This is a genomic window from Flavobacterium sp. CG_9.10, from assembly GCF_015752245.1.
Classification (GTDB): Bacteria; Bacteroidota; Bacteroidia; order Flavobacteriales; family Flavobacteriaceae; genus Flavobacterium.
Genome location: NZ_JADOVD010000002.1, coordinates 173,015 through 230,685 on the forward strand (window position 1 = coordinate 173,015; position 57,671 = coordinate 230,685).

General features: G+C 34.0%; 47 protein-coding genes and 1 tRNA gene (2 of these 48 running past the window's edge). 14 read left to right on the forward strand and 34 right to left on the reverse strand.

What is annotated here, in order from left to right:
* Positions 1-1,238, forward strand: the 3' portion of a protein-coding gene (rho, locus tag IWX84_RS02390; protein ID WP_196849162.1) for a transcription termination factor Rho. The gene continues 574 nt to the left of window position 1, outside the view; only the last 1,238 of its 1,812 coding nucleotides appear in the window; its start codon lies beyond the left edge, outside the window; the stop codon is at positions 1,236-1,238.
* Positions 1,239-1,363: 125 nt separating this feature from the next.
* Here the strand turns inward: rho and IWX84_RS02395 are convergent, their stop codons facing one another.
* From IWX84_RS02395 to IWX84_RS02405, 3 genes are all read right to left on the reverse strand, one after another.
* Positions 1,364-2,629 (reverse strand): RsmB/NOP family class I SAM-dependent RNA methyltransferase, encoded by a 1,266-nt coding sequence (locus IWX84_RS02395; RefSeq protein ID WP_196849163.1) that lies wholly within the window; start codon positions 2,627-2,629, stop codon positions 1,364-1,366.
* A 139-nt stretch (positions 2,630-2,768) separates the two neighbouring features.
* Positions 2,769-4,730, reverse strand: a complete 1,962-nt coding sequence (locus IWX84_RS02400) for a KUP/HAK/KT family potassium transporter (RefSeq protein WP_196849164.1) — start codon at positions 4,728-4,730, stop codon at positions 2,769-2,771.
* A 124-nt stretch (positions 4,731-4,854) separates the two neighbouring features.
* Positions 4,855-6,318, reverse strand: coding sequence for a hypothetical protein (locus IWX84_RS02405; RefSeq protein ID WP_196849165.1), 1,464 nt, complete (start codon positions 6,316-6,318; stop codon positions 4,855-4,857).
* 114 nt (positions 6,319-6,432) lie between these two features.
* Here IWX84_RS02405 and IWX84_RS02410 point away from each other — a divergent pair, with 114 nt between their 5' ends.
* Entirely contained in the window at positions 6,433-7,497 is a 1,065-nt protein-coding gene (locus IWX84_RS02410; protein ID WP_196849166.1) for a sialidase family protein, read from the forward strand.
* Between the two features lie 64 nt (positions 7,498-7,561).
* Here the strand turns inward: IWX84_RS02410 and IWX84_RS02415 are convergent, their stop codons facing one another.
* From IWX84_RS02415 to IWX84_RS02430, 4 genes are all read right to left on the reverse strand, one after another.
* Positions 7,562-8,023 (reverse strand): sensor of ECF-type sigma factor, encoded by a 462-nt coding sequence (locus IWX84_RS02415; protein WP_196849167.1) that lies wholly within the window; start codon positions 8,021-8,023, stop codon positions 7,562-7,564.
* A gap of 30 nt (positions 8,024-8,053) precedes the next feature.
* The gene (locus IWX84_RS02420; RefSeq protein ID WP_196849168.1) at positions 8,054-8,467 is read right to left on the reverse strand and encodes a hypothetical protein; all 414 of its coding nucleotides are present in this window, start codon (positions 8,465-8,467) and stop codon (positions 8,054-8,056) included.
* A gap of 33 nt (positions 8,468-8,500) precedes the next feature.
* Positions 8,501-9,043 carry an RNA polymerase sigma factor gene (locus tag IWX84_RS02425; protein WP_196849169.1) on the reverse strand — a complete coding sequence of 181 codons (543 nt, stop codon included), beginning with the start codon at positions 9,041-9,043 and terminating at the stop codon, positions 8,501-8,503.
* A 61-nt stretch (positions 9,044-9,104) separates the two neighbouring features.
* Complete coding sequence (locus IWX84_RS02430) at positions 9,105-10,388, reverse strand: SRPBCC family protein (RefSeq protein ID WP_196849170.1); 1,284 nt, start codon at positions 10,386-10,388, stop codon at positions 9,105-9,107.
* Positions 10,389-10,700: 312 nt separating this feature from the next.
* Here IWX84_RS02430 and IWX84_RS02435 point away from each other — a divergent pair, with 312 nt between their 5' ends.
* Positions 10,701-12,737 (forward strand): dipeptidyl-peptidase 3 family protein, encoded by a 2,037-nt coding sequence (locus IWX84_RS02435; RefSeq protein WP_196849171.1) that lies wholly within the window; start codon positions 10,701-10,703, stop codon positions 12,735-12,737.
* 71 nt (positions 12,738-12,808) lie between these two features.
* Here the strand turns inward: IWX84_RS02435 and IWX84_RS15340 are convergent, their stop codons facing one another.
* Positions 12,809-12,997 (reverse strand): hypothetical protein, encoded by a 189-nt coding sequence (locus IWX84_RS15340; RefSeq protein WP_231385387.1) that lies wholly within the window; start codon positions 12,995-12,997, stop codon positions 12,809-12,811.
* Between the two features lie 81 nt (positions 12,998-13,078).
* Between IWX84_RS15340 and IWX84_RS02440 the strand changes: the two genes are divergently transcribed.
* A complete protein-coding gene (locus IWX84_RS02440) occupies positions 13,079-13,465 on the forward strand; it encodes a nucleoside triphosphate pyrophosphohydrolase family protein (protein WP_196849172.1) in 387 nt (128 codons plus the stop codon).
* Positions 13,466-13,583: 118 nt separating this feature from the next.
* Here IWX84_RS02440 and IWX84_RS02445 read toward each other — a convergent pair whose 3' ends face one another.
* Complete coding sequence (locus tag IWX84_RS02445; protein WP_196849173.1) at positions 13,584-14,651, reverse strand: branched-chain amino acid aminotransferase; 1,068 nt, start codon at positions 14,649-14,651, stop codon at positions 13,584-13,586.
* A gap of 305 nt (positions 14,652-14,956) precedes the next feature.
* Between IWX84_RS02445 and mnmD the strand changes: the two genes are divergently transcribed.
* Positions 14,957-15,619, forward strand: a complete 663-nt coding sequence (gene mnmD / locus IWX84_RS02450) for a tRNA (5-methylaminomethyl-2-thiouridine)(34)-methyltransferase MnmD (RefSeq protein WP_196849174.1) — start codon at positions 14,957-14,959, stop codon at positions 15,617-15,619.
* 144 nt (positions 15,620-15,763) lie between these two features.
* Entirely contained in the window at positions 15,764-15,961 is a 198-nt protein-coding gene (locus IWX84_RS02455) for a hypothetical protein (protein WP_196849175.1), read from the forward strand.
* Positions 15,962-15,994: 33 nt separating this feature from the next.
* Here IWX84_RS02455 and IWX84_RS02460 read toward each other — a convergent pair whose 3' ends face one another.
* On the reverse strand, positions 15,995-16,936 hold the full coding sequence (locus IWX84_RS02460) for a LysR substrate-binding domain-containing protein (RefSeq protein ID WP_196849176.1): 942 nt from the start codon (positions 16,934-16,936) through the stop codon (positions 15,995-15,997).
* A gap of 328 nt (positions 16,937-17,264) precedes the next feature.
* Between IWX84_RS02460 and can the strand changes: the two genes are divergently transcribed.
* On the forward strand, positions 17,265-17,900 hold the full coding sequence (can, locus tag IWX84_RS02465) for a carbonate dehydratase (protein ID WP_196849177.1): 636 nt from the start codon (positions 17,265-17,267) through the stop codon (positions 17,898-17,900).
* A 29-nt stretch (positions 17,901-17,929) separates the two neighbouring features.
* Here can and IWX84_RS02470 read toward each other — a convergent pair whose 3' ends face one another.
* Complete coding sequence (locus tag IWX84_RS02470) at positions 17,930-19,132, reverse strand: LETM1-related biofilm-associated protein (protein WP_196849178.1); 1,203 nt, start codon at positions 19,130-19,132, stop codon at positions 17,930-17,932.
* Positions 19,133-19,243: 111 nt separating this feature from the next.
* A complete protein-coding gene (locus IWX84_RS02475) occupies positions 19,244-19,771 on the reverse strand; it encodes a superoxide dismutase family protein (protein WP_196849179.1) in 528 nt (175 codons plus the stop codon).
* Between the two features lie 517 nt (positions 19,772-20,288).
* Between IWX84_RS02475 and IWX84_RS02480 the strand changes: the two genes are divergently transcribed.
* Positions 20,289-21,203: a YihY/virulence factor BrkB family protein gene (locus IWX84_RS02480; RefSeq protein ID WP_196849180.1), complete on the forward strand. Its 915-nt coding sequence runs from the start codon at positions 20,289-20,291 to the stop codon at positions 21,201-21,203.
* Between the two features lie 75 nt (positions 21,204-21,278).
* Here the strand turns inward: IWX84_RS02480 and IWX84_RS02485 are convergent, their stop codons facing one another.
* From IWX84_RS02485 to IWX84_RS02535, 11 genes are all read right to left on the reverse strand, one after another.
* On the reverse strand, positions 21,279-21,569 hold the full coding sequence (locus IWX84_RS02485; protein WP_196849181.1) for a hypothetical protein: 291 nt from the start codon (positions 21,567-21,569) through the stop codon (positions 21,279-21,281).
* Between the two features lie 51 nt (positions 21,570-21,620).
* Positions 21,621-22,178 carry a mechanosensitive ion channel domain-containing protein gene (locus IWX84_RS15345; protein ID WP_196849267.1) on the reverse strand — a complete coding sequence of 186 codons (558 nt, stop codon included), beginning with the start codon at positions 22,176-22,178 and terminating at the stop codon, positions 21,621-21,623.
* Positions 22,179-22,991, reverse strand: coding sequence for a mechanosensitive ion channel family protein (locus IWX84_RS02495; protein ID WP_196849182.1), 813 nt, complete (start codon positions 22,989-22,991; stop codon positions 22,179-22,181).
* 61 nt (positions 22,992-23,052) lie between these two features.
* Entirely contained in the window at positions 23,053-24,795 is a 1,743-nt protein-coding gene (locus tag IWX84_RS02500) for an APC family permease (RefSeq protein WP_196849183.1), read from the reverse strand.
* A gap of 546 nt (positions 24,796-25,341) precedes the next feature.
* On the reverse strand, positions 25,342-27,147 hold the full coding sequence (locus tag IWX84_RS02505) for an acyl-CoA dehydrogenase family protein (RefSeq protein ID WP_196849184.1): 1,806 nt from the start codon (positions 27,145-27,147) through the stop codon (positions 25,342-25,344).
* Positions 27,148-27,292: 145 nt separating this feature from the next.
* Positions 27,293-28,474: an acetyl-CoA C-acyltransferase gene (locus IWX84_RS02510; protein WP_196849185.1), complete on the reverse strand. Its 1,182-nt coding sequence runs from the start codon at positions 28,472-28,474 to the stop codon at positions 27,293-27,295.
* 48 nt (positions 28,475-28,522) lie between these two features.
* Positions 28,523-28,885 carry a four helix bundle protein gene (locus IWX84_RS02515; RefSeq protein ID WP_196849186.1) on the reverse strand — a complete coding sequence of 121 codons (363 nt, stop codon included), beginning with the start codon at positions 28,883-28,885 and terminating at the stop codon, positions 28,523-28,525.
* A gap of 52 nt (positions 28,886-28,937) precedes the next feature.
* Complete coding sequence (locus tag IWX84_RS02520; RefSeq protein ID WP_196849187.1) at positions 28,938-31,328, reverse strand: 3-hydroxyacyl-CoA dehydrogenase/enoyl-CoA hydratase family protein; 2,391 nt, start codon at positions 31,326-31,328, stop codon at positions 28,938-28,940.
* A 46-nt stretch (positions 31,329-31,374) separates the two neighbouring features.
* On the reverse strand, positions 31,375-31,890 hold the full coding sequence (locus IWX84_RS02525; protein WP_231385388.1) for a MarR family winged helix-turn-helix transcriptional regulator: 516 nt from the start codon (positions 31,888-31,890) through the stop codon (positions 31,375-31,377).
* A 237-nt stretch (positions 31,891-32,127) separates the two neighbouring features.
* Entirely contained in the window at positions 32,128-33,180 is a 1,053-nt protein-coding gene (locus IWX84_RS02530; protein ID WP_196849188.1) for a proline iminopeptidase-family hydrolase, read from the reverse strand.
* A 58-nt stretch (positions 33,181-33,238) separates the two neighbouring features.
* A complete protein-coding gene (locus IWX84_RS02535) occupies positions 33,239-35,014 on the reverse strand; it encodes an AMP-dependent synthetase/ligase (RefSeq protein WP_196849189.1) in 1,776 nt (591 codons plus the stop codon).
* Between the two features lie 501 nt (positions 35,015-35,515).
* Here IWX84_RS02535 and IWX84_RS02540 point away from each other — a divergent pair.
* Positions 35,516-36,457 (forward strand): nuclear transport factor 2 family protein, encoded by a 942-nt coding sequence (locus IWX84_RS02540; RefSeq protein ID WP_196849190.1) that lies wholly within the window; start codon positions 35,516-35,518, stop codon positions 36,455-36,457.
* An 82-nt stretch (positions 36,458-36,539) separates the two neighbouring features.
* Here IWX84_RS02540 and IWX84_RS02545 read toward each other — a convergent pair whose 3' ends face one another.
* The 3 genes from IWX84_RS02545 to IWX84_RS02555 form a co-directional block, all read right to left on the reverse strand.
* Complete coding sequence (locus IWX84_RS02545; RefSeq protein ID WP_196849191.1) at positions 36,540-36,983, reverse strand: hypothetical protein; 444 nt, start codon at positions 36,981-36,983, stop codon at positions 36,540-36,542.
* A 217-nt stretch (positions 36,984-37,200) separates the two neighbouring features.
* Positions 37,201-37,680 carry a GNAT family N-acetyltransferase gene (locus tag IWX84_RS02550; protein WP_196849192.1) on the reverse strand — a complete coding sequence of 160 codons (480 nt, stop codon included), beginning with the start codon at positions 37,678-37,680 and terminating at the stop codon, positions 37,201-37,203.
* Between the two features lie 368 nt (positions 37,681-38,048).
* Complete coding sequence (locus IWX84_RS02555; protein WP_196849193.1) at positions 38,049-39,239, reverse strand: NAD(P)/FAD-dependent oxidoreductase; 1,191 nt, start codon at positions 39,237-39,239, stop codon at positions 38,049-38,051.
* A 261-nt stretch (positions 39,240-39,500) separates the two neighbouring features.
* On the opposite strand from IWX84_RS02555, the gene IWX84_RS02560 reads away from it, so the two are divergent.
* Positions 39,501-40,451 (forward strand): NAD(P)H-dependent flavin oxidoreductase, encoded by a 951-nt coding sequence (locus IWX84_RS02560; protein WP_196849194.1) that lies wholly within the window; start codon positions 39,501-39,503, stop codon positions 40,449-40,451.
* A 241-nt stretch (positions 40,452-40,692) separates the two neighbouring features.
* On the opposite strand, the gene purL is transcribed toward IWX84_RS02560, so the two are convergent.
* The 4 genes from purL to IWX84_RS02580 all read right to left on the reverse strand — a co-directional run bounded on the left by purL (position 40,693) and on the right by IWX84_RS02580 (position 51,162).
* Positions 40,693-44,358, reverse strand: a complete 3,666-nt coding sequence (gene purL / locus IWX84_RS02565) for a phosphoribosylformylglycinamidine synthase (RefSeq protein WP_196849195.1) — start codon at positions 44,356-44,358, stop codon at positions 40,693-40,695.
* Between the two features lie 112 nt (positions 44,359-44,470).
* Positions 44,471-47,302 (reverse strand): endonuclease, encoded by a 2,832-nt coding sequence (locus IWX84_RS02570; RefSeq protein WP_196849196.1) that lies wholly within the window; start codon positions 47,300-47,302, stop codon positions 44,471-44,473.
* 333 nt (positions 47,303-47,635) lie between these two features.
* Entirely contained in the window at positions 47,636-49,474 is a 1,839-nt protein-coding gene (locus IWX84_RS02575) for an endonuclease (protein ID WP_196849197.1), read from the reverse strand.
* 161 nt (positions 49,475-49,635) lie between these two features.
* The gene (locus IWX84_RS02580) at positions 49,636-51,162 is read right to left on the reverse strand and encodes a hypothetical protein (protein ID WP_196849198.1); all 1,527 of its coding nucleotides are present in this window, start codon (positions 51,160-51,162) and stop codon (positions 49,636-49,638) included.
* A 137-nt stretch (positions 51,163-51,299) separates the two neighbouring features.
* Between IWX84_RS02580 and IWX84_RS02585 the strand changes: the two genes are divergently transcribed.
* From IWX84_RS02585 to IWX84_RS02600, 4 genes are all read left to right on the forward strand, one after another.
* A complete protein-coding gene (locus IWX84_RS02585) occupies positions 51,300-51,728 on the forward strand; it encodes a PaaI family thioesterase (protein WP_196849199.1) in 429 nt (142 codons plus the stop codon).
* Between the two features lie 42 nt (positions 51,729-51,770).
* Positions 51,771-52,850: a chorismate-binding protein gene (locus IWX84_RS02590; RefSeq protein WP_196849200.1), complete on the forward strand. Its 1,080-nt coding sequence runs from the start codon at positions 51,771-51,773 to the stop codon at positions 52,848-52,850.
* Positions 52,851-52,958: 108 nt separating this feature from the next.
* Positions 52,959-53,675, forward strand: coding sequence for a bacillithiol biosynthesis deacetylase BshB1 (bshB1, locus tag IWX84_RS02595; RefSeq protein ID WP_196849201.1), 717 nt, complete (start codon positions 52,959-52,961; stop codon positions 53,673-53,675).
* A 75-nt stretch (positions 53,676-53,750) separates the two neighbouring features.
* Positions 53,751-53,826, forward strand: a tRNA-His gene (locus tag IWX84_RS02600).
* A gap of 92 nt (positions 53,827-53,918) precedes the next feature.
* On the opposite strand, the gene IWX84_RS02605 is transcribed toward IWX84_RS02600, so the two are convergent.
* The 4 genes from IWX84_RS02605 to IWX84_RS02620 all read right to left on the reverse strand — a co-directional run.
* Positions 53,919-54,749, reverse strand: coding sequence for a ferritin-like domain-containing protein (locus tag IWX84_RS02605; RefSeq protein ID WP_196849202.1), 831 nt, complete (start codon positions 54,747-54,749; stop codon positions 53,919-53,921).
* 22 nt (positions 54,750-54,771) lie between these two features.
* Positions 54,772-55,518 (reverse strand): ferritin-like domain-containing protein, encoded by a 747-nt coding sequence (locus tag IWX84_RS02610; RefSeq protein WP_196849203.1) that lies wholly within the window; start codon positions 55,516-55,518, stop codon positions 54,772-54,774.
* A gap of 751 nt (positions 55,519-56,269) precedes the next feature.
* Positions 56,270-57,100, reverse strand: coding sequence for a ferritin-like domain-containing protein (locus IWX84_RS02615; protein WP_196849204.1), 831 nt, complete (start codon positions 57,098-57,100; stop codon positions 56,270-56,272).
* Between the two features lie 17 nt (positions 57,101-57,117).
* On the reverse strand, positions 57,118-57,671 hold the 3' portion of the coding sequence (locus IWX84_RS02620; protein WP_196849205.1) for a ferritin-like domain-containing protein. Its footprint extends 226 nt past the window's final position; 554 of the gene's 780 nt are visible here — the last part of the coding sequence; its start codon lies beyond the right edge, outside the window; its stop codon occupies positions 57,118-57,120.

Sequence of the window (57,671 nt, forward strand, 5' to 3'; positions counted from 1 at the left end):
ATCCAAATCAATTACATAAGCAAAATCAAGCCGTAAATCCAAACCAAAACGGAAACCAAAACGGAAATCAAAACCCAAACTTTAAAAGTAAGAAAAGTAATTTTGCAGCTTCTGATTTTGAATTTGATGGAATTATTGAAAGTGAAGGCGTTCTGGAAATGATGCCTGATGGTTATGGCTTCTTGCGTTCTTCCGATTATAATTATTTGGCGTCGCCGGATGATATTTATTTATCAACCTCACAAATTAGATTGTTCGGACTTAAAACCGGAGATACCGTAAAAGGAGTGGTTCGTCCCCCAAAAGAAGGAGAGAAATTTTTCCCTTTGGTTCGCGTTTTGAAAATAAATGGTCATGATCCACAGGTAGTTCGCGATAGAGTTTCATTCGAACATTTAACTCCTGTTTTTCCATCGGAAAAATTCAAATTGGCCGAGAAGGAAAGCACGATATCAACCCGAATTATTGATTTGTTTTCTCCAATAGGAAAAGGACAACGTGGTATGATTGTGGCTCAGCCTAAAACAGGTAAAACCATGTTGCTTAAAGATATTGCAAATGCAATTGCAGCTAACCATCCTGAAGTCTATTTAATAGTTTTGTTGATAGACGAGCGTCCGGAAGAGGTTACTGATATGCAACGCAGTGTACGTGGGGAAGTAATTGCTTCCACTTTTGACAGAGAACCTCAGGAGCATGTGAAAATTGCGAATATTGTTCTCGAAAAAGCAAAACGTCTGGTAGAATGTGGTCATGATGTAGTGATTCTTTTGGATTCTATTACTCGTTTAGCAAGAGCGTACAATACAGTACAGCCTGCGTCAGGAAAAGTATTAAGTGGAGGTGTAGATGCTAATGCATTACAAAAACCAAAACGTTTCTTTGGTGCTGCTCGTAATGTTGAGAATGGAGGTTCGTTAAGTATTATTGCAACCGCTTTAACCGAAACAGGATCCAAAATGGATGAAGTGATTTTTGAAGAATTTAAAGGTACTGGAAATATGGAACTGCAATTGGATAGAAAAATTGCAAACAAACGTATCTTCCCAGCTATCGATTTGACTTCTTCTAGCACAAGACGTGATGATTTATTATTAGATCAAAAAACATTACAACGCATGTGGATTATGAGAAAATATCTTTCAGATATGAATCCGGTGGAAGCAATGGATTTTATTAACGATCGTTTCAAGAAAACAAAAAATAATGAAGAGTTTTTAATTTCTATGAATGATTAATAAATTAGTTTAAAGTTTTTTAGTTTAAGGTTAGAATAAGGTTGAACTAAAAAAAATAATCCCATAAAAAAAGTCCTCGATTTTCGAGGACTTTTTTGTGAATGATATTTACCAGCTTTTAAACCTTAAGATTTTTCAGTTTTCTCTAATTTTTCAGTTCTTTCAGGTTTTTCTATAGCTTCTTTACGTTCTAACAAAGCCATATAGAATCCGTCAAAACCAGATTCTGAAGCCAGAATTTTTTGGTCTTTTACAAAGTTGAACTGTTTACCAATATCGGTAGTCAAAAATCGAGCAATTTGCTCTTGATTTTCAGATGGTAATATAGAACAAGTAGCATATACTAATTTACCTCCCGGTTTTACAATTTTAGAATAACTTTCTAAAACTTCCGATTGTACTTTACGAATATTGTCAATGAATTCAGGTTTTAATTTCCATTTAGCATCTGGATTTCTTTTAAGTACTCCCAGACCGCTACAAGGCGCATCAATCAATACGCGATCTGCTTTTTCGTGTAATTTTTTGATAATTTTCGTGGAGTCAATAATACGATATTCAATATTGAAAGCACCGTCTCTTTTTGCACGGATTTTTAATTGCTTTAATTTACTTTCATATAAATCCATTGCAATTAGCTGTCCTTTATTTTCCATCAAAGAAGCGATGTGCAACGTTTTTCCTCCTGCACCTGCACAAGTATCCACCACGCGCATTCCTGGTTTTACATCAAGGAAAGCAGCTACTAATTGGGAATTGGCATCTTGAACTTCGAAGAAACCTTGTTTGAAAGCATCAGTCAAGAAAACATTAGCTCTTTCTTTTAAAACTAAAGCATCAGGTTGATTTTTTAATGTATCTGTTTCGATGTTTAAATCCATCAAAATAGCACGTAATGCTTCTCTAGTTGTCTTAAGGGTGTTTACTCTTAGGATAACTTTTGCTGGTTGGTTTTGAGCTGTGATTTCCGTAGCCCAAACTTTTTCACCTAATTCTTTAACTCCTAATTCATCCATCCAATCCGGAATAGATTCTTTCAAAGCTCTAACTTTCGATAACTCGTCAAAACGGCCTTTTATTTTTCTCTCAGGAGTTCCTTCCAGCTGACGCCAATCAGGAATAGGGTAGCCTCTTAAAACCGCCCATACCGAAAACATTCTCCAAAGATTGTCTCTGTCAAAAGGTTCTTTTACTTCGGCTATTTCTGCATATAATCTTTTCCAACGAACGACTTCGTAGATGGTTTCTGCAACAAATTTTCTATCGGAGCTTCCCCAACGTTTGTCTTTTTTTAAGGATCTGGCTACCACTTTATCAGCATATTCGCCTTCGTTAAAAATGGCATTTAAAGCGTCAATGGTAGTATAAACTAAATTTCTGTGTAATCTCATTTTAAATAATTGAGGTGCAAAGGTACTATTAATTGATTGAATGTTATATTTTTAATAATGATTGTTGGTTTTATATTTTTGATCCAAAAAAAAACACTGCTTTCAGACAGTGTTTTATTCATATAATTTGGAATTTTTTTTATTTAACTCGGATCAATTCAATTTTTTCCGGGGCATGAAGCACCATTGGAAATTTTTCGATTTTAACGGAACTGCTGTCAAGACCAAAAGCGCTTTCTTCAGATAAACTTAGTTTTTTAATCAAGAAATAAGAGTTCATTATTATTTTTTCATGCCAACGTAAGTCACTATCATTAGACAAGAATTTTTCAGATAGAACAAATTTAAAATCACCAATAATATTATTTTTGTTTAATGATTCGTATCTGCTTGTAATATCGACTTCGCCTTTTTTTACCATGTCTCTTATTACCTCTCTAAACATCAGGTTAATCTTAGTAGGTTCCCTAAAGCCTAGATTGAAGTCAACACGATAGAGATCGTCTTTAAGAATTTCGGTTACTTTATATTCTTTTTTATAAGGCTCACTCAATATGTTTACATGAACAAACCAATACATATCAGCTCTTTTGGGTCTTTTTTGTAGAATAGAATACATTACTTTTTCTTCTATCTCATCAGTGCGATTGGCATTTGTCATATAAACTAAATGCGTTGCGTATTTTGGAATAGATAAATCGGCGCTTAATTCCATTAAGACTTTCTTATAATCATCGATCTTAACAATTTTGGTGTACGTTTTATTGATTTTCTTAGCGGAATACCAAATAGTCATTATCGATATTAATACTAATGCTATACAAACCGTTACATAACCACCTTCTGCAAATTTTGTGATGTTTGCACCAAGGAAACTAAATTCGATAATAATATAAATAGAGATTAATGGGATAATGAAGTATAATTTCACTCTTTTCATTATCAAATAATAATTAAGTAAAATTGTAGTCATGATCATACATAAGATGATTGCTAATCCATAAGCATGCTCCATATTACTAGATTCCTCAAAGTGCAATACGATTCCAACACAACCAAAGAATAATAGCCAGTTTATAGACGGAATGTAAAGTTGTCCTTTTAATTCAGTAGGATATTTGATTTTTACTTTTGGCCAAAAATTTAATCTCATGGCTTCATTTATCAATGTAAATGAACCGCTTATAAGTGCTTGAGAGGCTATTACTGCAGCCAAAGTAGCAATTACAATTCCTATTGGTTGAAACCAATCAGCCATTATGAGGTAAAATGGATTACCATTTTTTCCGCCTAAACTTTCCAATGTTTGTCCTTCGTGATGAATTAAATAAGCCGCTTGTCCAAAATAGTTCAGCACTAAAGCGGTTTTTACAAAAATCCAGCTAATTCTAATGTTTTTTCGTCCACAGTGCCCCATATCCGAATATAACGCTTCGGCTCCAGTGGTACAGAGAAATACAAATCCAAGTACAAAAAAACCATCTGGGTGAATCGATAAAAGATGGTATGCATAATATGGATTTATTGCTTTAAAAACTTCTGGATGTTTAGTAATTTGGATTAAACCTAGAATAGCAAGCATTCCAAACCAAATCAACATCATTGGTGCAAAAAATTTACCAACTAATTTTGTTCCAAATTGCTGAATTGTAAATAGTACAAATAAAATACCTATTACGATTGGAATCGTATTTATTTGGGGATAAAAGGTTCTAATCCCTTCGACAGCGGATGATACGGAAATGGGAGGCGTAATAATTCCATCGGCAAGTAAGGCACTTCCTCCAATAATTGCGGGGACAATAAGCCATTTTATTTTTGTTTTTTTGACTAAGGCGTATAACGCAAAAATCCCGCCTTCACCATGATTATCAGCACTTAAGGTGATAATTACATATTTAATGGTAGTTTGTAAAGTAAGTGTCCAAAAAACAGCTGATATTCCTCCTAAAACTACATCTGCATTTATAATATGATCGCCTAGTATGGCTTTCATTACATATAAAGGCGATGTGCCTATGTCTCCGTAAATTATTCCTAATGAAATTAATAACCCACCTAATGTTAATTTACTGTGCAGGTCTTTGTGCGATGCGCTCATGTATATTTATTAAAAAACTCGTCAAATTTACTGTTTTAAAAGATATTAGAACAGTTTATTTGAAAAAAGACATAAAAAAAACACGGTCGTTAAAACCGTGTTTTTAAAATTGACATTAAATTTTTTAAGATCTTCTATTATTGTTTCGTGAAGAAGAATTATCTCTTTGAGGTTCTGATCTTTGGGGAGCTTCTCCTCTTGATGAATTATTTCTGTTTTCAGAATTGCCTCTTTGTTGTTCTGCTCTTTGTGGAGCATTTTCTCTGGGGCTATTTCTGTTTTGAGAAAAATCTCTTGGTTGTTCTGCTCTTTGTGGAGCATTTTCTCTGGGGCTATTTCTGTTTTGAGAAAAATCTCTTGGTTGTTCTGCTCTTTGCGGAGCACTCTCTCTCGAATTATTTCTGTTTTGAGAAAAATCTCTAGGTTGCTCTGTTCTTTGTGGAGCGGCTCCAGCGGTAGGATTATTTCTGTTTTGAGAAAAGTCTCTTTGTCGTTCTCCTCTTTGTGGAGAAGCTCCAACAGCTGGATTATTTCTGTTTTGAGAAAAGTCTCTTTGTCGTTCTCCTCTTTGTGGAGAAGCTTCAACAGCTGGATTTGTTCTGTTTTGAGAATAATCTCTTTGTTTTCCTCCTCTTTGTTGAGTTGCTTCAGCGGCAGGATTATTTCTATTTTGGGAATAATCTCTTTGTCGTTCTCCTCTTTGTGGATTAGCTTCTCTAGAAGGATTTGTTCGGTTTTGTGAATAATCTCTTTCTCGTTCTCCTCTTTGTGACGAAGCTTCTCTAGAAGGATTTGTTCTGTTTCGAGAATTTACAGTTTCATTTCTTGACCCCAAATTTCGATCACCTCTTCTTTGATCAAGTTCGTAGCGATTTGTTACTTGAGCATTTCTTCTAGAAAAGGCGTAATCAGGATGCTGTCTTTCGTAACCATTCGAACGTCTTGAACTGTATAAACTAATGGCTAGATTACTTCTTCTAGAACTCACATAATTGTAGTTGTTATTTATATTTAAGCAAAGATTAATGTTGCTTCTGTATCTGTAAACTGGATATGGATTCCATGCGTAATAGTAGCTAGGATAGTAATTCCAGTTCCAAGTAGAATAATAGGGACGATAGTTAAAAGACCAGAAAGATGTATAAAAAAATGGTGTGGTATAGTACACCGGTTCATATATATAATTTTCTCCATACAAGAATTCATTACCTATGACTTGTACATGAACATTATTATAGCTGTCTTTTTCAACATCAATGGTAGCAACATCCTGATACAAATCTTGATCAATAACGGATTGTATAATAATAACGTGGGTTCGATTTTCTACGGATTCGATAACTCGTAAATAATCAACTTCATCATCATTATTCAAATCTAAATTTGATATTTGAAGTTTGGGATCATTCAATCGTCTTTCAAAATCTTGAAGATTCCGAGAATCTCCAAAAATTGATGCAATAGCTCTTAAATCTAAGTTGTCGCTTATTTCAGAACTCATTGCGTTTACTGAAGTCCTGCCTTGCGCTTGTATTTGTGTTGCGAAAACAGAAGTCAACAGACTCAATAGTAATAGTTTTGTTTTCATGATTTATGTAATTAAATTTATTATAAATCCATATTCAATTACTGTGCCAATAAATATAGTGCTACATTAGTTGAACATTTTTATTGTAAATTAGCGTTAAATAATTATAACAAAATGAGAAATTTCTTTTTAATTTTATTGGTTAATACTATTTTAATATCATGCAAAACAAATAGTTATGTGTCTAAAGAAATAGGAAAAACGAATTTTAAATCCGTGCGAATTGATACGCTTTTTCAAGATAAAGTTAGTATTCGAGCCATTGTTATTGATGCAAATAAAGTTTGGTATGCAGCTGATAATTCTAAATTTGGGTTTTTTGATTTAGAAAAAAATAAAAGAATTGAAAGTAACATTAGCACTGATAAATTGAAATATGAATTTAGAAGTATTGCCCAAACGTCTTCTGCTATTTTTATACTTAGTGTTTCTAATCCCGGTTTACTTTATAAAATCGCAAAAGACGATTCCAAGGTAAAGTTAGTTTATCAGGAAAACCATAAAAAAGTATTTTATGACTGTTTACAATTTTGGAACGACAAGGAAGGAATTGCAATTGGGGATCCCACAGAAGATTGTCTTTCTATGATCGTTACCCGTGATGGAGGAAATTCGTGGACTAAAATACCTTCGGGTAAATTACCAAAAGTTAGTGATGGTGAAGCAGCATTTGCGGCAAGCAATACCAATATTGTTCTTAAAGGAAATAAAACTTGGATTGTTTCTGGTGGAAAAAAAGCTAGAGTTTTTTATTCTCCGGATAAAGGGAATAGTTGGGAGGTTTTTGAAACACCAATAATTCAAGGTAAAACGATGACCGGAATTTTCACAGCTGATTTTTATGATTCTAAAATTGGATTTATCGCTGGAGGTAATTATGAAGTTCTCAATCAAACTTTTGGAAATAAGGCTTTCACAAAAAATGGAGGGAAAACATGGTATTTGAAAGCAGAAAATGAAGGTTTTGGTTATGCTTCTTGTGTGCAATATGTTCCCAATAGCGATGGGAAAGCATTAGTTACCGTTGGAGCATCAGGTTTGTATTATTCAGCGGATAGGGGTAATTCTTGGAAGCAATTATCTACTGATTCCAGCCTTTTTACAATTCGTTTTATAGATAATCATACGGCTATTGCTGCAGGGAAAAATAAAATGATTCGCATTAATTTCAAGAATTAAAAAAAGCCATAAATAAAAGATTATCATTTATTTAGGGTGCTTTATGAAATAAATAAAAATGAAACTAATCTCTCTTATGACCTTTATCTCTATATTGTTGCAGTAGCTTTCTGTTGAAATCCTCTTCTGATTTACGAAGTTTGATGATTTTTGAAGAAGGTATAATTCCTTTTAGAGTTGCGATGAAATTTTTTCGCAACATAAATAATTCCTCTTCAGTGGTTTCCATTTGATTCAACAAAGTTGATGCCTCTTTTTCGGTCATTTTATCTAAAGTTTCATCATTCATTCTTCTCATGAATGATTTCATTTTTTGATGTCTCAATTCAAATTGTTTGTCATCAAAACTATTGTAGACTGGCCAAAATCTCTCCGCTTCATTCGAAGTTAATTTTAATTCAGTAGTCAAAAACGCAACTTTCAAAGTTTTAATCTGTTCTCTCTTTTCTCTCATTCTTTCGCCTTGAGCGTAAAAGTTAAAGGAAATCAATAAGAGCAATATGGGTAATAATTTTTTAAATTTCATTGTTTTGTTTTTCGAGTTGAATTTTAATTTTTATTCAGTTATGAGGTGTTCAATATCAGAATTTGTAGCTAAAATATCTTCAATGGCTTGATCTTCTGGTGATGAAACAGGCTGCATCTTACTAATATCTTCCGTTTTTAATTCGCTAATTAAATCATATTGATTTAGATTAGTTTGATAGGATAGATAATTTTCTAAAGCAGCTTCGTCTAGTTCTTTTGAGTTTGCTGAAATACTAATATAAATAGGGATCATCAAAGAAAGTATTAAAACTGCTGCAATCATCATAATTAGGGTTTTTCTTTTTTGAAAAATCGAAATCACTTTTGGTTCATTATCGGGTAATTGTTGTAAAACTTTAGCCGAAAAATTATCAAAATAATGGTCTGGAGTTTTAAATCCTTGCTCAATTCTAGGTTCATTTTCTAATTTAAATGCTTTCATAATACTCATTAGACTTGATTAAATTTAAAAGGTTTAATTTGCCGTTACAAAGGCTTCGATTTTTTTTACTGCATGATGATAGGAGGCTTTTAGAGCACCTACAGAAGTTCCTAAAATTTCTGATATTTCCTCATACTTTAACTCTTGAAAATATTTCATTTTAAAAACTAATTGTTGTTTCTCAGGCAAAATCGCAATGGCTTTTTGCAATTTTATTTGAATTTCGTTGCCGTCAAAAAACACATCAGCTTGTAAGTTATCAATAGTTTTGTTTTGTAATTCTTCTGACGAAATTCCGTTAATTTTTGATTTTTGATTTAAAAAAGTTAACGCTTCATTAGTAGCGACGCGATAAATCCATGAAAAAAGTTTACTTTCTCCCTTGAAATTTTTTAAATATTGAAACACTTTTACGAAAGTATTTTGCAAAACATCATCAGCATCATCATGATTCAAAACAATATTCCGAATATGATTATATAAGGGTCTTTGATAATCCAGCAAGAGTTGTTTGAACGCTTCGTTTTGCGTTTTAGGGTTCAATAATCTTTTAATAAATTCCTGTTCTTCTTGCAAGGTCTTTTTGTGTATTTAGAATAGAATTTATCAAAAAGGTTTAATCGTTTCGAAAAATAAATTAAAATTCAGCAGGAATTTCTCCTTCTTTAACAGGCGTAACAGGTTTTTTTACCTTTGGAACTACTACTTCTTTTTTAGGTTTTGGAACAAGTAATTGCGTTTTTGCTTTTGGAACAATTGCATCTGTTTTAGCTTTTGGAATCGCTACTTCGTTAGTAGTTTTTGGAACAATTACTTCGGTATTGGTTTGTGGAACAGTAGTTGCCGCTGAAGTTGTTGAAACGGCTGGTTTCTTTGCAGCAGCATTTATTTTAAATGGAACTGCTTTTGGTTGCATTAGATAATAAATTTCTGTTACCCATTTAGAAGGGTTTTTTATTTCAGTTTTACCAATAGTGAAAATTTCAATATGAGATAGGGTTGGGTCAGTAGCAAGTTGTTTTGCATTAAGATAGGTGTGGGTTTTATCTAACGCTTTTGTGATATGAGAATAATCTCCTGTCAAAGTGGTTTTCACGGCTTCAAATGTTTCTAGTTTTCCGGTTAATAGGTCACTTCCTTCACTAGTGTAAATTTGGCTTTTGATAGGTACACAAATAGATATTTTTGCAAGTCCATTCACAAGATTATAGGTATGATAAATTATAAAAGGTTTCCCTGCCTGTTCAAGATTATTTTTTTCACAGAAAGTAATAATTTTTGGAGTAACAATTCTGAAATTTTTAATAACGTTTGAAATTTTACTGGTAAAAGTTTGATGTAAATAAAAGGTCTCCGGTTTTTTTACCAATCCATTTACTTTTATCGAGTAAGTATTTATTTCATAGTCAAGGGTTTTGTCTAAATTGACAAGGCTATTTTCATACATTTTACCAATAACTTTATCAACGCCGCCATTAAAAGCCGTGTAAATTTTGAAAAGAAAACTCATTTTACCGGTAGTTTTCCAAGTCACTTTTGTCCCGCCCAGCGTATCCTTGAAACTCCATAAAACATCTGATGGAGTGCCATTGTAATTCATTTTTTGAGCTATACTATCACTTTCTTTTACAAAAATTGTTTTCATGTCCCCATTTCCATCTTTTCCTTCCCAAGAATAAGAGCCACCTTTACCAATTGTATTTTTGGAATAATTTATTTTCATTTCAGGATCTTCGGTAATCCAGGAACCAAAATCTGCCCAATTTTTATAGTCGTTCACATAATTAAAAACAGCTGTTTTAGGTGAATTAATAACTTTACTTCTTTCAACTGTAAATTCCCCTTTTTGTGTTGCAATAAAGATGGATAGGGCTACTAAACTAAGTAAAAGTAAAAGAAATAAATATTTTAAAATCTTCATGATATATTGGATGTTGTATGCTGTAAAGTTATAAATTTTATTAATAAAGTAAAGTAACTATAAAATAATAAAATAAATCTTGTTTAAAATTGACTAGTAATTAGTTTTTGCAATTCTTTAAAATCGGCAATATTTTTTTCGAAATTCGATTATACATTAGGCAATTTGTGTACGAAAAGTATTTAAATGATGGGGTAATTATTAATTTAGGTTTTAGTTTAACAGAATGTAATTCTTGTTTTTTATGTTTTATTTAAAGAATATGTATATTTGTTAAATAATAATTTATTAAAACTTTAAATATCATTAATAATGAAATTACTTAAAATTGGCGGCATTTATGCAACTCTTGCAGTTTCTGTTGTTTGTAATGCTCAAATAGTAAAAACTACAGAAGTAAAAACCACAGATAAAGCTCCTTTTGATTACGTTGTAGAACAATTTGCCGACATCAAAGTATTGCGCTATCAAATTCCTGGTTGGGAAAATTTGACACTGAAGGAACAGAAGTTAGTTTATTATTTAACGCAAGCAGGAACTTCTGGTCGTGATATAATGTGGGATCAACATTATAAATACAACCTTAAAATTAGAAAAGCATTAGAGAATATTTATCAAAATTACAAAGGAAATAAAACTTCAGGAGATTGGAAGAATTTCGAAATTTACCTCAAGAGAGTTTGGTTTTCAAATGGAATTCATCATCATTATTCGAGCGAAAAAATTAAACCAGGATTTTCTCCAGAGTATCTAAGTAATTTGATGAAAGGGACTAAAACGACTTTATCACCTTCTGTTACAGCAATTATTTTTAATGATGTGGATACAAAAAGAGTTAATCTTGATGAATCAAAAGGTTTATTGCAAGGTTCTGCAATTAACTTTTATGATAAAGGAATTTCTATAAAAGAAGCAGAAGATTTTTATGCCAAAAAAACAAGTCCAGATCCTAAAAAGCCATATTCTTATGGTTTAAATTCTAAGTTAGTTCGAAATGCAAAAGGACAGTTAGAAGAGAAAGTATGGAAAAGTAAGGGAATGTATGGAGCGGCTATCGACAAAATTATTTATTGGTTAGAAAAAGCTAAAGGTGTTGCTGAAAATAAAAAACAAGGGGATGCACTAGGATTACTTATTAGCTATTATAAAACAGGAAGTTTAAAAACTTGGGATGACTATAATATTGCGTGGCTAGATGCAACTGAAGGTAACATTGACTATATCAATGGTTTTATTGAGGTATACAATGATCCATTAGGATACAGAGGTTCTTATGAAGGAGTTGTACAAATAAAGGATTTTGATATGTCTGCAAAAATGGAAGTTGTTTCTAAAAATGCGCAATGGTTTGAAGACAATTCCCCTTTAATGCCAGAACATAAAAAGAAAAATGTCGTAGGAGTTTCTTATAAAACAGTTATTGTTGCAGGTGAATCTGGCGATTCGTCTCCGGCTACACCTATTGGAGTGAATCTTCCTAATGCAGATTGGATTCGTGCGGAACATGGTTCTAAATCAGTTTCTTTAGGAAATATTATTGATGCTTATGCTAAAGCTGCCGGAAAAGGGAAATTGCAAGAATTTGCAAATGATGAAGAAGAAATTACTTTGGCTAAAAAATATGGTGAACTAGGAGATAAGATGCATACAGCTTTACATGAAGTAGTTGGTCATGCCTCAGGGCAAATAAATCCTGGTGTAGGAACTCCAAAAGAATCTTTAAAAAGTTATGCTTCCACTCTTGAGGAAGGTAGAGCGGATTTAGTTGGGCTATACTATTTATACAACCCGAAATTACAGGAATTAGGTTTAGTAGACGATTGGAAAAAAATGGGAATGGAGTCTTACGATAGTTATATCAGAAATGGTTTGATGACTCAATTGGTTCGTTTGGAATTGGGTGCTAATATTGAAGAAGCGCACATGAGAAACCGTCAATGGGTAAGTTCATGGGTTTTTGAAAAAGGAAAAAAAAACAATGTTATCGAAAAGATAACTCGTAATGGAAAAACCTACTTCAATATTACTGATTATGAAAAATTACATGATTTATTCGGACAGTTATTAAGAGAAGTACAACGAATTAAATCTGAAGGTGATTTTAATGCAGGAAAAGCATTAGTTGAAAATTACGGTGTAAAAGTAGATCAGATATTACATGCTGAAGTTTTAGAACGCAACAAACAATTTGCTTCGGCAGCGTACAGCGGTTTTGTAAATCCAGTGTTAGTTCCAAAGTTAGATGCAAAAGGAAATATTATTTCAATAGAAGTAAAACAACCAAAAACATTTGCGGAACAAATGTTGAAATATTCTAAAAACTTTGGTTTTTTGACGCTAGAAAATTAAGGATTAAAAAACAATTTCAATAAAAAATGCCCGCTGTAAAGCGGGCATTTTTTATTTCGAAAAGGAAAAAACTAATGCTTAAAAAATATTTTGATCATAAATAAGAGCCCGATAAAAATTAAGAAACCAATTAATATCTTGTAATTTCCTCCATAAAAAATTTTGTGTATTTTTATATCCTTTCGATAAGCAAAAAACATTGCGATAACAAAAGCAACAAAAAAACAGCCAGCAAATATCAATTGTCCTTGAGTAAACATAGTTTAAATTATTTAAAGCAAAAATAGTTAATTGTTTAGAAATAGTTGCTAATTTGGCTTTTCATTTAAAAAATAAAAAAGATGCAAAAACAAATAGATTCGGTTATGGAATTTCATACTGCATTTAAAATTGGACATAAAGAAATTCCAACGGCTGATTTGGGAGAGAGCAAACATACACTTCGTTATAACTTGATGAAAGAGGAAAATGAAGAATATCTTGAAGCGGTTCAAAATAATGATTTGATTGAAATTGCGGATGCTCTTGGTGATATGATGTATATTCTTTGTGGAACTATTATAGAACATGGTTTGCAACATAAAATTGAAGAAGTTTTCGAAGAAATTCAACGCAGTAATATGAGCAAGTTAGACTCTAATGGCAAACCTATCTATCGCGAAGACGGGAAAGTGATGAAAGGTCCTAATTATTTTAAACCAAATTTTTCAAAGATATTTGGCGAATAGATACCAACTGTAAAATAGTAGTTTGCAGATGAGAAAAAAAAATAAAAAAAGCGATTTTAAATTTGAAAATCGCTTTTTTTACTGTAAATCTGATCTCGATAATTATCGGGATTCAAATTTATACTTTAACTGTCCAGCCAAAAGTGTCTTCAGCTAATTTATTTTGAATATTTGTCAATTTATCTTTTAGTTGAATTGCCATGGAATTGTCAAGTTTTGGTAATTCATGATAAACGTCCTGGTAAGAGAATCCACAGATTGGGCTTACAACAGCAGCTGTACCAGCGCCGAAAATTTCTTTTAAAGTACCGTTATTAGAGGCTTCAACTAATTCAGATACCAAAACAGAACGAATTTCTACATTTATACCTTCACTTTTTGCTAAATCAATAAGAGTCTTTCTGGTTACACCATCAAGAATTCTTTCGCTAACAGGAGCGGTTAGTAAAGTGTCATTGATTCTGATAAAAACATTCATTGTACCTGCTTCTTCCAGTTTAGTGTGTGTAGCATCATCAGTCCAAATCACTTGTTGGAAGCCTTCTTTATTAGCTAAACTTGTTGGGTAAAATTGCGCCGCGTAATTCCCGGCAGCTTTAGCAGCGCCAATTCCGCCATTTGCAGCTCTACTGTAATGTTCTGCAATAAGTACTTTTACATCACCTGAATAGTAAGATGTTACGGGAGATAATATAATCATGAATTTATAATCGTTCGATGGATTTGCGATTACTCCAGTGCCCGTTGCAATCATAAAAGGTCGGATATACAAGGCATTTCCTTTTCCTTTTTTTACCCAACCTTCATCTATTTTCAGCAATTCATTCAAACCATCCATGAAAATATTTTCAGGAACTTCAGGCATAGCCATTCTTACCGCAGATTTATTGAAACGGTTATAATTTTCATCAGGTCTAAAAAGCCAAATATCATCATTAACATCCTTATATGCTTTCATACCTTCAAAAATAGCTTGTCCGTAATGGAAAACTCTTGTTGATGGATCTAATAAAAAGGGTGCGTAAGGCTTAATAACGGGTTTTTGCCATCCTCCATTTATAAAATCACATTCGAATAAATGATCAGTGAAAACAGAGCCAAAGCTTAAGTTTTGAAAGTCTACTTCATTAATTTTTGAAGCTGCTGCTTTTATTGTTTCAATTTTGTTAGTTTGAGTTGTACTCATAATAATGTATTGTTTTTTTATATTTTTTGAAATCGATCAACTGGAATATTTTAAATCTTTGGTTTTCACAAAGACATCTTTAATATTTGCAAAATTAAATAAAAATCATCGAAATCCTTGTGATAAAACTATTAATTATAGGATTTAATTGTGATTTATTTATATTTAAAAAAGTCGAAATAATTGAAGGCTATTTATATGAAATACATAAAAAATTTAAATTTTTTTAGACGATACGTTTTAGTTTTGACTAAATTTGACCTGCTTTTAACATCCAAAAGTACTAACAAACTTAAATTATAATTTTGAAAAGAGAAATTATCCGAACTCTAGATGGTTCTACAACGATTCAGATTGAGGAATGGGACGAATGTTATCATTCTAAACACGGAGCAATTCAAGAAGCAAAACATGTTTTTATAAAAAATGGACTGTCTTTATTTGATTCTAATCCTGTTTCTATTTTAGAAATTGGTTTTGGAACTGGACTAAATGCTTTTATCACGTTTTTAGAAGCAAAAAAACTAAATCAAACGATTGATTATGTTGGAGTAGAGGCGTATCCAGTGTCTCCTGACGAAATTCTCTCTATGAACTATGTCGAAGAGTTGAATGCAATAAGCGAAAGCGCCATTTTCAAGAAAATGCATGACAGTAATTGGGAGGAAAAAATCAGTTTAAGTACGGATTTTTCATTGACTAAAAGGAAACAGTTTTTTGAAGCAATTGATGATATTGAAAAATACGATTTAATTTATTTTGATGCGTTTGGTTATCGCGTGCAACCAGAATTATGGAGCACTGAAATTTTCGAAAAGATGTACAATGCACTTAAACCGAACAGTGTTCTAGTTACTTACGCCGCTAGAGGTGTAGTGAAAAGGAGCATGATAGAGGTTGGTTTTACGGTTGAGAAGCTCGCAGGCCCTCCGGGTAAGAGAGAAATGTTTCGAGCACGAAAAAAATAAATACTTAGATTTGCTATTTATTTAACTATTGTTTCACAATAAATAAAAAATAAAAAAGAACGTTAATTTGTTATCTTCTGTATATTTAAAATGTATTTTTACATGAATTTAAAATCATGATCTAACCTAAAATCTTAAATTAATATGTCAAAAATCATGTTTGATTACACAAAATCAATATTAGAAAGAGTAAGTTTTGATCCCATACTTTTCTGTAAAGAATTAGAAAAAGCCATTAAAACATTGTTGCCGTTCGAAATGGAACAATTACGAGAATGGTTGCTAAATTTCACAATCGAAAAACCAGAATTAAAACAGTGCTTGCTGATTATAAATAAATAAATAAAAAAAGGAACCATAAATTGGTTCCTTTTTTTATTTTTTTTGAAGTGGACTTACAATTTGAACATTCTGAAAAACAATTGCTCCTTTTACAACTCCTGCAATTGTATTTCTAAGGGCATCAATAATCTGGATTTTCAATTCGCTTTTTGGAAAAATCAAACTGACTTCACGAGCTGGTTTTGGTTCTTTAAAATGGCGCAGTTTTAATTTATCGGATTCTTTTAAGTCTAATGTGTGTAAATAGGGTAGTAATGTTGTTCCTAAACCTTCATCTGCCAGTTTTATCAGAGTTTCAAAACTACCGCTTTCAATTTGAAAATGGTTGAATTCATTTCGGCCCTGACTTTTACATAAATTCAATATGCCGTCGCGAAAGCAATGTCCGTCTTGCAATAATAGAATATCATCTAAGTTTAAATCGGAGACTTCAATTTCTTCTTTTTGAAAATTATGGTGACTTTCCGGGATATAAGCGACAAAGGGTTCAAAGTATAAAACGATTTCCTTGATTTTTTCTTCCATCAATGGTGTGGCCGCAATCGCAGCGTCAAGGTGACCGTTATTGAGTTTTGTAATAATCTCTTCGGTATTTAACTCTTCTATGATGAGCTTTACTTTTGGATATTTTTTTATAAAATTATTCAAAAACATAGGCAATAAAGTAGGCATGATCGTTGGGATAATTCCTAATCTAAATTCACCACCTATAAACCCTTTTTGTTGCTCAACAATATCTTGAATTCTGTCAGCTTCGTTGACAATATTTTTGGCTTGATTCACGATTTTTTGTCCGATATCCGTTAGTTGTATTGGTTTTTTGGATCGGTCAAAGATTTGAATACTTAATTCTTCTTCTATTTTTTGAATTTGCATGCTCAAAGTAGGCTGAGTTACAAAACATTTTTCAGCAGCAAGAGTGAAATTTTTATGTTCGGCTACAGCCAAAACATATTTTAATTGAGTAATTGTCATTTTTATAGTAATTTCTGATGCAAATATAAAAACAATCAATTTAACTTATAGTAAAAAGAGGTGGTTTTTATTATCTAAATTTTTTGAAAATGGAAATACAAATTACAAATAAGTAAGTAGACATTCAAGTTAAAAAATCAAATTCAATGCTGAGCGATTTTTTTTACCGAACAAAAAACAATATGAATGATGGAAGAGTGGCTTGTCGAAGAGTTGTTAAATAGCTTTTAAAAAGTTCAAAATCAGTTAAAATCTAATATGTAATTTTCCAAGGTAAAAATGAATAAATTTAGTTTTACATTTGGTGTAATAAAAAATGTAATTCCTTATGAGCGATTTTTATAAAAAGATAATAGAAAATAATAAAAAATGGGTGGAAACTTCTTTGGCTAGTGACCCAAATTATTTTCAGGATTTAGCCAAAGGGCAAACACCACCGTTATTATGGATAGGTTGCTCTGATAGTCGAGTTCCGGCAAATGAAATTGTTGGTGCAAAACCCGGTGATGTTTTTGTGCACAGAAATATTGCCAATATGGTCGTACATTCTGATATGAATATGTTAAGCGTCTTGGATTACGCAGTGAATGTTTTGAAGGTAAAACATGTACTTGTTTGCGGTCATTATGGGTGTGGAGGTATAAAAGCGGCCATGGGAAATGAATCGATCGGAATTATAGACAACTGGATTCGGCACATCAAAGATGTGTATCGTTTGCATAATACTTATTTGGATTCTATTGTTGATGAAGCGGAACGTTTTAACGCTTTTGTAGAAATCAACGTAAAAGAACAAGTATTTGATTTGGCAAAAACCTCGATAGTACAATCGGCTTGGAAAAACGGACAAGAGCTAACCCTACATGGCTGGGCATACGGACTAAACTCCGGATTTATTACTGATTTGGACGTTAATATAAGTTCGGATAAAGATTTAGATGATGTTTATAAATTGAAATTTTAGATAAAAAAGCCACTTTCGAGTGGCTTTTTTTATTCAATTTCTTCAAGATTTTCATTAAAAGCCGATGGTAAAAGTGTGGGGATAAATTTTATTAAAATTGGCAATAATAAACTTCCGCCGGGAAGTAAAAAGATAGTTAAAGAAGGTATAGTTTTGCAAATGTCTAATATCTGCTTCTTGACTTTTTTCTTTTCTTTCTCATTTAAATCCCTTCGAGTAGAATAGGCAAGCAAGAGCATCAGTTCTTTACTTTGGACTATTTCCTTAACTAATCTCTTTTTATTTCTACGAATCAACGTAATGACACTTTGAGTCGTGTGGTCGTAAAAATGTTTTACGGGATTTGAATAATTAAAATAAGGAATTTCTTTTTTATGTTTTGTAATAAAATTATTTGTGCTACCAATACTGTTATCAACAAAATTCTCTGAAATGGAAAGAATGTTTGCTAAAGAATGTAAAAAGTAGGCTTCATTATTTTCAATTTTTCCATCGCTCCATAAAGCCATTCCGGCAATATCTACAAGATAATATTTCTCAAGATCATTAGTAAAATAATCCAATTGAATGGTTTCTAAATTTTGAACTGAATTTTTAGAAAATTTACTGTATCGTATCGAAGCTTCAAAAAGTTTAATCAACAAATCATCATATTGCGTTTTATTGGATTTCATTTTTAGAGCTAAGGTTACAATATTAACCACGGTTTCCTCTATTTTTTTAAGGTATTTTTCTGGTATTGCTCCGTGTATTAAATATTGTCGAAAAGCAAGAACATCAATAAACAATAAGGCATTTGTGACTAAATGAGAAAAATTCTTACTGATGATTGTGTCATTGGTTTGCACTCGCTCATCAATTATTTTTTCTAAAGTTAACTGAGGTGAATTTTTAGGGAGTATTTTTTTAAAGATATTAAATCCTTGCGGATTCATTTGATTGTAAAACGCAACGGCTTGTTTGATGAAATTTTCAGCGCTGATTTCTTTTTCGGTTAAACAAAAAATGGCATAGAGCGTATTTAATAATGCTACTTTAGAAATTTCTTCCTTAAACCAGCCTTTGGTTTCTATAGGACGTACTGTTTCAAAAGAAATAATATGTCCATAAATAAATCCTGTCTCTCGGACCTGCTGATAAAATGTATCAATAGTCTGAGAAACATTCTCATCTGAAAATTTTTGTTCTATAAAAAATTTATCTATCCAACCGGGTGCCGAAGGGTTAATCATTGATATTATTTGAAATTACAAAGCTATGTTTTTTTACGGTTTTGTCATTATATTAAAATAAAAATACCGTCTCATATTGCTATGAAACGGTATTTTTATTTTTTTTAAAAACTATTTAATTATCGCTGAGCATGCTACTCTACCTCCAGCATTTCCTGTAGGTTGTGTAACAAAATCGTCGGCTCCTTGATGTACAATCAGTCCTTTTCCAAGAATGTTTTTAGTTGCATCTTCACAACCTATGCACCATTCATCTGTAGTTACGGTAATTGTTCCGTTTCCTTTTTCATCGGCTGTAAAGTTTCCGATATCGCCCTTGTGATATTCACCAATTCCCCATTTTCCATGTTTTTTGAATGTTGGGTTCCAATGTCCTCCAGCGGAACTTCCATCTGCTGCCGAACAATCGGATTTCTCATGAATGTGAATTGCGTGCACTCCTGGTTGAAGTCCAGCTAGATTAGCAACAAAAGTTACTTTACCGTTATTTTCTACAAATGAAGCTGTACCGGAAACAGTACTGTTACTTTTTGGTTCAAAAGTAATATCTAATTTTTTAGAATCTTTTGAACTGCTACTTGTTTTGCATCCAATGATAACGGCTAAAATTAGAGCAATTGATAGGATTATTTTTTTCATATTGAGTGTGAATTATAATAAATTTATTACGTAAAGTTACTCTAATTTTTATTGAATTCCGTAAATGAAAAATAAAATTTCAATTTAAGATTATTAATTTTAAATTTTTCAAAAGCGATAAAAAAGGGAAAAATTATTTACGATTTCTTTCCCTTTTTTTTTTTTTTTTTTTTTGAACTGGTATAATACTGTTTAACATTTTAATTTGTGGCAATAAAAAGAACTAAATAGTAGTGTATAAAATATTTTTACAATTTATCAGAACTGCTTTTTTAAAATGAGTTTGTTTGTTTGTTTGTTTATTTGTTCGTTTGTTGACATTTTATTTTAGTACTGATTTATTCCAAATAGTTAGCGTGAATTTTGCAAAATATACTTTATATTGCTATCTAATAACTTTGTAATTTTGATAATTATAATAGTTTTCCGAGAATACAATTAACTGCCCAATATTTACGGAGAATTAAAATCTTGATAGGGTTTTTTTCTTTCGAAAAAATTTAAAATTATTATAAAAATGAGACGACGAGAAGCAGCCAAGTCAGGTTGGGAATTATTAAAAAGAACATATCGAGAATTCGATGATGATAATGGGATCAAGTTAAGTGCTTCATTATCATACTATACTATATTTTCATTGCCTCCATTGTTAATTATTATTTTATCTATTTTCAGTTTTTTCTTTGGACCTGAAGCAGTTACTGGAAAATTCTATGTTCAAATTAATGGGATGGTGGGCTACCAAGCAGCACTTCAAATTCAGGAAACTATTAAGAATATCGAATTGTCTAACAGCAATACATTTGCAGCAATATTTGGGGGCACTTTGCTGGTAATAGGTGCTTCGGGAGTATTTGCTGAAATACAGAGTTCTATTAACTTTATTTGGGGATTGAAAGCGAAACCTAATAAAGGAATAATGAAATTCATTAAAAATAGATTAATGTCCTTTTCAATGATTGCATCTGTTGGTTTTCTATTGTTAGTCAGTTTAATGGTCAATACAGTTATGGATGTCATTAATAACCGTTTATTGCGATTTTTTCCAGATTCGACCGTTTATTTATTTTATGTTCTTAATATCATCGTTTTATTTGCTACCACGACAATTTTGTTCGCAATTATATTTAAAACACTTCCCGATGGATATATTGCTTGGAAAGATGCTTTAGTAGGTTCTAGTTTTACCTCTTTTTTCTTTATGTTTGGTAAGTTTGCCATAGGATTTTATTTAGGAAGTTCTACTGTAGCTACGGTTTACGGCGCAGCGGGTTCCGTAATTATCATTTTAATTTGGGTTTATTATTCTGCTATAATTTTGTATTTCGGCGCCGAATTCACCAAAGTTTATGCCAATGTACACGGTGATAAAATTGTTCCGAATGCTTATGCTGTTGGAATTAAAGTAGAAGTAATAGAAATTAAAAAATAAATTTTTAGCTGTCTTCATTGTATTTAGTTAATGATAAATTTTGAAACTACTATTTTTTATAAGAATAGAACTATATTATTTTTTAATAACAATATTCAAATCTGGTTCCTGAACTAAGTGGAACGTGTTTGAAGCAAATTTTATTTCACCATTTGTGGAGTCAATTTCTTTTAAAATTTTAGAAAACAACATGGTTTTTGTAGCTCGTCGTTTTTTATAGCCTACTACATATCTTAAAGTAAATTCGACCCAGTTATCATTGGCAATTAACGATACCATTGGTTCTGTTTGTGCATCTTCCAGTCGATATTTAATCTGAAGAGATTTCCATTTTTGTTCTGATTTTTCAGTCAAATCTCCAGCCACCTCTTTGCCTATTTTAAGAAAAATTTCCGAGGCTTTTTCATAATTGCTACCCTATTGAATTGGTAATTTAATTTCATCCCACAAAAAGGGGAAATCACCAGAATAATTAAATACCGGTTCTTTAAAAACAAAACTATTGGCGATAAGCACAATTCTGCCATTGTATAAATCCCCGTCAACCCATTGTCCAATTGCCATTATTGTTGTTCTTAATACTCCAATATCCATTACATCACCCTTAATTACTCCCAATTGAACGCGATCTCCTGTATTGTAAAAATTACCAAATAGAATTGCTAACCAACCGGCAAATGATGCAATCACCTCCTGAAGAGCAAATGCAATACCAGCGCCCGCAACTCCCAAAGCTACCGTAAGATTCCCAAGTTTTTCATTGAAAACTATTGTGATAAGAAGAATAGTTAAAAAATATCCGATGAAATTACTGAACTTTTTAGTTCGATACCGATTGTCAGGATTCTTTATTTTTGAAAAAAAATTTCGTTGAAATACTTTGATTATTGACCAGATAATCGCTATCCCAATTAAAATTGCCGCAATCTTACCTACCGTAGGATTAAAAAGATATCGTTGAATTTGCTCTTCTATTTACTCTTTATTTATTTGAACAACTCTTTGAGGGAAAGGGATTGTAATATCATTCGAATTAAACAATTCAAATATTCTAATTCTTATTTCACTTTTAATGTTTTCCACCCTGAAAACTTCTTCCGACCAAAAAATTACGGAAAAATTTAATGAGGAATCTCCAAAGTCAGTAAAACGTACGAATGGGCTAGGGGTTGTAAGGACACCATTTTGTTTATCAGCAGCTTCTTTCAAAATATTCATGACTAGTTTCACATCAGAAGAATAGTCCACGCCAACTGTAATTTCGAAGCGAGAGGAAATCTTACTATGTGTCCAATTTATCAATTGGTTTCTCGTTAAGTCAGAATTAGGCAGAATAATATATTTGTCGTCTCTAGTTAAAACAGTGGTAGTTCTGATATCAATTTCTTGTACTTGACAAACTATTCCGTTTACTTCAATGATATCATTAACTTTTACAGAAGAATCAATTAGTATAATAATTCCCGAAATGAAGTCGCTAAATAGATTTTGTAAACCTAAACCAAGGCCTACAAGCAGCGCTGCTGAGCCGGCAATTAAAACGGATAGATTAAAACCAAATATTTGTAAGCTAATAATAAAAGAAAAAATGATTACAAAATACTTAATTAAACTGTAAATAGAATATTTTTTGGCAACGTCAATATGGACTGCTTTGTAAATTGTTTTTTTAATTACATACAGCAAAACGAAAATAATTACAATAAATAGAGCGAATTTAAAGATTGTAGATAATTTGAAATTAAAATCTCCAAATTGGAGGAGGGTGTAGTTCAATATTTCTTTCATTAATTTTAAATTTTTTATTTCCAAAAAAAAATATTTTTCAGCATCTTGTTCCTTTTTCTGATTACATAATTAGACGTACTCCGCCTAATTCTGAAATCCTATAAGAAAAACGATCTCCTGGAGAGCCTATAAACATGAAGTTTTTAGGAATGCCCCACTTTTTTGATAATTCATCTATGATTTCAGGACCAAAAGTACCTTTAATCTCAATGAATTCAATGTCGATATCAGGATATGCACGGTCAAGTACTTCTATATCCTTTATAAGCAATTCATTTGATTCACCCTCTTTTTTGATATTTACAATTTTTAATTTCTTCGTTGTTTCGTTGAATTCAACATATTGCATTACTTTATTTAGAATGGCAACATCATCTCCCTTTGTAAAGAATACGAATTCCTGTGAATTTATTTTTAAATGTAATTTTACTAAGTAACGATTGCTAAATATAACTAATTTCCTAAATGGTTTAGAGAAATATTCCAATGAGTCAATTAATAATTGGATTAAAATTGTTCGATTCAACATAATGCTAATAAACAATAGCGCAGGTAATAGATATTTTATAAATGTATAGAATGAATTAATATTCATGTATAAATTACCTATGAAAGCAACTGCTATAAACGAGACGGCTATGACTACAGAAATCCCACCTGCCCTTTCAGGACGTGGTAATTTTTTACGTTTAAATTTCAATAATAAATTTCCGATTCCAAATAATCCCATTACTGCCAAGAAAGAAAAAGTATAAACACCTGCCAATGATACGAGATCGCCTTTGGTAACAAACAATACTGAAACGCACATTACCAGAAAGCTAATGATTATTCTATAATTTGAACCACGTTTGTTTTGTTTCAAAAAGTAGTTAGGTAAAATCCGGTCCAAAGTCATTCGATTAAGCAAACCTGAAACTCCAACAAATGAAGTCAAAACAGCGCCGCATAGAACTAAAACTGCATCAATAGAGATTAGATAAGCTAACCAATAACCTCCGGTAGTTTGACCCAAATAAGCAAGTAGGGATTCACGGTGATCCCCAACTTCTGCAAGTGGAATAATACATATAAGTAGCAATGCTAGTACCGGATTAAAAAAACTTACAATAGCCCACATGTTTCGTAAAGTTTTTGGAAAAACGCCATGTTCTTGTTCCTCTACAAAATTAGCTGAACTTTCAAATCCTGAAATTCCGAGCATTGCAGCTGAAAACCCTAAAAATAAAGCGGTTATTATGCTTCCAGAAGAAATTGGAACTGCCCAATTTATGCTAAAAGTCTGAAGTCCGTGATTTGTAAGGAACCATATTGAAGCTAAAACTAGAGTGCTTAATGTAATTAAATGGATTATAAAAATAATTACTGCAACAAAAGCAGATTCGCCAATACCTAAAATAGCCAAACCCGTAAAAGCCACTAAAACAATAATTGTTGCAATAGTGACATCAATGCCACTAAAAATGCCATGCAAGTAATGCATTCCCTCTGACGCTGAAATTACTGCAGTCGCCATATAAGACAAGACCGTTAGCGTTGCCGCGACAGAAGCCATTCTTTTCGTTGAAGTATTTAATAAAACATTATAAGCACCGCCGTTCAAAGGAATTGCACCTACTACTTCTCCGTAAATTTTTCTGAACAAAAAAAGTACAACTGCAACTATTAATAATGAAATCCATGCATATTGACCGGCATACATGATAGTAAGTGCCGAGACATATAGGCAAGATGAACTAATATCATTTCCGCAAATTGCCGTTGCTTGTAATTGATTTAATTTCGTGTGTAGATTTTTTTTCATTTTTGACTTTTATTAACCTTTTCCTATTCTGGGAATTTCTCTTTACAGAGAAATACTGATAACGTTCTTTTAATTTATTTGCTTTTAATTTTACAACAACATTTTGGATATCCATTTTTGGTTGAATGTGTAGTTGTTTTATTTTCAATAAATCACATCAAATTGATTGCTACATCAAAATTATATCGAAGGAAGAATTTGAACGTAAAAATTCAAACTTTTTTACTAGTTCAATTTTTGTGTAAATTACAATTTATTTTTAAATATTTCAGTAAATTAGATTAGTGAGTTGTTGATAAATTTAGTTTAAGTGCTCTACTTTAATCGTTAATGACCCTAATAAGTAAGCGTACAAGAAACTGCATTTCAAGCTATTTCTTTCAGTTTTTATTTGGTAAAATCCACATTTTCAGATAAATTATAATTAAAATTCTCGTAATGATTTAGAATCAATTAACTATATAATTTTAAAAAAAAAACCGCACTGTTTATGACAACAGATGCGGTTTTTTAACAACTAAATCTACTAAAAACTATCTTCTACAATTAGAAACAGTATTGGTTTTCTGTTACTAATTTGGTTGTAATTGTTTCTCTTAACCCAACAATATTTGGCATATTGGTGTATTTTGTAAAACGTCTTAAGCCCATTAACATCATACGTTGTTCGTCGCCTTCGGCAAAAGAGATTATGCTTTCTTTTCCTTTTTGAGTTACAATATCAACGGCTTGGTAAAGGTATAATTTTGCCATTGCGATTTGCTCTTGTACTTTAGCTTCGCCTTCTTTTTTCGATAATTTTTCAGTTCTTAAAATCGTTGATTCCGCCATGTAGATTTCAATCAAGATATCAGAAGCTGCCATCAATAACTGTTGATGTGCGTCTAAGTCTGGTCCGTATTTTTGAACCGCACCTCCAGCAACCATTAGGAATGCTTTTTTTAATTTGGCAATCATTTCTTTCTCCTCAGCAAACAATTCAGAATAATCTGGTGTTTCGAAAGAAGGAATTCCCATTAATTCTTCGGTTACTTTCATTGCAGGACCTAATAAATCAACGTGTCCTTTCATGGCTTTTTTAATCAACATTCCTACAGAAAGCATTCTGTTGATTTCGTTAGTTCCTTCATAAATACGAGCTATACGCGCATCTCTCCAAGCACTTTCCATCGGAGTATCTTCGGAGAATCCCATTCCACCAAAGATTTGAATTCCTTCGTCCGCACAATTTTGAACATCTTCAGAAACCGCTACTTTCAACACAGAACATTCAATAGCAAATTCCTCAACACCTTTCAATTCAGCTTCCTGATGTGTAGATCCTTCAGTTTCACGTGAAGAAATACGATCTTCAATATCTTTAGCAGCTCTATAAGTCGCGCTTTCTCCAGCATAACAGCTTGTTGCCATCTCTGCTAATTTAGAACGAATGGCTCCAAACTGTGAAATTGCCGTGTTAAACTGAATTCTTTCATTAGCATATTTAACTGAACTGGAAATTACTCTTCTTTGTGCGTCCAAACAAGCAGCTGCCAATTTGATACGACCCACGTTCAACGCATTCATCGCTATTTTGAAACCATTTCCTCTTTCAGAAAGCATGTTTTCAACAGGAACTTTCGTTTCATTAAAGAAAACCTGACGAGTAGAGGAAGCGCGAATACCTAATTTGTGTTCTTCTTCACCCATTGAGATTCCATTATCGGCTGTATTTTCAAGTATAAAACCAGTAATATTTTTATCATCACCAATTCTTGCAAAAACGATAAATACAGAACAAAATCCTGCATTCGAAATCCACATTTTTTGTCCTGTGATTGAGTAATATTTACCATCTTCAGATAAAACTGCTTTTGTTTTTCCAGAGTTGGCATCAGATCCCGCTCCTGGTTCAGTCAAACAGTACGCACCAAACCATTCGCCAGAAGCTAATTTTGGTACATATTTTTGTTTTTGTTCCTCAGTTCCGTACAATGTAATTGGCATTGTTCCAATTCCAGTATGTGCTCCAAAAGCAGTCGAGAATGAACCCGTTGCTCCAGAAATATAATCACAAACCAAAACAGTATTTACAAAGCCCATTCCCATTCCGCCATAAGATTCCGGAACAGCAACGCTTAGAAATCCTAAGTCACCGGCTTTTTTCATTGACTCTTCTGTGAAAGCATAATCTTTCTTTTCAAAACGGTCTTTATTTGGCCATAATTCTTTGTCAACAAACTCTTTTACAGAGTCACGCATCATTAATTGCTCTTCATTGAAATCTTCTGGAGTGAAGATGTCTTCGCACTTTGTTTCTTTAACCAAAAACTGACCGCCACGGGTTACGTTTTTTTCAATTGTATCTGCCATTTTTTTATTTTTTAATATGTTTTTATTTATTATCTAAATCCTCAGTATTGTCATTCCGACGAAGGAGGAATCTCATCAGATACTTCCTCAATATAGTATTAAGATTCCTCCTTCATCGGAATGACAAACGGATGGAAATCTTTGACTACAAAAGCTCGTAAATCCCTGCTGAACCTTGTCCTGTTCCTACACACATGGAAACGATTCCGTATTTACTTCCTCTGCGTTTCATTTCGTCAAATAATTGAACTGAAAGTTTAGCTCCAGTACAACCTAATGGATGACCCAATGCAATCGCTCCACCATTAACATTGATGATATCTGGATTTAGGTTTAGTTCTCTCGTTACTGCTAATGCTTGTGATGCAAAAGCTTCGTTTAACTCAATTAAATCAATATCATTCAACGTTAATCCGGCTTGTTTCAAGGCCTTTGGAATTGCTTTTACAGGTCCAATTCCCATAATTCTTGGTTCAACTCCTGCTGATGCAAAGTTTACTAAACGCGCGATAGGAGTAAGGTTCAATTCTTTTACCATTTCTTCGCTCATGATTAAAACAAATGCTGCTCCATCACTCATTTGAGAAGAGTTTCCTGCAGTTACACTTCCGTTTGCTTCAAAAACCGGTCTTAAACCTGCCAAAGCTTCCACAGAAGTTCCCGCTCTAGGACCTTCATCTTTATTTACGATATACGATTTAGTTTCTTTTTTACCGTTCTCGTTGATAAACGTTTGTTCCACAGTAATAGGAACAATTTGTTTGTCAAATTTACCTTCGGCTTGCGCTTTCAGGGCTTTCATATGTGATTGGTACGCAAACTCATCTTGGTCCGCACGAGATACATTGAATTGTTGGGCTACCGCTTCAGCAGTAAGTCCCATTCCCCAATAGTAATCTTCGTTTCCAGCTTTTGCTACAGCATAATCCGGAGTAGGTTTATAGCCTCCCATTGGAATAAAACTCATGCTTTCGGCACCGCCGGCAATGATACAATCCGCCATTCCCGATTGGATTTTGGCTGTAGCCATACCAATTGTTTCTAATCCTGAAGCGCAATACCGGTTTACGGTGACACCGGGAACATCTTCGATTTTCAATCCCATCAAAGAAATCAATCTACCTACGTTTAAACCTTGTTCTGCTTCCGGCATCGCATTTCCTACCATCACGTCATCAATACGTTTTTTGTCGAAATCAGGCAACTCATTCATCATAAATTGAATAGTTTCTGCTGCCAACTCATCAGGACGCTTAAATCTAAAAACTCCCTTTGGTGCTTTACCAACGGCTGTTCTGTATGCTTTTACTATATATGCTGTTTTCATAAATTGAGTATTAAGATTGGAGTATTAAGAATTAAGACTAGCCAATCGTTATAAATTTTTACTTTTTAGAGATTTTTGAAGAGCGAAACTCATATTGCTTACTTCTACCAATTCATTTACAATTGGTGTTATTTGTTCTTCTGAAATTAATTCAAGTCTTTTTGAAATCATTAATTGAGTTATCAATTCATAAGTTGAACCATTAGCAACACCAAGAAAATATACAAATTCATTATTTGAATTTCTTCCTGAACCTTCTGCGATATTAGAAGGAATAGAAACTGCGCATTTTTTAATTTGATGTGTTAAATTAAATTTTTCATCAATTGGCAAATCTTTGCAAACACGGTATACGTTTTCAGCAATATCCATTGCTTTTTGCCAAATTTTTAATTTTTCAAACTGATGCATAATTGTCTGGTTTAAAATCTTAATTCTTAATACAAAATACTTAATTCTTTTTCTAATTCCTTAATGGTTTACCTTTTGTAAGCATAAATTGAATTCTTTCTAATGTCTTACGTTCTGTACATAAGCTTAAAAATGCTTCTCGTTCTAAATCCAATAAATATTGTTCCGTTACTAATGTTGGTTCTGATAAATCCCCACCAGCCATTACATACGCCAGTTTATTAGCAATTTTCTTGTCGTGTTCCGAGATGTATTTTCCGGCTTCCATTTGGTCTGTTCCTACTAAGAACATTCCAAGAGCTTGTTTTCCCAATACTTTTACGTCAGTTCTGCGAATCGGTTGTGTGTAACCGGCTTCCGCCATTAATAAAGCGTGTTTTTTTGCTTCAGCAATCTGACGGTCTTTGTTTACCACAATGATATCTTTTCCTTGTTGTAAAAGTCCGGTATCAAAAGCTTCGTATCCCGAAGTAGATACTTTAGCCATAGCGATTGTCAAGAAATATTCTTGTAAAACATTCAACTCTACGTCATTTTTATGAAATAAATCCGATGCTCTCAACGCCATTTCTTTCGATCCACCACCACCTGGAAGTACACCTACACCAAATTCTACTAATCCCATGTAGGTTTCAGCAGCAGCAACCACTTTATCCGCATGCAAACTCATTTCGCATCCACCACCAAAAGTCATTCCGTGTGGCGCAACCACAACAGGAATTCCAGAATAGCGCACACGCATCATCGTGTCTTGGAACATTTTGATGGCCATATTCAATTCGTCATATTCTTGTTCGACTGCCATCATGAAAATCATTCCGATATTGGCACCCACAGAGAAATTCGCTGCTTGATTTCCAATAACTAATCCTTGATATTCTTTTTCAGATAAATCAATCGCTTTATTGATAGCTTGTAAAACATCGCCACCAATCGTATTCATTTTAGATTGGAATTCTAAATTCAAAATTCCGTCTCCTAAATCTTGTATAATCGCACCGCTATTACTCCATACTTTTTTGCTTTCGCGAATGTTGTTCAGGATAATAAAGGAATCCTGACCAGGAACTTTAGTTTGTGATTTTGTTGGAATATTGTAGAAAAAAGTTGCTCCTTCTTTTACAGAATAAAAGCTAGTACTTCCAGAAGCCAACATATCATTTACCCAAGCAGCTGGCGCTAAACCTTCGGCTTTCATAATTTCAATTCCTTTTTCGACACCGATTGCATCCCAAATTTCGAAAGGACCATTTTCCCAACCGAAACCAGCTTTCATCGCATCGTCAATTTTGTATAATTCATCTGAGATTTCAGGAATTCTGTTGGAAACATAAGCAAACATTCCAGCAAAACTTTTTCTGTAGAATTCGCCTGCTTTGTCTTTTCCTTTTACCAGAACTTTGAAACGATCAATTGGTTTATCAATCGTTTTTGTCAGTTCCAAAGTAGCAAAAGAAGCTTTTTTAGCTGGACGGTATTCTAAAGTATCTAAATCTAAAGAAAGAATATCTCTATCTACTTTTTTGTAAAAACCTTGACCTGTTTTGCTTCCCAACCATTTGTTCTCCATCATTTTATTGACAAATTCTGGTAGTTTGAACAATTCATGTTGCTCATCGTTAGGACAATTTTCATAAATACCATTGGCAACATGCACCAAAGTATCTAATCCAACAACGTCAACGGTTCTAAAAGTGGCCGATTTTGGTCGGCCAATAACCGGACCAGTCAACTTATCCACTTCTTCAATCGTAAGTCCCAATTCTTTTACCAAATGAAACAAACTCTGAATCCCGTAAATCCCAACTCTATTTCCAATGAATGCAGGAGTATCTTTGGCAACAACCGAAGTTTTTCCCAAGAATTTTTCTCCATATATAGTAAGGAAGTCCAATACTTCAGTTGAAGTTTGTGGACCAGGAATAATTTCGAATAATTTTAAATAACGCGCAGGGTTAAAAAAGTGTGTCCCACAGAAATGCTTTTGGAAATCGTCACTTCTTCCTTCGCTCATAAAATGAATCGGAATTCCGGAAGTATTTGAAGTAACTAAAGTTCCCGGTTTTCTGAATTTTTCAATTTGTTCGAAAACCATTTTCTTGATGTCCAAACGTTCCACTACAACCTCAATAATCCAATCAACAGTAGCAATTTTTGCCATGTCATCAGTGGTATTTCCAGTTGTGATTCTGCTGGCAAATTTCTGACTGTAAATAGGAGAGGGCTTCGACTTCAGGGAATTAGCTAAATGCTCATTCACCAATCGATTTCTTACAATTTTGCTTTCTAAAGTAAGGCCTTTTTTGGCTTCTGCTTCGGTAAGTTCTCTTGGAACAATGTCCAAAAGTAAAACCTCCACACCAATGTTAGCAAAATGACAAGCAATTCCTGAACCCATAATTCCGGATCCAATTACTGCAACTTTTTTAATTGTGCGTTTCATACGTAGTTAATATTTGTTTTTTTATTGGAATATGGTATCGCCATTCTTAATTATTGATTGTTTTTTGAATCATGGCGATGTCATTTTCTGTTTTTTCAGTTTGCTCCGCCAGTTCGCTGACGCTCGTGTGATTAAATATATTTTTGTCTTGAATCAATTCATTTATAGTTTCTGCAACTTCTATGAAATGTCTAAGTTTGTCTTCCGAAACGTGTTGTCGGATGGTTTCGTTAAATTTTAAAACGGTATTTTTAGAAAGTTCTCTTTTTTCTTTACCAAAATCAGTCAGGTAAATCAATACTCCTCGGCCATCATCTGGATTTTTCTTTTTAAGAATTAATCCTTTTTCCTCCATAGATTTCAAAGTACGAGTCAAACTGGTGGCTTCCATACCCATTCGAGGTCCTAAAGCGGTTGATGGTGTTCCATCTTCCTTGTCCATACTCAACAATGCGAAACCAGTTGCCATCGTTGCATCATATTTTGACGCTTCCTCATTATACATTCTTGAAACGGCCTGCCAAGTAGCTCTTAAAATATAATCTATTGTTTTGTCTTTCATATGTAGATAATATTTGTTTTTATTTGGGATATAAAGAGTATATTGTGTAAAAGAATAAAAAAGAATCTCCGTTTTAACAAATATATTAGACTTATCAACTATATCGATTTCAAATATAATAAAAAATACTATGCACGCATAATAAAATACAATTATTTTTTTGTTAAGAATTGTTAAAATAAAAAAAAACTCCTTAAAAAATTAAGGAGTTTTGTGTTTAATCATGGATTATTTAGATTATGATTTCTTAAAATTACCGCTATCCACGTCTTTCAAGAACTTGATTACCCCAGGAAAATAATGTTCCTGGTCATCATATTGTGAGCAATGGCTACCATTTGGACAGTACAAAAAGCGACCATTTTTAACTTCTTTTGATATCCATTCCATATGCTTTGGATCCATGGTGTCATATTTTGCACCGATTACAAGTGTAGGAACTGTTATAGTTTTAAGTCTTGCAGTAACATCCCAATTTTTTAAAGTAGCATCTCCAGTTATTCCAAATTCACTGGGACCTTGCATATAAACATATACGTTTGGATTTATATGTTTGAAAGCTCTATTAATAGATTCCGGCCATTTATCGATCGGCATTCTTAAAATATGTTCGGTATAATAATATTTATAAAGTAGTTCAGTATATTTTGGATTGGTGTAATCTTTGTTTTTTTCAAATTCTTTAATTTGCACAAATACTTTTGGGTCTAATTGTGGCCCGAGTACTTCATCTGCATATTTGTTATACGCCGGAGCACTTGCCATCATATTGGCAATGATCAATCCTTTTAGATTTTTTTGGTATTTTAACGCATATTCCATTGCTAGAATTCCACCCCAGGATTGCCCCATCAGGTAGAAGTTAGAATTGTCTAGTTTCAATGCTTTGCGTACTTGTTCAACTTCCTCAACAAACCGTTCATTAGTCCATAAGCTATTATCGTTGGGCTGATCACTATAATAAGAGCCTAGTTGGTCATAGTAGATGTATTCAACGCTTTCATTGGGAAAGAAACCGTCAAAGCATTCAAAAAATTCATGTGTTCCGCCTGGACCGCCATGTAATAGTAATACTTTTATTGTTGGATTATTTCCAACGGTTTTTGTCCAGACCTTAAAGGTGCCTTTTGGCGTAGTAATAGGAATCATTTTAATTCCGCCTGTAGACTGATCATCCCGCTTTGAAAAATCTAAATAGTTTGCCTTAAGTGAATCTACTTCTTCTTTTTCTTTACAATTAGAAAACATAAGAACAGTTAATAACGAACAAATTATGATTTTCATTTTCATAGCAATGCGATTTATTAAATTTTTATTATAGTCTTAATTATTCCAGGTATTAAATCAATTAATTATAGATTTTATTGAATAAAATAATGTATTTTTCCATTACTATTTTTCGTTTTAATTTCAAAGTTGGAGTCAATTGTCCGCCTTCGATAGACCAAACATCAGGTGTGAGTTCAAAACGTTTAATTTTCTCCCAGTTACCAAATTTTTCATTTAAGGTATCGATTTCACCTTGAATTCGTTCGATGACTTTTTCGTTAGAGATAATTTCTTCGTTTGTTTTCCCAATATCAATTCCGTGAATGACAGCCCATTCTTTCAAGAAATCAAAATTAGGCTGAATGAAGGCTGCAGGCATTTTTTGTCCATCACCAATCACCATTATTTGTTCAATGAAACGCGATTGTTTCATTGTGTTTTCAATAAGTTGCGGTGCAATATATTTTCCTCCTGAGGTTTTAAACATTTCCTTCTTACGGTCCGTGATTTTCAAGAATCCGTCATTGTCAAAAATTCCTATATCGCCGGTGTGGAAATAACCGTCTATTATTACTTCGCTCGTTAATTTTTCATCTTTAAAGTAACCCATCATTACGTTAGGTCCTTTACATAGGATTTCGCCGTCTTCTGCAATTTTAACTTCCACGTTATCAATTACTTTTCCTACAGTCCCTACTCTGAAACCCTTGTTTCTCATATCATTTACAGATATTACTGGAGAAGTTTCGGTTAAACCGTATCCTTCCATTACTGGAATTTCGGCAGCTGCAAAAACTCTAGCTAATCTGGGTTGTAAGGCTGCACTTCCGGAGACCATTAAATCCAAGTTTCCGCCTAGACCTTCTTTCCATTTACTGAAAATCAATTTTCGGGCAACTTTAAGTTGCATTTCATACCAAAAACCATTGGCTCCATACGGTTCAAATTTCAATCCTAAATCAATAGCCCAAAAGAAAAGATTTCTTTTTATTCCAGTTAGCTCAGTTCCTTTAGCATAAATTTTATCATATACTTTTTCAAGTAATCTTGGAACAGCTGTAATTACCGTTGGTTTTACTTCTTTAAGGTTGTCACTGATTTTATCAATTGATTCTCCAAAATAGACCGAAACGCCATAATATTGGTATAAGTACAAAATCATTCTTTCGAAAATATGACAGATAGGTAGGAAACTCAACGCACGACTTTTCCCTGCTTCAAAAGGAATTCTCTTTGCACTGTCTAAAACATTGGATACGATATTTTTGTGCGAGAGCATAACGCCTTTTGGTCTTCCTGTCGTTCCCGAAGTATAAATTATGGTTGCTAAATCTTCTGTTTTTACATTGTTTTTTCGATTTTCAACATCATTTTGATTGCTTTGGTCGTCGCCAAGAATAAGCAATTCCTTCCAGTTTTTGCAGCCGTCAATTTCGTTGAATGAATAAACTTCTTTTAGATTTGGAATTTTATTTCGAATCAAATTTACTTTTCTAAGTACTTCAACATCCGATACAAAACAATAAATCGCACCTGAATGATTCAGGATGTATTCATAATCCTCTTCGCTAATTGTTGGGTAAATAGGAACGGTTTGTGCTCCCGTTTGTAAAGTACCAATATCCATAATATTCCATTCAGTCCTATTAGTAGTGGAAATAATGGCAATTTTATCGTCTTTTTGAACGCCCATTTTCAAGAGTGCCCTGGAAACCGCATTTGCTTTAGCAATATATTCCTGAGTTGAAGTTTTTACCCAAACACCGTCCTGCTTGCTTACTAAAGCATCCGGAATGTTAGTATATTTTTCTTGTTGATAATAAGGAAAATCAAAAAGGCGGGAGATAGTTATCATTATAGATTATTGAATTTTATCGCAAATTAAATAAAAATTAACGATATTTTTTATTTTTCAAAAATTAAATAGCAAAATTAAACAGTAGCTTTCCCACTCAACGAAATCGTTTTCTTAAAAATTGGTATAAAGGATTGATTTTAAGTAGCAAAAGTGTTGTGATAGTAGATCAAAGTTTGATAGAGAACATTTGGAATCGCTACGATAACATCTAAATTTATGCAGATATATCTGTATGAAAAGTAAAAAACGTGGCCACTTCATAAAAAAAGCTCAAAATAAGATTATTTAATTGGCTAAACGTTTCTTAATTTATTCGCTAAAACAATCAATTTTTGCGTCGCTAGAACTGTTAGTATGCCTTATTTTGATTTTACAAATGGACAGTCAGTACACATGACTTTTTTGTTATAATTAATAAATTTATATAACTGAATTTCAGTTAGTTAAAAAAATAATAAGTATATTTATAGTAGTATTAACCAACTAAATATTATTAAAATGAAAAAAGCATTACTGATTGTGATGATGGTTTTAACATTCATCACTTACGCGCAAAAAAAAGTCAACGGTACCATTTATGTTGAGCATCCGGCAATTAATGTGGTAGAATCAATGCAACAGGCATTTGTAAAAGGTGACTCTGTAAAAGTTGCCGGTTATTTAACGGATGATTTCAAATCGTTCAATGGATCTAATACCAATAAACAGGATAAAGGAATCGATAAAAAGGGTTTCATAAATCAATTAAAATTTTGGAACAGTAATATTGATTACTTGAGTATAAAACGTTCCGATGGTGCTTATCCTGATGCCTTAGAATACAAAGATGCGAACAATAAAGATGTGACTTGGGTGCAGACGTGGGATAACTTAAAAGGAGTTCACAACAAAACAGGTGTTGCCTTAGATATGCCAATTCACAGACTTTTTACCGTGGATAAGAACAACAAAATCAAAATGATGACTACCTATTCCGATTCAGGAATTTATAATGAAATAGGAGAAAGTTCTGTTGACCGAAAAAATGGAACTATCTATAATCACCATGATTACATTAACAAAATCAGGCTGATGATTCGTGCATTTGAAAATAAAGATTTTGCAAAAGCATACAGTTTTTATGATAAAAAAGCGCAGTTTAGAAATATAAATATGCCCATCGATGCTAAAAGTATGACTTTGGACCAAATGAAAGATAGCGATAAAAAAATGATGGATGAGTTTGAAATAACAAGTATTGATGTGGTAGGTTATCCAGATTATTTAAATTATGAAATGGGAAATTCCAAAGTAGTGCAATCCTGGTGGAACATGCGAATGACGCGCAAATCAGATAAGAAAAATGTAGTTGTACCCATATTATTCATAGACACCTTTAATGATGAAGGAATGATTGTGGATGAAATGGCCTATTTCAGTGATTCATTGATGAGTAAATGAAACGGAATTTTCTATAAAATCAAAAGCCGAAACAATTTGTTTCGGCTTTTGATTTTATAATTAAGAGAAAAGATAAATTCAATTATTCAATGTAGTCTTTACTTCTTTCTCCTAAGATAAACATTTTCTTTTTTTCAAAATGAATGGAAAAATGCACATTAATCCAATTGTTCGCGGCATCAGTTTCTGAAATTACTTCATTGTTTTTGTACCAAAGTGTGTAAACTGCATAATTAAATCCTTTATGAAATTTGGGTTCCCCATTTTTATCACATTCGATACCCCAAATCATTGCTGTTTTTGACAAATCATTCAACTGGAAAATTCCTGTTCCGTCTGGATTTAATTGTACAATGGGTTCGGTTTCACCTTCAAATAAATACGTTCCGGTTATTGGGTAATCTATATCTGTAGTAATATAATGATGTCCATCTTTGGCTGTGATTTCTTCGACTTTGTTCTGGGCATTGGAGAGCGTTGCAAATAACAGAAACGCAAGAAATGGGAGAGTAATGGTTTTTATCATTTTAGGTTATTTATGTTTTAAAGATTTTAAGGAATTATTTAGTTTTGATGGTGAGAATTTCAAATTGATAGCATCGACCTTGGAACAAAACTAATAAAATATCCTTTAAACTATTGTGTTAATCAAGTTGATTTTTGGCAGAATTGAAATAAAAATCTCTTGATTACAAATTCTTCATTATCATTTGTTGGCTAATTAGTATGTTTAGTTTCTGCTTTTATTTTGGTCGTTTGTATAAAGGTAAGGAGGTCAAGTATGCAAGCGCTTCCGCACCCAAATCTCCTTCTTTGCTAAATGTCCAGACAAATAAAGCTTTCAAAGGATGAACGCTGCGTATGCTTTCAATTGCCTGCAGTGTCAGTTGCTTTGCAATTCCTTTTCTCCGATATTCTTCTAAGACTAACGCGGAGCATAAATACAAAGCTTCATATGCAGTATCCAAAGGCGTCAGTTCAAATAGTTCTTTTTCAGAGATTTTATTTTCAAGAAATTGGTGCATTAAATTAAGTGTCGTCGGAATTAGTAAAACCCACGCCACAGGACCATTTCCAAAATCAAATTCTAAAACTGTTTCTGGATGTATCCTTTTTAATTGCTCGATTACCTTGTCATCTACATCAAGTTGGCTTGGGTCATTTTTGACGGCAAAAACAGTATCAGCCAGTTGTAACATCCGTTCAAAATTACTTTTTTGCATAGCTTTACTATAGAATTTTAAAAATTGATTTGTTACGCCAACAAGTGTGAATTTTGTGATGATTTTACAATAAATACCATAAACTGTAAATCTTGCAAAATAATCAAAAAATTATATAAAATTCAAGCTGTAGGTTCTACTTATCTTTGTAATATATAAATTCTGTTTAGTAATATTACAGCTAATTTGATAGGTTGGCAAAATGGCATCAAGTACATAGAGGTTTCCCAACCTTCCGTCTATGACCAACGAATCGGTACACGAGCTTGATACCCGTTAATTAGTATTGAATAATGATGTTACTAAATAGAATTTTTTATTTTATCCAAAGCTAATCAAATACCTCGTTTCGCCAATCATTTTAAAAATTAAGGGATCGAATTCAGGTGACGCGCAAGATAAACGCCCATGCTAAAGCAAGATTGAAGAAGATAGCCGCCCGTGGGTGCATCCAAATCGATCATTTCTCCAATACAAAAATGATTCTTCAACATTTTCAATTCAAAATTTTCATCTAAGGCATTCAAGTTAACTCCTCCAGTGGTGGATATGGCTTCGTCTAATAGGGCAAAACCCATTATTTCAATTGGGAGTTTTTTGATGTTTTGTGCCAAAAGTTCCGAATTAAGATAGGTTTCTTTTGAAAGGTATATTTTCAAAAGTCCAATTTGTGCCGGACTCATTTTAAGCTCTTTTTGTAATTTTTCGCTCGTTTTTTTTAAGGTTGATTTTTTGAGCTTATGAAGCAAATCATCATAGCTTAATGTTGTTTTTAAATCTAAGAAGATAGTAGCATTTTGCTTGTCATTAAGTTCTTCCCGAATTTGCGGGCTGATTGCATAAATGGCATTTCCTTCTAAACCAAAACGTGTAAGCACTACTTCGCCTTTTTGACTTTTATCGCCACAGCTAACTGCTATATTTTTAAGCGGATTTCCTTCATATAAGTCAATGAAATCAGGATTCCAGTTTACCCCGTAAGCGCAATTGGAGGCTTTAAAAGGAATAACTTCTATCCCTTGTGTTTTGAATAGTTCGAGCCATGTCCCATCAGAGCCTGTTACTTTCCAGCTACCTCCGCCCAAGGCGAAAACAGTATAGTCAGATTGAACTTCAATGGCATCATTGAAGACAAGATTATGGTCACTGTCCCATCCTGTCCAAGTATGTTGATACTGAATGGTAACACCTCGTTTTCTAAGCACATCTAAAATAGCGTTAAGCACTTCGATAGGTTTAATTCCGATTTCAGGATATATGCGTTTACTACTACCGATGTATGTTGGGATACCCATAGTATCAATCCATTTTTGAAAATCATGGTTATCAAAATCGAGTAGCGCTTCTTGCAAAAAATGCGATGGCGTATATCGCTCAACAAGTTGCGCAATGGGTTCCGAATGTGTTAAGTTAAAGCCGCCTTTTCCAGCCACAAGAAATTTTCTTCCCAGCGTTTTGTTTTTCTCGTAAATGGTAACATTAAATTTCTGAGGGTCGAGAAATGCGGCAAGTAAAAGTGCTGCAGGTCCTCCACCAATAATTGAGACTGATTTCTTCACGCTACAAAAATACTCTTTGTTTAAGGATTTTACCTACTGTAGTATTTATTATTGCCCATCGCCAGCAAAAAGGAAATATAATTCGACGGAATTTTATTGACTTGAAGCAAAGTCAATAGGAACTTGCGAACCGAGTCCACGCTAAAAAATTATTTACAAACTTTCCATTTCTTATTTGAATGCTACATTTTCTTTTACTTTATAAATACTAGGCATGCATAGTATATTTAGTTATATTTGGTTCCATTAAAACCTTAAAAAATGACAAAGCCCAGCTTAACTTCCATTTTAAAAATTAGTCAACCGCTAATAATGGCTCCAATGTTTCTAGTATCGAATACTAAAATGGTAATTGAAGGAATGAAATCGGGTGTGGCGGGTTGTATTCCTGCCTTAAATTACCGCACATTAGAGGAACTGCGCGCTTCAATTATTGAACTTAGAGCAGCTAAAGTTGTAGGTGGTAGTTTTGGTTATAATTTGATTGTGAATAAATCAAATATCAAATACAAAGATCAATTAGCCGTTTTGTGCGAAGAAAAAGTCGATTTTATAATCACTTCCTTAGGTTCACCGGAAGAAACCATAAAGGCAGCTCATAAAGTGGGGATTAAAGTTTTTTGTGATGTTACTGACTTGGCTTTTGCCAAAAAAGTGGAAAGTTTAGGTGCTGATGCCGTAATTGCAGTTAACAAACTGGCTGGTGGACATAGAGGGAATTATGCTCCAGAAGAATTAATTAAAGAGTTAAATTTAAATACGGGATTACCAGTTATTTCCGCTGGTGGTGTTAGTACTAAATCAGATTTAGATAAAATGTTGAGTTATGGTGCGGTAGGGGTGTCTGTGGGTAGTCCTTTTATAGCCTCACATGAGTCTGGCGTTTCAGAGGAATACAAGCAAGCCTGTGTTGATTATGGTGCAAAAGATATTGTTTTGACTGAGAAAATTTCGGGGACGCCTTGTACGGTTATTAACACGCCTTACATTCAAAAAGTAGGAACAAAACAAACGTGGTTAGAAAGCACTTTAAATAAAAATAAAAGCTTGAAAAAGTGGGTGAAAATGATTCGATATGTGTTGGGATCTAATGCAGTTACTAAAGCAGCTACTGAGGTTACCTATAAAACGGTTTGGGTTGCCGGACCAACAATTGAAAACACGAGGGCAATACGCCCAGTTTCTGCTATTGTTGATACATTAACGGTGTAGTTTTATAAAGAGTAGGGACAGGTCGCGACCTGTCCCTACGATCGATCCAAAACAACAATTTCTATCCTGAACGCATATCGTAACAAAATACAAATTTTCCTTTGCGTAATCATATCCTTTTAATCTATTGCGTTTCCTATTTTTAAAAGGGGTATTTTTATTTAGCATTAAAGATATAAATATTATCCCACAAAAAAAGCGCTCCCTTTCGAGAACGCTTTGCATATATTAAAACAAAGAATTAGATTTTATCAATCCATTTTTTGGCATTTACAAAGGCTTCATGCCAAGGCGAAACTTCATCGTTTCTATCTTTTGGGTAATGTGCCCAGTTCCATTGGAACGTGGAACGCTCAATGTGCGGCATCATAACTAAATGGCGTCCTGTGGTGTCGCAAAGCATTGCTACATCATAATGAGAACCGTTTGGATTAGCAGGATAACCTTCGTAGCCGTATTTGGCAACGATGTTGTAATTTTCTTCGCCCAAAGGCAATTCAAATTTTCCTTCTCCATGCGAAACCCAAACTCCAAGTGTGGCTCCAGCCAAGCTAGATAGCATCACCGATTTGTTATCCTGTACTTTTACAGAGGTAAAAATACTTTCGTGTTTATTACTGTCGTTGTGCAGCATTTTTGGCATTTCTTCATGCTCTGAATGGATTAAACCCAATTCTACAAACAACTGGCAACCGTTACAAATCCCTACCGACAAGGTATCTTCACGTTTGAAGAAATTATCCAAAGCGGTTTTTGCTTTTTCGTTGTATAAAAATGCTCCCGCCCAACCTTTGGCAGAACCTAATACATCCGAATTAGAGAATCCACCCACAGCGCCAATAAACTGAATGTCTTCTAAAGTCTCACGACCAGAAATCAAATCGGTCATGTGAACATCTTTGACATCAAAACCAGCTAAGTACATCGCATTTGCCATTTCACGCTCGGAATTACTTCCTTTTTCACGGATAATAGCCGCTTTTGGACGTGGTTTAGAATTGTCGATTACTGGTTTTTTTCCTGTAAAATGTGTTGGAAAAGTATAGTTTAATGGTTGGTTTTTATAATTGTCAAAACGCGCCTGAGCCATTCCGTTCTTCGATTGCTTTTGGTCTAATAAAAACGAAGTTTTAAACCAAATGTCTCTGTATGTAGGTATGTCAAAAGTCAAATGTCCAAGGTCTAAAGTTCCGTTTTCGACCACTTTTCCAAGTTTGTAGAACGTAACTTTATTTGCATCTAATTTAGATTCTACTTCAGCATCTGATTTTGCTTGGAAAACAATCCCGATATTTTCAGCAAAAAGATATTTGATAATGTCTTTTTCTTCGAATCCCGAAGCTTCGGGAGAGAAATCTATTTTTGCTCCCAAATTCACATCAGCAAAACACATTTCCAATAAAGTTGTGATCAAACCACCACTTCCGATATCGTGTCCTGCAAGAATATTGTCTTCCAAGATTAATTCCTGAATGGTATTGAACGCATTTTTGAAGAAAGCGGCATCTTTTATCGTTGGCGTTTCTGTTCCAATTGTGTTCAGAACTTGCGCAAACGAGGAACCTCCTAATTTATATTCGTCTTGCGACAAATTGATGTAATAAATAGAACCGCCATCTTTTTGTAAAACAGGTTCTACTACTTTTCTAATATCAGTACAGTTACCGCCAGCCGTAATAATTACTGTACCCGGAGCAATTACTTCTTCGTTTGGATATTTTTGTTTCATCGAAAGCGAATCTTTTCCCGTTGGAATATTGATCCCCAATTCAATTGCAAAATTTGAACAACTTTCTACAGCGGCATACAAACGAGCATCTTCTCCTTCGTTTTTACACGCCCACATCCAGTTTGCCGAAAGTGAAATTCCGTCTAAACCATTTTTAATTGGAGCCCAAACAATATTCGATAAAGCCTCAGCAATAGCGGTTCTGCTTCCTGCAACAGGATCAAGCAAAGCGGCTACAGGCGAATGCCCGATAGAAGTGGCAATCCCTTCTTTTCCGTTATAATCCAAAGCCATTACACCACAGTTATTCAACGGCAATTGCAAAGGTCCTGTAGTTTGTTGTTTGGCTACTTTACCACCCACACAACGGTCTACTTTATTTGTTAGCCAGTCTTTACAGGCGACTGCTTCTAGTTGAAGTACTTGTTCTAAATAAGTCGCAATTTTATCTTGTGAATACTCTAAATCGGCATATTTTCGGTCGATAGTTGTATCTGTCATAACTACTTTTGGGGAACTTCCAAAAAAGTCTTCCAAAGCAAAATCCATTGGTTTAGCACCTGTAGTCTTTGATTCGAAAGTAAAACGATGATCTCCGGTCACGTCACCTACTTGGTACATAGGAGCGCGTTCTCTATCGGCAATTTTTTGTAAGGTGTCAATATCTTTCTGACCAATAACTAATCCCATTCTTTCTTGAGATTCATTACCGATGATTTCTTTTGCAGAAAGTGTAGGATCGCCCACAGGTAATTTGTCCAAATCAATTAAACCACCAGTATCTTCTACTAATTCTGACAGACAGTTTAAATGTCCTCCAGCACCGTGATCGTGAATGGAAACGATTGGGTTTTCATTGCTTTCAACCAATCCACGTATGGCGTTAGCAACTCTTTTTTGCATTTCTGGGTTCGAACGTTGTATTGCGTTTAATTCGATACCGGAACTAAAAGCGCCTGTATCTGCAGAAGAAACCGCAGCTCCACCCATTCCGATTCTATAATTTTCTCCACCCAGAATAACGATTTTATCTCCTGTTTGTGGTGTTTTTTTGATGGCTTGATCTAATTTTCCGTAACCAATTCCGCCCGCTTGCATAATCACCTTATCGAAACCTAATTTGCGAGCGTCTTCTTCATGTTCGAAAGTCAGAATAGAACCTGTAATAAGCGGTTGTCCGAATTTGTTTCCAAAATCAGAAGCTCCGTTAGAGGCTTTGATTAAAATATCCATTGGAGTCTGGTACAACCATTTTCTCTCGGTCATTCCGTTTTCCCAAGGTCTGTTTTCTTCTAGACGAGAGTACGAAGTCATATAAACTGCCGTTCCTGCCATAGGCAATGAACCTTGTCCACCCGCCAAACGATCACGGATTTCTCCACCTGAACCGGTTGCAGCTCCGTTGAAAGGCTCTACCGTGGTTGGGAAATTATGGGTTTCTGCTTTTAAGGAAATAACCGAATCAAATTCGGTAACTTGATAAAAATCAGGTTTATCGGCGCTTTTAGGAGCAAATTGCTCTACACGAGGTCCTTTTACAAAAGCTACATTATCTTTATATGCTGAAACGATATCATTAGGATTTTCTAACGATGTTTTCTTAATCATTTTGAATAAAGAAGATTCTTTTTCCACACCATCTATAACAAATTTCCCATTAAAAATCTTGTGACGACAGTGTTCTGAATTGGCTTGAGAGAAACCAAAAATTTCAGAATCGGTTAGTTTTCTACCTAATTTGATTGCTAAATCATTTAAGTATTCTACTTCTTCCGAACTTAAAGACAATCCTTCTTTTTTGTTGTATGCTGCAATATCATCAATATCCAAAATTGCTTCTGGCGCTATATCGATGGTAAAAATAGCTTGATTCAACTCGGAATATTTTTGAGAAAGCATTGGGTCAAAATCTTCAGCGTCAGCCGTAGCATAATGAAATTCTTCGATTCTTATGATTCCAGAAATCGCCATATTTTGGGTTATTTCGACGGCATTGGTGCTCCAAGGAGTTACCATTGCGGCACGAGGACCAACAAAAAAATCCGTCAGTACGGATTTTTCGATTTTATTTGAGTCGGCAAAAAGCCAGTTTAATTTTGAAATGTCTTGAGCTGAAATTTCGTTTTGCGTTTGTACTGCAAAAACAGTTTTGCTTTGGTTTTCAAAGAAATGGATCATTGTTGTATAGTTTGTTGTATTGCGGTGCAAATTTAGTCAATTAAGATTAAAATTTCTAATAAAAAAAAGCGGCAATATTGCCGCTTTTTAATTTTTGATTCATTAATAATAACTAATTAATTATCAGTTTCTTAATCAAAGATTTAGAATCATCAGTGATTTTTACTAAATAGACTCCTTTGTTAAGGTTAGTTACAGTTAAGGTTGAGCCAGTTGTATTCTTTCTTTCATAAACCTTTTGTCCAACAATGTTATAGATTTCAATAGAAAAGGCCTTGTTTGAATTTTCTATATAAAAGTTACCATTAGAAGGATTTGGATACATTTTAAAGTCGTTCGAATCTCCACTTAATGCCGTTTTAGCCGGTTTTTCAGCAATGCGGCTTCCTAAATTAGTGCAAGTATCCATGGCATAGGAATCCCATTGCGTAGCAATATTGAATGTTGTGGTTGGAGAAGTTACAGTCGATTTTCTTCTTAAAGTTATATCTATTGCAAAGTTAGCCGTTCCTCCATTAAAAGTTCCTATGATATCGATTAACACTCCGTTTTTAAATAAACCTACAGCATCATTCCCATTAAAAGCCATTTCAGCAGCTGATGTAGAAAGGTTTGCTGTGCTTGTAGAATAACAACTTAAAGCAATCAAACTGTTTACAATCGTAAATTTACTTCCATTATTTAAAGTTCCAGTCAAGGTCAATCCTGTGCTCCAAGCACCGGCGCCATTTGCTTGTTTTTTAATGCTGTAAAGTGACATATTTACGGCACTTCCTGTTGCATTTGAAATTTCCAAAGCTTTATTATTGGAAGAACCTTCAATGTATTCAGAGAATAATAAGTCAGTAGCGGTTGAACTACCGGCAATAGTAGTAACATTAACTACATTGCTTGAAACAGAAACATTTCCGGCTGCATCTTTGGCTTTCACAGAAAAAGTATAGGCAGTTGAAGCTGTTAATCCACTTACAGCATAAGTTGTAGTAGTTACAGTAGCTTTCAAAGTTGCACCTTGGTACACATTATAGGCAGTAACGCCCACATTATCAGTTGAAGCGGTCCAAGATAAATTGGTAGTTGTAGCAGTAGTTCCAGAAGCTGTCAAAGAAGTTGGAGCAGTTGGAGCCGTCGCGTCAGTAGTGGCAGCAAGAATATTTACAGAATATTCTTCTACTTGTCCATAAGGAATTGCTTCACATGCTGTTGGAATTGCATTGTATTTCATTGAAACTCTCATTCTAGTTGTTCCTAAAGTAGCGGTTGCAGGTATGATGAAAGTGCCAGAAACCGGAGTTGTTGTCGAAATAGCTTTTGTCCAAACTTGCTCACCAGCATCCGTAAACACACCATTTTGGTTGTAATCAATCCAAACTGAATATCCTTCGCTATAAACCGTACTTGTCCAAATAGGGGTAATAGTAATTGTATAAGAGGTTCCACGTGCAGTATTTGTAGATAATGAAGTGAAATTTTCATAACCTGCTGTTCCTGTCGATGTGTTATTTATAGACCCAAAAACAACTTTGCTGATTTTTTCATCTGCGGTACTAGTCCCTGCAGAAGCACAATACGATATGGAAGCCGTTGAAGTAGTAGCATTAGCTACATTACTGGAAGCAGAAACATTTCCAGCAGCATCTTTTGCTTTTACTGAAAAAGAATAGGCTGTGGCAGCTGTTAGGCCGGTTACCGCGTAAGTTGTACCTGTTACTGTTGCTTTTAATGTTGTTCCTTGATAAACATCATACCCGGTAACGCCAGTATTATCAGTAGAGGCAGTCCAACTTAAATTTGTTGATGAACTAGTAGTTCCTGAGGCTAGTAATGAAGTTGGAGCAGTAGGAGCTTGCGTGTCACTAGTACTAGAGGTTGTTCCGCTAACTGTATTACTGGCTGTAGAAGAATTCGCGGCAGCATCTTTGGCAGTTACATAGAATGAATACGCTGTTGAAGCGGTAAGTCCTGTTATTGTTGTTGATAATCCAGTTACCGTTGTTTTTAAAACGTTATTCATATATACATTATATCCAGTTACTGCTACATTATCGGTAGAAGCTAACCAGCTTAATGAAACTGTACTCGTTGTTGTTCCAGTTACTGCTAAACTTGTTGGCGCAGTTGGCGCTTGAGAATCAGCTGTTGGATTCCAAACCGCTTGTACATATTCAGGATGATCTATGTAAGGATTTCTATTGTTTTGAGTGCCATAAATAGCATTATTACGAGCAATTTCTCTCGCATTTACTGGATCTTGAGCATTCCAAGCCAAAAGCATGTTTAAAAAAGCGGTTGTAAAAACTTGATTGCTTGTACCGTTGAACATAGCAAAAGTATATCCTGAAACGGTTGTTTCATAACGCGTTGCAAAATAAAAATACATTCTGGCAATGTCTCCTTTAAATTCATCGATTGGTTCAAAAACAGTTCCCGTATATCCAGGGGTGGTACTTGCTCCAAGCTTACTTCCGTTTAAAGAGGTCCAAGTTGGAGACGCAACCATTCCGTGAGGATAATTAGATCGTTGACCGTTTACTTTTCCATCTGTAGGTGTTATAAAATGTGCGTCGGAAACCATTGGTGCCGCTGATCCAAAAGAGGATTGAGGAATGATGTGCTCTCTATTGTAGCAATCTCCTTCAACACTATACGTTCCGCATCTTTGTGTTGTTCCCAAAGAATAATTATAAGGGTCTGTTCCAGCAGGTTTTTCTGAATACATATCTAAAACGGAGCCATCATTTTCATAAAAATTATCAACATCAGATGTTTGGTAAGTTGTATATAAACCGGCGTATCCGTTGTCAACATGACCTTTAATAATGTTGTATAATTGGGTTTTCAAGGCGTACCCGGTTCCGGTAGCCGTTGAATAATAGCCCGTTGGGATTTGGGCAATACTCGCAGTAAAGAACATTAATAATAAAAAAGAGTAGATTTTTTTCATCGTTTAAAAAATTGGTTTTGGTTATTTGGGTTGGTTGAAAGCTTAATTTTAAATTCTTAAAATTTTTAAGATGCGCAAATTTATAACTTTTTCGATGGTTTATGTTAAGGAATTATTAACATAATTATGGTTTTCTTAACATAATTATTAACATTTTAATTAAAGTAGTTTTAGTCTTACTTTATGAAAAATAGAAATGAAACCGTAGCGCTAAGTTGAAATATATGATTAAGAAATCTTCTTTTTATTTATTAGACAAGGGTGTTTTTTTTTAAAATAAACCAAAAAAAAGCGGCAATAGATGCCGCTTTAAATGAATAGTTTGCTTTTAAACTAGTTTACAATAAGTTTTTTAGTAATTGATTTAGTATCGTTTGTTATCTTAACGAAGTAAACTCCTTTTTGAAGATTGTTTACCGCTGCATAGGAACTGTTTGTGTATTCTTTGTCAAAAACTTTTTGTCCTAATACTGAAAATACCTGAACAGAATATTTTTCATTTGAGTTTTCGAAATTTATTTTGACATTTCCATTGGATGGATTTGGATAAATATTAAATTCATTAGAATCAAAATCAATATTAGAAAGGGTTGCCAATGAATGACTTCCTAAACCATTACAAGTATCCTTAATATATGAATCCCATTCACCACTTTTGTTGAAAGTTGTATTTGGTGCTGAAATACTTGGTTTTCTTCGCAAGGTCTCGTCAGCTCCAAAATTTGCCGTTCCACCATTGAATGTTCCTATAATATCTATAAGTACACCATTTTTAAACAAGCCCATTGGGTCATTTCCATTAAATGCTTCTTGTGCAGACGATAGGTTTGCGCTGGCAGCTGTATAACAAGTCGTTGCAATGCCAGGATCTACAAGTATAAATACGGCTCCGTTGTTTAATGTACCAGCTAAATTCAAACCAGCACTCCAAGCTCCGGCACCATTTGATTGCTTTTTTATTGAATAAACGGATAAATCAACAGAAGCTCCTGTGAAATTAGCAATTTCTAAAGCCTTGTTGAAACTACCTCCCTCTACGTATTCTGAAAAGAATATTTCTGATGCTGTTGTACCGCCTGTTGGTGCTGCAGTTGTAGTCCCATCTACTGATGTACTGGCAACTGAAGAATTTCTTTCGGCATCTCTAGCTATAAGATAAAAGGAATATTTAGTTGAAGCCGTTAAACCAGTTACTGTGGCAGTTAATCCTGTTTCTGTAGATTTAATAGTACCGTTTACATACAAATCATAACCGGTAACACCAATGTTATCCGTTGCTGCTGTCCAAGTTAAAGTAGCTGAGTTTGATGTAGTAGAAGTTACTGTCAGATTTGTTGCTGCTGTTGGAGCTTGAGTATCAAGAGGCTCTGTAGTCCATACAGATATTGCATATTCTGGATGATCAATGTAAGGATTTCTATTATTTTGACGCGCATAAATAGCGTTGTTACGCGCAATTTCTCTAGCACTTACCGGATCTTGATTGTGCCAAGCCAGCAATTGATTTAAAAATGCGGTAGTAAATGCTTTATTGGTTGAACCATTAAACATAGCGTAAGAATATCCAGCAATTGTATTTTCATAACGTGTAGCAAAATAGAAATACATTCTGGCAATATCCCCTTTGAATTCATCTATTGGTTCGAAAACTGGACCGGTGTAACCTGCAGTTGTACTGGCTCCTAGTTTACTTCCATTTCGAGTAGTTTCTGTAGCAATTGCTACCACTGAATGGGGATAATTGGACCTAATTCCGTTTACTTTTCCATCTGTAGGCGTGATAAAATGCGCATCCGAAACCATTGGGGATTGCTGATTGAATACTGATTGCGGTATAATATGTTCTCTATTGTAACAGTCTCCTTCATTAGTATAGTTCCCACATCGTTGTGTTGATGTTATGCTATAAGTATACGGGTCAACACCAGTAGGATTTTCAGAATACATATCTAAAACGGAACCGTCATTTTCAAAGAAATTATCAATATCAGAAGTTTCGTACGTGACATACAGACCTGCGTAATCATTTACCTTATGATCTTTTATAATATTGTATAATTGTGTTTTCAACGCGTAACCTGTTCCTGTGGCATTACTATAATACCCAGCTGGCGCTTGCGCAAAACCTGCTGTAAAAAGAAATAAAAATAATAGCAAGTAGATTTGTTTCATAGTCTGATAATGGATTAATTTGGTTTTAAAAAGGATTAGATTTTGGAGTTAAAATTTTGACAAAACTACTATTTTAATTATTATTTAAGGTTACCAAATGTTTAATTAAATTAATAATGTTTTCTTGGTTTTAGATGCCGTGGATTGTTATTCAGGGATGTTTATTTTGGGAATACTTTGTTTTGATACGCACCCAAATCTGGAGGAAGAGTTCTGGTGTTTCCTAAAATATCTAACGGAATCAGATAGGCCGAATTCCCTTTTGCGAAAGCGGCAGAAGTATCGTCAATATTGAATTTATTTAGTGAGACTTTAAAGAATTTTGGGTCTTTGTTCAAAATTATTGCGTTGTAATGTGCCGTGTCTGTTCCAAATTGATAATCGGGATTAGTGGTAAATGAATTGGAAATATTATCAAATTTGAGCAGGCAATTGTTGAATTGGTATTGGAAAGCCGCACCTGTTTTTTTGTTCAGTATCAATTCAGTGGAATACGAACCATAAATAATGCAATTGTTGAATGTTGCCGTGGTTAAATCTTTGACCTCCGGAACGGCGCCCGTAATATTGTTACTCAGAAAAACGGCCACTTGCTCAGAACTATTCCAATTGTTGTTGAAAGTACAATGGGTAAATTTATAATTTCCTCCATAAGAACAAGCCAAACTCGCTTGCCCGGCATTATTGATTACCAGATTTTGTCCGTTAATTTTTGCAGTCTGCGCCAAAATTCCATAATTAGCACAATTATAAATTTGGGTATTTTTTAGGTTTACGGTTGTTCCGTCATTATTTTGTATTAATAGTCCGATTGTGGCATTTTTGATGGTAAGATGATTCAAATTGTTGTTTGTGCTGCCATTGGTCAGCCAGATAGTTCCCCACTGTCCCGGAACATCCGAGAAATCAGGTTCTAGACGGTCGCCTTCAAAAATGACTTCATTTTCAAGTCTGGCGGTGGTAGATGCTGCTCCGTTTACTACTATGGAAGCTTTATTGGACACAATGAGTCCTGAATTTGCATGAAAATGAACTCTGGAACCTGCATCAAAAGTTACCGTTTTACCCGAAGGAACGGCGGCATAGCCATATATGACATAAGGTTTTGTGTTTTTAAAATGCAGTTCGTTTCCGTTTAAAGCATCGTTTTCATCCAAATAAAAACCATCAATTTTTTGATCACCAATTGGAAGTGTTTCCGTCGTACCATCAGCAAAACGTTTTGGATACAAGAAAACAGCGTCTTGAATCAATGTAACTAATTCCACTTTTTGAAGATTTTCTCCACTATCAAACTGAATTTGGTCAGTGTATAGGAAATCAGTTGGGTTTGCATCCTTAGTATTAGCGGTGGTTTCAATGAAAATATACAAACTGTCTTTGGCCAATAAATCTACATTGTTGAATATTTTACCATTATTTCCTTGCATTCCGTCAACGGTCATTCTATACTTTGAGTTTAATCCTTTGGCTAATTGAATGGTTGGAATACGAATGTCATTTTTACTTTTGTTGTACACTTTTAGTCTGTAAGTGCTGGAGCCAATGTTTGTAAAAACTGTATCTAAATAAATGGTGTCTTTCGAAAATGACAAATCACCCGTGCTGCTCACAGTCTCAAAATCACTTCGACAAGAGCAAACCGAAATTAATATTCCAATAAAAAACAATAAAGTGATAGGACGCATTTGGATTTATTTTTTGTAAAAATAAGAAAAAACTCATTTGAATAGAGAACAATTTTGATTTTGAGGGTATAATAACAATTCATTTACTGTTTTCTAACTCATCTTTTTTTTAAATTTACATTTTTAAAATATAATACATGACTTTAGATAAAAATAAAATGCTTGAATATTGCAATGAGTTTTCGAAAAACACATTGATGGAAACCCTAAAAATTAAATATATTGATGCAGGAGAAGGTTTCTTGGTGGCCAAAATGCCAGTGAATTCATCCGTTCATCAGCCTATGGGATTGTTGCATGGCGGTGCGTCAGTAGCTTTGGCTGAAAGTGTGGGAAGTGCGGCTTCTCATTTTTTTATAAATGACAAAGAGCAAGAAGTGCGTGGGATTGAAATTTCGGCGAATCATTTGAGGAGTATTCGTGAAGGAGTTGTTTATGGAACCGCCCGAATTATTCATAAAGGAAGAAGTTTACATCTTTGGGAAATCAAAATTACGGATGAAGCCGGAAACTTGATTTCGTTATGTAAATTAACGAATATGGTTTTGACCAAAGAAAAGAAATAAATTTAGTTTTTTATTGTAACTTAGTTGTAAAAATAATTAAGTATGATTGATTTTTTCATAAAAGTAAAACAGCAGGAAGCTCAAAATCTACCTTTTGTATTGTACAAAAAACCCAATAATATCAAGTTAGTAGGCTTGTTTCAAAACAATGATCATTTGTATTTTGCTGAAAATTTTGAAGAAACAGGTTTTGTTTTTGCTCCTTTTGAAGGCAGCCAAATGATACTTATTCCTGCCGATCAATCTGTAAAATGGGAAACTTTAATTACTTCTTCTGAAGAGGATAATAATTTAGATTTTGCTAACTCCGAAAACAAAGAATCCAAAGCCCATTTTGAAATTCTTGTTCAAAAAGGAATTGACGCTATTGCAAAAGGGACTATGGACAAAGTAGTTCTGTCTAGGAAAGAGATTGTTGATTTGACTGATTTTGATTTGGTTTCAGTTTTTCAAAAATTGGTTAAAACCTATCCAACTGCTTTCTGCTATTGCTGGTTTCACCCAAAAATTGGATTATGGATGGGCGCTACACCTGAGCGATTGCTGAAGACTAAAAACAATAAATTTTATACTACAGCATTGGCGGGAACACAAAAACTTCAAGATACGGCAGAAGCAATTTGGGAGAAAAAAGAAATCGAGGAACAGCAATTTGTAACCGATTTTATTTTGAATAGTTTAAAAGAATTGACTTCAAAAGTAGTTATTTCCAGTCCTTATAATTTGAAAGCAGGAAGCTTAGTGCACATTAAAACAGATATTGAGGGGCTGATAAATAAGAATTCAAGTTTGAAGCAAGTAGTTTTGGCTTTGCATCCAACACCCGCAGTATGTGGCTTGCCTAAAGAAGTTGCAAGAGATTTTATTTTGGAAAATGAAGACTATGACAGAGAATATTACACTGGTTTTTTAGGCGAATTAAATAAAGAAGGATTTAAAAAATCAGAAATGAAATCTGATTTGTATGTCAATTTACGATGTATGCAAATTAAGATTTCTTCGAATCTTGCAATGACCAAAGCGCATTTGTATATGGGTTGCGGTGTAACAAAAGATAGTATTGCGGAAAAAGAGTGGGGGGAAAGCGTCAATAAATCGATGACGATGAAAAGAGTTTTGTAGTAGGTAGATTGTACATTCAAAATTTAATATTCTATATTTAAAGAGTACGGATTAAATTATAAAAGGAGGAAGAGTTTGTTCTAAGCTCTTAAAATTAAACAAAAAAAAATGAAACTAGATATATTAGCTTTTGGTGCGCATCCGGACGATGTAGAATTGGGTTGTGCCGGAACTATTTTAAAAGAAATTTCCTTAGGAAAAAAGGTAGGAATAATTGATTTGACACATGGTGAACTAGGAACGCGAGGTTCGGCTGAAATTCGAGATCAGGAAGCAAATGATGCTGCTGAAATATTGGGTGTTTCTGTAAGGGAAAATTTGAGTATGCGGGATGGTTTTTTTGTGAATGATGAAAAGCATCAATTGGAAATTATAAAAATGATTCGCAAATACCAACCAGAAATTGTATTGTGTAACGCAATTGACGATCGTCATATTGATCATGCAAAAGGTAGCAAATTAGTTTCGGATGCTTGTTTTTTATCAGGTTTGAGGAAAGTGGAGACGATTCTGGATGGTGAAAGTCAAGCGGCATGGAGACCAAAGTTAGTTTATCATTATATTCAATGGAAAAATATAGAACCTGACTTTGTAGTTGATATTTCGGGATTTACTGATAAGAAGATTGAAGCTATATTAGCTTATCGGTCGCAATTTTATGATGCCAATTCTAACGAACCGGAATCACCAATCACCAGTAAAAACTTCTTTGAAAGCCTAAATTACCGTTCGCAGGATTTAGGAAGACTCGTAGGCGTAGATCATGCCGAAGGTTTTACAGTTGAAAGATATTTGGCAGTCAATAGCTTAGCAGATTTGAGGTAATTTTGCTGTAAATTTTTAAAAAAATTATTTGCAAAAGTAAACTTATGTTGTATATTTGCCACCGCTAAGCATTATGGTGGTTGTAGCTCAGTTGGTTAGAGCATCGGTTTGTGGTACCGAGGGTCGCGGGTTCGAGCCCCGTCTCCCACCCAAAAAGGCAAAAGCCTCGAAGAAATTCGAGGCTTTTTTTGTGGAAATTAATTTCTTAATTTAATTCCATATTTTGAAATTATAATAAATAGATTAGACGATAAAAATATTTGCAATTGTTACCGTTTGAGCTGTCGTTAAAGGCTCATCATAAGCTTCAGATCCAGCGGCCGCTCCAAAAAGTGTAGCTGTATTGTAACCCGCTTGAGTTGTCACTTGTTCCCCGTCATATACAGCTTGTGTTGCAGCTGGCATTCCTGCCCCTCTTTCGTTTCCGGTAATCCATCCTTTCAAACCACGTAACCTTCTCACTTCTGAGGCATGTCGCGCTTCAACTGAATGAATTTGTAATGCAGCAGTCAGTAAATCCGGAGCTGAAATTAGATTTGCGGCTTGTCCTTTATACGCACGTACTCCAGTATCCTCAAATGCTTGTGCTAATGCCAAGAACTGTGCGTATGCTGCGGTTTTTCCAATACCAGTAGCATTAAAAGGATCAAATGCACCGCCAACTGTAAAGTCAAATGTTGGTTTGGCAACAAAATTAGGACTTCCAGCTCCACCTAAACCTGCAATCAGGAAGCTTACGTGATCCGTTTCATGCGCAGAAATTTGCATAAATACTTTTTCATCTCGGCCACCCGTAGGAATCACACCTGATGCTAACCCCATAATATAGTATTCTTTTTCTAAATATTCCAGGGTTAGCGCCAGTTGTAGAGCCCCAATTGGTGTTGAGGGCGTCGGATTGATATCAGCAGCGGATGCTTTTGTTGAAGTCAGCGCAGCTAGACCAAAAGGAATTGCAGCTAGTACGCTGTTTTTACCAAATTGTCCAAATTGACTGAAACTGTCTCTTCTTGAACCTTTACCGTTCATTAAATTTTCGTTGGTAAACGGCTCTAAAAATTTTAATATATTCATAATAATAAGTTTTAGGTAAGGTTTATGGTAAAAATTGTGCTGTAAAAGCAGTTGTGATAAATCCACCAGCGATTGGCAGAACTTGAGAAGGAGTTTTCATTACATCCAGTCCAGTACTAGTGTTTATTACGTCATCACCCGCAAAATCATTTGAATTAGGGTTGATTAAACTTCGTATTGCGGAGGCATGTCTTGCTTCAACAGAAACAATTTTTCCTGCTAGCAATAAATAATCAGGATTCGTGAGTAATCTTCCTGCTCCATTATATGCAGCTACCCCAGTATCTTCCAACGCCTTTGAAGTTGCTAAAACTTCCGCACGGCTGTTAAAATTCAAGGTTCCATAATTAAAAGCCAAATTAGGAAGTAATTGAAGGCTTGGATTAGGCAGAGCACCCGTCAATGCCGCCTTGAAAAATTCGCGATGAATTACCTCATGATTGTATAAATCGGTTAGAACTTCTTGTTCTGTCGAATTAAATACAGTTCTGAAATTGCTCGCATTGACCACTTTGGTATAAAAATCAGCTTCCAGCTGTTCCAAAGCATACGCATAACTAAGTACGCCTAAATCATTACCGCCTAAATCGAATTTTCCATTTCGAACCCCAGGTAATTTGTCATCTGTTGGGGAAGAATTGTCATCATCATTACATCCCATCATAATCAGCCCGGTGCTGGCAACGACTAGTCCGCTGATTTTAAGAAATTCCCGTCGTCCTTTGAGAGGAGAGGAACTTACTTCATGAATTTTAACTTCATTTTTCATAATTTAACATTTAAAAATTAGTAATAGCATTTATTAAACACTGCATTTATTTTGACTTACTGTGAATTTTGGATAGTAAGCTTAATAGGTATTCAAAAAAAATATATTTTAGAAAAGGTGCTGACTTTAGAAATTATCCCTTGGTTATTTGAATATTAATAATTGAATAAAATTTAATTATTCCGCATGATTTTTAAAATGATTTGATATCGGGATTTTAGTATAAATTAATAGTCCGTGAATTTTGTTTTTATGATATCCCTAATTTTTTTAAAGATGTTGTATTGATTTAAAACTTTTTCAAAATCAAATTTAATCTTAAATTTTAAAAAAAAACTTATATAATTTGCCGAAAAACTTATATAATTTTTCCTAAACCACTATTTAATAATAAGTTAGATTTAGTTTGTACAGGCTGAGTACAGTTTTTATTAAATTTAATGTTTAGAAAAATGTAGTGCTAAAATTGAAAAAGTTTTAAAGAAAACGTTTCGATATTGTTACAAAGTACTATTTCAATGGTTTGTTTTTTTGCTAAAAGAGCGCAATTTTCCAGAGAAAGTTCATAGGACAGTTTAAAATTATCTACTTGACACTTCAAGTTTTAAATGAAAGGAAAAGCCGTTTTTAAACAAGAAATGTCCCAAAAAGGTAAAGCCTCGAAGAATTTCGAGGCTTTTTTGTAAAAACAAATTTCTTAATTTAAAATTTGAAATTCATTGAATTATATTCTTGAAATTATAAGCAATACTTACACGATGAACAGATTTGCGATAGTTACTGTTTCAACAGTTGTTAAGGGCTCATCATAAGATTCAGATCCTGCGGCTGCTCCAAAAAGTGTGGCTGTATTATAACCCGCCTGAGTTGTGAGTTCTTCGCCATTATATACAGCTTGTGTTGCAGCTGGCATTCCTGCCCCTCTTTCGTTTCCGGTTATCCATCCTTTTAAGCCACGTAACCTTCTCACTTCTGAGGCATGTCGCGCTTCAACTGAATGAATTTGTAATGCAGCAGTCAATAAATCCGGAGCTGAAATTAGATTTGTAGCTTGTCCTTTGTACGCTCGTACTCCAGTATCTTCAAATGCTTGTGCTAATGCTAAGAATTGTGCGTATGCAGCAGTATTTCCAATCCCAGTAGCATTAAAGGGATCGAATGCACCGCCAACAGTAAAGTCAAAAGTGGGTTTGGCAACAAAATTCGGACTTCCAGCTCCACCTAAACCTGCAATCAGGAAGGTTACGTGATCTGTTTCATGCGCTGAAATTTGCATAAATACTTTTTCATCTCGGCCACCCGTTGGAATCACACCTGATGCTAACCCCATAAGATAGAATTCTTTTTCTAAATATTCAAGTGTCAAAGCCAGTTGTAAGGCTCCAATTGGAGTGGAGGGTGTAGGGCTAATATCAGCAGCGGATGCTTTAGTTGAAGTCAACGCAGCAAGACCGAAAGGAATTGCAGCATAAGCGGCATTTTTACCTAATTGTCCAAAAAAATTGAAACTGTCTCTTCTGGAACCTTTACCGTTCATTAAGTTGTCGTTGGTAAACGGCTCTAAAAATTTTAATATATTCATAATGATAAGTTTTTAGGTTACGGTAAATATTTTGCAGTAAATTCTGTTGTGATAAATCCTCCGGCAATAAGCAGTACTTGCGATGGATTCAACTTAACGTCTAATCCAGTAGTGGGATCTACCACATCATCACCAGCAAAATCGTTTGAGTTAGGATTGATTAAACTTCTAATTGCTGATGCGTGTCTTGCTTCTACAGAAACGATTTTTCCCGCAAGCAATAAATAATCAGGATTGGAAAGTAATCTTCCGGCACCATTGTAGGCAGCTACTCCAGTATCTTCAAGTGCTTTCGCAGTTGCTAAGACATCTGTACGACTGTTAAAATTTAAACTTCCATAATTAAAAGCCAAGTTAGGTAGCAACTGCTTTTCTGGATTTGGTAGTGCTCCTGTCAATGCCGCTTTGAAAAATTCTCGATGGATGACCTCATGATAATACAAATCAGTCATAACTTGTTGCTCGATCGAATTGAATGTTGAGGTGAAACCGGAAGCATTTACTACTTTGGTATAAAAGTCGGCTTCTAGCTGCTCCAACGCATACGCATATGTAAGTACGCCTAAATCAT

Excerpts from the sequence above, each read along its gene's own strand:
- IWX84_RS02395 (WP_196849163.1), bottom strand. The coding sequence starts at position 2,629 with ATGAGATTACACAGAAATTTAGTTTATACTACCATTGACGCTTTAAAT.
- IWX84_RS02400 (WP_196849164.1), bottom strand. The coding sequence starts at position 4,730 with ATGAGCGCATCGCACAAAGACCTGCACAGTAAATTAACATTAGGTGGG.
- IWX84_RS02405 (WP_196849165.1), bottom strand. The coding sequence starts at position 6,318 with ATGAAAACAAAACTATTACTATTGAGTCTGTTGACTTCTGTTTTCGCA.
- IWX84_RS02410 (WP_196849166.1), top strand. The coding sequence starts at position 6,433 with ATGAGAAATTTCTTTTTAATTTTATTGGTTAATACTATTTTAATATCA.
- IWX84_RS02415 (WP_196849167.1), bottom strand. The coding sequence starts at position 8,023 with ATGAAATTTAAAAAATTATTACCCATATTGCTCTTATTGATTTCCTTT.
- IWX84_RS02420 (WP_196849168.1), bottom strand. The coding sequence starts at position 8,467 with ATGAAAGCATTTAAATTAGAAAATGAACCTAGAATTGAGCAAGGATTT.
- IWX84_RS02430 (WP_196849170.1), bottom strand. The coding sequence starts at position 10,388 with ATGAAGATTTTAAAATATTTATTTCTTTTACTTTTACTTAGTTTAGTA.
- IWX84_RS02435 (WP_196849171.1), top strand. The coding sequence starts at position 10,701 with ATGAAATTACTTAAAATTGGCGGCATTTATGCAACTCTTGCAGTTTCT.
- IWX84_RS15340 (WP_231385387.1), bottom strand. The coding sequence starts at position 12,997 with ATGTTTACTCAAGGACAATTGATATTTGCTGGCTGTTTTTTTGTTGCT.
- IWX84_RS02440 (WP_196849172.1), top strand. The coding sequence starts at position 13,079 with ATGCAAAAACAAATAGATTCGGTTATGGAATTTCATACTGCATTTAAA.
- IWX84_RS02445 (WP_196849173.1), bottom strand. The coding sequence starts at position 14,651 with ATGAGTACAACTCAAACTAACAAAATTGAAACAATAAAAGCAGCAGCT.
- IWX84_RS02455 (WP_196849175.1), top strand. The coding sequence starts at position 15,764 with ATGTCAAAAATCATGTTTGATTACACAAAATCAATATTAGAAAGAGTA.
- IWX84_RS02460 (WP_196849176.1), bottom strand. The coding sequence starts at position 16,936 with ATGACAATTACTCAATTAAAATATGTTTTGGCTGTAGCCGAACATAAA.
- can (WP_196849177.1), top strand. The coding sequence starts at position 17,265 with ATGAGCGATTTTTATAAAAAGATAATAGAAAATAATAAAAAATGGGTG.
- IWX84_RS02470 (WP_196849178.1), bottom strand. The coding sequence starts at position 19,132 with ATGATTAACCCTTCGGCACCCGGTTGGATAGATAAATTTTTTATAGAA.
- IWX84_RS02475 (WP_196849179.1), bottom strand. The coding sequence starts at position 19,771 with ATGAAAAAAATAATCCTATCAATTGCTCTAATTTTAGCCGTTATCATT.
- IWX84_RS02480 (WP_196849180.1), top strand. The coding sequence starts at position 20,289 with ATGAGACGACGAGAAGCAGCCAAGTCAGGTTGGGAATTATTAAAAAGA.
- IWX84_RS02495 (WP_196849182.1), bottom strand. The coding sequence starts at position 22,991 with ATGAAAGAAATATTGAACTACACCCTCCTCCAATTTGGAGATTTTAAT.
- IWX84_RS02500 (WP_196849183.1), bottom strand. The coding sequence starts at position 24,795 with ATGAAAAAAAATCTACACACGAAATTAAATCAATTACAAGCAACGGCA.
- IWX84_RS02505 (WP_196849184.1), bottom strand. The coding sequence starts at position 27,147 with ATGGCAGATACAATTGAAAAAAACGTAACCCGTGGCGGTCAGTTTTTG.
- IWX84_RS02510 (WP_196849185.1), bottom strand. The coding sequence starts at position 28,474 with ATGAAAACAGCATATATAGTAAAAGCATACAGAACAGCCGTTGGTAAA.
- IWX84_RS02515 (WP_196849186.1), bottom strand. The coding sequence starts at position 28,885 with ATGCATCAGTTTGAAAAATTAAAAATTTGGCAAAAAGCAATGGATATT.
- IWX84_RS02520 (WP_196849187.1), bottom strand. The coding sequence starts at position 31,328 with ATGAAACGCACAATTAAAAAAGTTGCAGTAATTGGATCCGGAATTATG.
- IWX84_RS02525 (WP_231385388.1), bottom strand. The coding sequence starts at position 31,890 with ATGAAAGACAAAACAATAGATTATATTTTAAGAGCTACTTGGCAGGCC.
- IWX84_RS02530 (WP_196849188.1), bottom strand. The coding sequence starts at position 33,180 with ATGAAAATGAAAATCATAATTTGTTCGTTATTAACTGTTCTTATGTTT.
- IWX84_RS02535 (WP_196849189.1), bottom strand. The coding sequence starts at position 35,014 with ATGATAACTATCTCCCGCCTTTTTGATTTTCCTTATTATCAACAAGAA.
- IWX84_RS02540 (WP_196849190.1), top strand. The coding sequence starts at position 35,516 with ATGAAAAAAGCATTACTGATTGTGATGATGGTTTTAACATTCATCACT.
- IWX84_RS02545 (WP_196849191.1), bottom strand. The coding sequence starts at position 36,983 with ATGATAAAAACCATTACTCTCCCATTTCTTGCGTTTCTGTTATTTGCA.
- IWX84_RS02550 (WP_196849192.1), bottom strand. The coding sequence starts at position 37,680 with ATGCAAAAAAGTAATTTTGAACGGATGTTACAACTGGCTGATACTGTT.
- IWX84_RS02560 (WP_196849194.1), top strand. The coding sequence starts at position 39,501 with ATGACAAAGCCCAGCTTAACTTCCATTTTAAAAATTAGTCAACCGCTA.
- purL (WP_196849195.1), bottom strand. The coding sequence starts at position 44,358 with ATGATCCATTTCTTTGAAAACCAAAGCAAAACTGTTTTTGCAGTACAA.
- IWX84_RS02570 (WP_196849196.1), bottom strand. The coding sequence starts at position 47,302 with ATGAAAAAAATCTACTCTTTTTTATTATTAATGTTCTTTACTGCGAGT.
- IWX84_RS02575 (WP_196849197.1), bottom strand. The coding sequence starts at position 49,474 with ATGAAACAAATCTACTTGCTATTATTTTTATTTCTTTTTACAGCAGGT.
- IWX84_RS02580 (WP_196849198.1), bottom strand. The coding sequence starts at position 51,162 with ATGCGTCCTATCACTTTATTGTTTTTTATTGGAATATTAATTTCGGTT.
- IWX84_RS02585 (WP_196849199.1), top strand. The coding sequence starts at position 51,300 with ATGACTTTAGATAAAAATAAAATGCTTGAATATTGCAATGAGTTTTCG.
- IWX84_RS02590 (WP_196849200.1), top strand. The coding sequence starts at position 51,771 with ATGATTGATTTTTTCATAAAAGTAAAACAGCAGGAAGCTCAAAATCTA.
- bshB1 (WP_196849201.1), top strand. The coding sequence starts at position 52,959 with ATGAAACTAGATATATTAGCTTTTGGTGCGCATCCGGACGATGTAGAA.
- IWX84_RS02605 (WP_196849202.1), bottom strand. The coding sequence starts at position 54,749 with ATGAATATATTAAAATTTTTAGAGCCGTTTACCAACGAAAATTTAATG.
- IWX84_RS02610 (WP_196849203.1), bottom strand. The coding sequence starts at position 55,518 with ATGAAAAATGAAGTTAAAATTCATGAAGTAAGTTCCTCTCCTCTCAAA.
- IWX84_RS02615 (WP_196849204.1), bottom strand. The coding sequence starts at position 57,100 with ATGAATATATTAAAATTTTTAGAGCCGTTTACCAACGACAACTTAATG.